We start from the raw sequence: 55,035 nt of genomic DNA, 5'->3' as shown, positions 1-55,035 counted from the left end.
GCGTTCCTGGCCGGGCGCCCCGAAGAGGTAGAGCACGGTGCGCTCGTCGAGGCTGATGCGCCCGAAGTCGAAGGCGACCGTCGTGGCGGTCTTGCCGGGCACGGCGCGGCGGTCGTCGATGCCGCGGCCGGCGAGGGTCATCGTCTCCTCGGTGTTCAGCGGCCGGATGTCGCTGACGGAGCGGACCATGGTGGTCTTGCCGACGCCGAAGCCGCCGACGATGACGATCTTCAGCCCGTTGTCCGCGGTACGGGCCAGGGGGGCGCGCTCGGTCGCGCCGCCCGGCGCAGGGGTCGCGCGGGGGTCAGAGGTGGCGGAGTCCAACGAGCACCTTCTCCAGAGTCTCGGGATCGGCGAACCGGACGCCGCCCGGTGTGCGCGGGGGCGCGTACCGCGGGTGGCGTGCGGTGATCCGGCCGGCGGCCAGCAGGTCGGACAGCAGGATCTTGGTGATGCCGACGGGCAGTCCGAGGTCGGCGGAGAGTTCCACCACGGCGGTCGGGGTGCGGCAGATGCGCAGGATCGCGGCGTGCTCCGACTGCATGCCCGGTGCCGGTTCGTCCTCGGCGACGACCAGGGTGACGAGGTCGAACTCGTCGCTGGCGGGCCGGCTGCGCCCTCCTGTGAGGGTGTACAGCCGGTCCGGGTCGTCGTCCCGGCCGGGGCGGGTCATTCCGCCGCGACCCCCTCGGCCGCGGGTACGGGCCCGCGGGGCGAGGCGCTGAGGTGTTCGCCGAGCTGCTCGACGAGTTCCAGCATGTTGTGCCCGACGAGTCCGGGGTCGGCCGTCTCGGCGGCGATCACGGCGACGTGGCTGCCGGATCCGGCTTCGGCGATGAAGAGGATGCCGCCGTAGAACTCGGTCATCGACTGCCGTACGCCGCCGCTGCCGTCGCCGAACTCGACGGAGGCGCCGTGCGAGAGGCTCTGGATGCCGGCGGAGATGGCGGCGAGCTGGTCGGCGCGGTCCTCGGAGAGCTCGGGGGTGTGGCAGAGCTTGAGTCCGTCGCGGGAGAGGACGAGGGCGTGCCTGGCGCCGGGCGTGCGCTCCAGCAACCCCTCCAGCAGCCAGGTCAGCCCGGTGGCCTCGGCGGGAGATTGGGTCATCTGTCGTCCTCCGAAGATGAAGCGGCGTTGCGTGCGGGGGGCGCGGTGGCGGGGTCGGTGCCGTCGCCGGGCGCGGCGGGGTCCTCGCGTTCCGCGGGTTGCTCTGCTGGTACGGGGGCTTCGGCGCGTGCGCCGTCGTCCTGTCGTGCGTCGTCTTGCTGTCCGTCTTCGTTCCGTACGGCGCCTGCGGCCGGTACGTCGTCTGCGTGGCCGGTGTCGCGCTTGCGGCCGTTGACGGCGGCGATCAGGGCGCCGCCCGCCGTGGCCGCGCCGCCCGTGCCTTCGGCGTCGCGCTCCTGGCCGGTCACCGCGCGCCGGAAGGCGCCGAACCGGGCGGCGGAGCCGGCGGCTTCGAGGCGCCGCTGCGGGGCGGTGCCGTCGCCGGCGGCGCTCCGGTCGCCGGTTCCCGTTTCCGTGTCCGTTCCCGTACGTGCGCGGCCCGTGCCCGTACCGGCGGCCTCGCCGGACGGGGCGCCGTCCGGCACGCCGCCGGGGTGTGCGCCCGCCAGTGTGCGCCCGCGGCGCCGCCGTGGCAGCGCGGCCAGCGCGAACGGGTCGTGCCCGCCGTCGCCCGCCCGCTCGCCCGCCCGCTCGTCGGCGTCCTCGCCGGCGGCGACGTCCCGCTGCCGGGGCAGCGGGAGCGGCGTGCTGCCGGTGTCCTCGGTGGGCATGGGCAGGCCCGGTGTACGTACGGGCTCGTCGGGCCGGGCGCGGGAGATCAGCTCCTGCGGGATCATCAGGACCACGCCCGTACCGCCGATGGCGGAGGGCCGGAAGGAGACGGTCAGCCCGTGCTTCTGCGCGAGGTGCCCGACGACGGGCAGGCCGAGCCGGGTGCCGGTGAGCGTGGACAGGTCGGTGGCGGTGCCGGAGACGGCGCGCTCGGCGCGGCGCTGCGCGGCCTCGCTCATCATCAGTCCGCTGTCCTCGATGGTGACGACGGCGCCGGCGGGCACCTCCGAGACGTAGACGTGCACCTCGGTGGTGGGGGGTGAGAAGTTGCAGGCGTTGTCGAGGAGTTCGGCGAGCGCGTGCATGACACCCTCGGCGGCGTGTCCCGCGACGGCCACGTCGGAGACGGCGCGCAGCCGCACGCGCTGGTAGCCGGCGATCCGGCCCATGGCGCCGCGCAGGATGGACTCCATCGCGATCGGCTTGGCCCAGCGGCGGCCGGTGCGGGCGCCGCTCAGCACGGCGATGCTGTCGGCGACGCGGCCGGCCTGTGCGGTGCGGTGGTCGAGGTGGAGGAGGTCGCCGAGGACGTCGGCGTCGCCGTGGCGGTGCTCCATCTCGCGCAGGTCGGCGAGCATGCTGGTGGTGATGGCCTGCATCCGGCCCGCGGCGTTGGCGCAGGAGGCCATGGCGGCGGCGCGGCGGTTCTCGCTGCGCCGCGCTTCCTCGGCGACCTGCTGGACGGCGCGCCGGTACGCCTGGTTGTCCAATCGCGGGGCGGCGGCGAGTGCTTCGTCGACGGGTGCGCCCGCGGCGATCTTCCGCAGCACCTCGGGGATGACGCGGTCGGCGAAGACGGCGGCGGCGCCGGCCGCGGCGGCGGCGCGTTCGTCGGCGCGGGCGGCCCTGGCCCGGTAGCCGGCCGCGGCGGCGACGGCTATGCACAGCAGGACGGCGGCGGCGCCACCGGCGTAGACGATGTGCCGGGTGTGGTCCTCGGGTCCGGCGAGCGCCGCGGCCAGGACCGCGGCGGCGGTCGCGGGCACCGTGACGAACAGGGCCGACAGCGGTGCGGGGAGGCGGGAACGCGAGGCCCGGGGCGGGGCTGCATCCTGGTGCGCGGTCATCGACGGGCTCCTCCGGGCAGGTGGCCTGTCCCAGGTCGGGTATGTGCGCCGGGTTGAGCAACGTGCTCGCGGGTGCTCAAGTCGCCGACACTATAGGGAGTTTCCTCACCACACCAGCACACTCAATGGACCGTTTGCAGCACACCTGTGACAAGAGGTGTGCGCCCGGGTCTGCCCCGGTGAGGGCGGCTTCCGGAGGTCCCGCCGCGGCGATCGTGACGGCCCTGTCACCGCCGGTCGGCTAGAACGGAGAACGCCCAAGATCGCCCGTACGCCCCCTGCGGCAACGGCGTCCAACTGCTCAACGGCCCTGGTCAGCAAGCCTTTGCGGCGTCACCACGCTGTAACCGCGCGCTTGTTACAACGTTTGAGCAAGATCGCTGATCAAGCAGCCACGCGGCGCCGCCACTCTGCCGTACGACGGCCGCTCAGCGCTCCGGACCCTCCACCCCGACGGGAGACCTACGGATGACCCGTTTACCGCGTACGTACGCCACGTTCATGCTCTGCGGCGCCACGGTCGCCGCCCTCACCGCGGCGGCCCCGGCCACCGGCACCGCCGCCGCGGAGCAGGCCGCCCCCGGCTCCGCCCCCGCCCCCGGCTCCGCCGCCGACCAGGCCGCCGCCGTCGACGGCGAGGCCCCGCCCGGGCTCGACGTGCTCAAGCGCGGCCGGGGCATGGCCCCCGGCCTCCTCTTCCTCACCCCCCAGGGCCGCCACGAGACGCCCCGCGGCCCCCAGATCGTCGACGACCGCGGCCGCCCGGTCTGGTACCACCGGATTCCCACGGGCTTCGTCGCCGCCGACTTCCAGGTCCAGGAGTACCGCGGCGAGAAGGTGCTCACCTGGTGGGAAGGCGAAAGCTCCCCCACAGGCACGGGCTCGGGCACCGGCTACATCGCCGACGAGAACTACGACGTCATCGCCACCGTCAAGACCCCCGACCCCGGCGAGCGCACCGACTTCCACGAGTTCCGCCTCACCCCCGACGGCACGGCCCTGATCCTCAGCTACCGCGACGAGCCGTACGACCTCACCCCCGTCGGCGGACCGAAAGACGGTCAGGTCCTCGACTACGTCGTGCAGGAGATCGACATCGCCACCGGCGAGAAGGTCATGGACTGGCACAGCCTCGACCACATCCCGATCACCGACTCCGACCGCCGCTTCGACCCCGGCATGCCCGGCCCCTTCCCGTACCTGCACCTCAACGCCGTCAGCCTCGACCGCGACGGCGACCTCCTCTTCTCCGGCCGCGAGACCAGCACCGTCTACAAGGTCGACCGCGAGACCGGCGAGATCGTCTGGCGGCTCGGCGGCAAGCGCAGCGACTTCCGCCTCGGCGCCGGCGCCCGCACCATCGGCCAGCACAACATCGAGCCGGCCGGCGAGAACACGTACCGCGTCTTCGACAACCAGAACATGGGCAGCCCCGGCTACGAGTCGCGGGTCGCGTGGCTGCGCATCGACGAGCGGCGCATGACCGCGGAGCTCGTACGCCAGCAGGTCCACCCGGACCGGCTGACGACGGGACTGGAGGGCAACAGCCAGGCGCTGCCCAACGGCAACACCTTCGTGAGCTGGGGCTCGCCCTCCGGCCGCATCTCCGAGTTCTCGCCCTCGGGCCGGCTCGTCTTCGACAGCGCGCTGCCGGAGGACATCAGCAGTTACCGGGGCTATCGCGCCCCCTGGAAGAGCACGCCCGGCACCGCCCCCGAGGTCGGGGTGAACGACGCGGTCACCGCCGTCGAAGCCGTGTGGAACGGCGCGACGGAGGTGAGGGACTGGCGCGTGCTCGGCGGCGAGACGGCATCAAGGCTGCGCCCCGTGGCGCGCGCCGGATGGCAGGGGCTCGACACCGAGGTGCCGCTGCCGCCCGAGGCCCGGGGCATCGACTACGTGAAGGTCCAGGCCCTCGACGCGCGCGGCCGCGTCATCGGGTCCTCGCCGGTCGAGGCCGTGGAGCCCGCCGCATCCCGCCACCGCTGACAGACAACAAGGCCGCCGACGCCTCACGGAGTCAGGAGAAGAACACGATGTCCGAAGCGCGGATCGTGGCTGTCACGTTCCGGACCCCACCGCTGGTCAAGATGGAAGAGTTCGCCAACCTCGTCGCCGCGGACCCCGGAGGCGACACGGTCGCCCAGGTCATCCGGAACTCGGCGATCACCACCAAGGGCATGGCCGTGAACGCCCTGCTGGAAGACCCCCGCCGCTGGACCACGCGCCGGCGGATGGACCGCAGCCTCGCCGAGGCCCGCCGCCTCGGCCGCACCACCGTCACCGCGGCGCTCGCCGAGGCCGGTCTCGGCCCCGGGGACGTGGGGCTGTTCGCCACCGTCACCACCACCACCCACTCCGCCCCCGGCCTCGACGCCCTCGCCGCGGAACTCGGGCTGCGCCCCGGCGTAGAGACGCTGTCCCTCGGCCCGATGGGCTGCTACGCCGCGGTGCCCGCGGTGTCCGCGTGCGCGCACTGGGTCGCGGTCAAGCGGCGCCCGGCGGTGCTGCTCGCGGTCGACCTCTTCTCGCCGCACGTGCAGCCGCCCCCGTACGACAAGGAACAGGCCGTCGTCCTCACGCTCTTCGGCGACGGCGCCGCGGCGGTGGTGCTGCTGCCGCGGGACGCGGACGAGCCGGGCGGCGTCGAGGTCGTCGACGCCGAGCAGCTCACCGCGCCGGCCCACGCGGACGACCTCCAGGTCCACATGGGCGACAACGGGCTGCGCATCAGGCTCAAGCCCTCCATGCCGGACGTCGTCGCGGGCTCCGTCGCGATACCGGCGCGGGCGCTGCTCGCCCGGCACGGGGTGCGCTGGTCCGACGTCGCGTGGTGGGCCGTCCACCCGGGCGGCCGCCGCATCCTCGACCGGGTCGACGAGGCGCTGGGCCTGCCGGAGCGGTCGATGGCCACGGCGCGGGAGGTGATGCGGGAGTACGGCAACACCGCGGCCCCGGCGGTGCTGGCGGTGCTGCGCCGGCTGCAGACGACGCGGCCGCTGGCGGCGGGTGAGCACGGGGTGGTGCTGGCGTGCGGCCCGGGAGCGACGGTCTGGGCGCTGCTGCTGCGCGGCACGTAGGACACGGACAAGCGGAGACCGGAAGGAGAAGGTGATGCTGGAAGTCATCGGCGCGGGAGTCGGCCGTACGGGAACGCTGTCGCTCAAGACGGCGCTGGAACGGCTGGGCTTCGGCCCGTGCCACCACATGCTGGGCCTCTTCGAGGACCCGGAGCAGATCCCGGTGTGGGAGGCGGCGTCGCGCGGCGAGCCCGTGGACTGGCGCCGGGTGTACGCGACGTACGGCTCGACGGTGGACTGGCCGGGCGCCCGCTTCTGGCGGGAGATAGCGGGGGCGTTCCCCGAGGCGAAGGTGGTGCTGACGGTACGGGACCCGGAGAGCTGGTACGCGAGCGCGGCGAGCAGCATCTACGCCACGGCGGTGGCCCCGCCCCCGCCGGACGTGGGCGAGTCGTTCCTGCGCCTGCGGGACATGTCGCTCGAAGTCATCTGGGACGGCGTGTTCGACGGCCGCTTCACGGAGAAGGAGCACGCGCTGAAGGTCTTCGCGGAGCACGAGGCGGCGGTACGGGAGGAGATACCCGCGGACCGGCTGCTGGTGTTCCGGGTGAGCGAGGGCTGGGAGCCGCTCTGCGCGTTCCTGGGCGTGCCGGTGCCGGACGAGCCGTTCCCGAGGAGCAACGAGAGGGGCAGGTTCGTGGAGGAGGTGAGGGAGCGGAGCACGGCGGCGGCCGAGGGGTAGGACCGGACGGCGGGACGCGGCGGGGGTGATACTCCTCCGATCACCACGACGCGACCCGCGGCAGCAGGGGCCCGGAGGCGAGGCAGCCTCCGGGCCTCGTCGGCGGTCCCGGCGGACCGTGATCCCGGAACGGCTGGGGGCGTTCCGCAGGGCGGCCACGCCTCTCGGGCGGCACCGGCAGCCGATGCGCCCCGCACGCGACAGCCCCGCGGGTGCTCGTTTAGCGTGGCTGACGTGACGGGGCGGGGTTACCGATACGTCGGACCGGTGGAGTTGAAGGCCGCGGTCCTGCCCGGTGACGGCGGGCGCCGTATCGGCTCGGCGGCCGACTTCGACGGCTGGATCACGGAGCAGCCGACGGCGGAGCCGGCCGAGCCTTTCACGTTCGTGGTCGGTATGGACGGTGTGCTCCGGCTGGCGCCGCGGCGGAGCGAGCACGTGGCCTGTGCCGGTGGGGACATGGTCCTGAGCGCGGGCGAGATCAGCTTTGTGCGCGAGGCGGACGGGTGGGCGGTGAGCGAGGTCAGCAACCAGTCCACCGGGTACTGCCCGGACGTCGGCTCCTGGGCGGAGGTCGCCCGCGCTCTGGACGCCGCGGGGCTCCGGCGGCCTTCCGGCTTCACCCACGAGGTCGTCTTCCGGCGGTGCCCCGGCTGCCAGGAGCGCACCATCGTGCGTGAGGACGACTTCGTCTGCGTCTTCTGCGGCACGGATCTGCCCGCGGAATGGAACGTGGATCCCACCGCGTGAGGGCCGCCGAGCGGCCAGGTGCACGTAGACGGGCGAAAGTCACGCCGCATGGGCGATTTGGACCCCGAATTCGTCCCAGTGGCGCGCATTCCGCCGGCCCGGCACGGCCCCGGGGCGGACAAGCGAGCCCGGCGGGGCGAAAGTCGGCCCTCGGGGCGCGAATCGGGCCGGATTGCCGGGGGTTACCGCGAGTTACGGCGAGATTCCTCCCCGCCGGAAGGGGCATCCACGAACCGGGCCCGACTTCTCCCCGCCCGGTGCCGGGCCCACCCGCGATGGGGGGGGCCAACTCCCCGCGTCCCGGCCCCCGTCCGCCGGGAACATCTGCGATCAGCACCGCCCCGCCTCCGCCCCCCGTCCGCCGGGGCGTCGGCGATCGGGGAAGACCCGGCGGCCGGCAGCCCGCCCCTCCGTCCGCCGGGGGATCGGCGAGCGGGCCCGACCCGGCACCGATGCCCGCCCCCGTCCGCGGGGCTCCGCATCCGTAGTCCCAGTCGGAGGGCGCCCGCTCCCTCCGGGCCACCCGTAGCTGCCGGTCTTTTACGGGCCGGAGTCCGGTGTCAAGGGTGGGGCGAAGCCCCATCGCGCAGCGACGTTCCCGCAGCGAAGCGGAGGGGACGCCCTTGACACCGGGCGGAGGCCCGCACACTCACAAGCGGGGTGGCCCGGGGGGAGCCTTTACGACACGGCCACTCCCCTCGCCGGCACCCCCGTACACCGGCACCCCCAACGAAGCACCGCCACCCCGGCGCCGTACCCCCGCACCCGGCCCGCACAAACACGACGTACCAGCTCAGCGCCCTGCTGCCCCCCGCGCTGTCAGTCCGGGCGCATACCCTTGGGCGGGTGTGAGGGGACGATGGGCATCGGAGCCTCAGCGGTCCGCGTACTCCCCCAGGACGACCACCGACACCACCGCACCGCCGAAGGCCGTGACCGCCCGCCACGCAGTGTGCAGGTGGTGCCTCGTCGCACGCGCGGCCACCGTCGCGATGTGCGGGCTGTCGGGCTGCGGGGCGTCGGTGGCCCGCCTGCTGTCTGCTGCCCCGCGCGGCGGGGCGATGGAAGCGCTGCTCATGTTTCCAGCGTGCCGCGGGCCACCTGCGAAAACCTCGGCCCGCGGGCGGAACCCCACCGCCCCGGATCTACGACCCAGGGGCCAGCCGGACCCCTACGGAAGTCTCAGGGTTCCCCCGACTTCCTCGTCCCGCGGCACCCCCGGCACCCGCGCCGGCTCCAGCGTCGCCCGTACGGTCTTGCCGGCGAACTCGCGCGGGAACCACGACAGCTCCGCCCCCAGCCCCCGGGCCAGGAACAGCCCCCTCCCCCGCTCGTCCTCCGGCCCCGGCGGCGACGCGTCCGGCATCCGCGGCGGCTGCGTCGTCTGCGGGTCCGATACGTCGATCACCAGTGAACCGTCCTCCCGCACGGCCAACCGCACCCACACCCGGCGCCCGATCTTCCGCCCGTACTGGATCGCGTTCGTCACCAACTCCGACACCACGAGCGCCGCGTCCTGCGCGTCCCCGCCCCACCCCCACAGCGCCAACTGCCGCCGCACGTGCACCCGCACCAGCGGCACGGACCGGTAGCCCATCACGTACCCCATCGACCACTCGCGCGACATCCCCTCCGAACCGCACACTCCATGCTCGGCCATCCACCTCAACTCCAGAATTACAGTGACACTTTGGGATTTACCGCTGTATTGTCGTAGCGCTCGGTTACGCTGCGTGGTGAAAGGCTTTCGGAGCGGAGCGGCCGAGAGCAAGGCCCGGCGCGTGACAGACGTGACTTGAACTGGGAGGCAGACATGACCCCACGCAACGCCACCCACCGCGCGACAGGTACGACGGCCGCGATGTTCGGCGACGTCCTGAAGCACTTGCGCGAGGCAGCGGGCATGACGCAGGCGGAGCTGGCGAAGCCCATCCCCTGCGACCGGTCGTACGTCGCGAGGGTGGAGACGGGGACGAGCGTCCCGCCGGACACGTTCGCGGAGAAGTGCGACGAAGTGCTGGGGGGTAACGGACTGTTAGCGCGGCTGTGGCTGAAGGTGGACTGGTACCCGGATGTAGCGCATCCGGATTGGTTCGAACGACGAGCGCAGATGGACGCGGAGTGCGTGGCGTTGCGGGCGTACCAGGAACGGGTCATGCCGGGCCTGCTGCAAAGCGAGCCGTACGCGCGCGCCTTGTTCGCTCGGGTCACACCCGACGAGGAGAAGGCCGCGGAGCGAGTACGAGCCAGGCTCAGCCGCCAACAGCGGTTTCTCTCGCCCGAGGGGCCGATGTACGTCGTCGTGCTCGACGAAAGTTGCCTCCGCAATGTCATCGGTGGGCCGGAGGTCATGCGCGAGCAGTGCGCGCACCTGCTCGCCGCCGGCCAGCGGACCAACATCCAGGTCCAAGTGGCGCCCGCCGACCGCCCCGAACTCGTCCGCCCCAACACCTCAATGTCGCTGATCACCCTGCCCGACGACCACAGGTGCGTCTACTCCGAGTCTCTCGACCGCGGGCACTTCGGCGAGGATCCGGCGGTCTACGAACGACACTTGCGCACCTATGATTTGCTCAGGGCTGACGCTCTGTCGGCTCGCGAATCCGCCGCTCTGATCGGTGAGTTCATGGAGGGATACCGACAGCATGACCATGACGTGGCGTAAGAGCAGCTACAGCGGCGACAACGGCGGCGACTGCATCGAGGTGGCCGCAGACTGGCGCAAGAGCAGCTATAGCGACGCGAACGGCGGCAACTGTGTGGAGGTGGCCACCACCCCCACCACCGTCCCCGTGCGCGATTCGAAAGACCCCCACGGCCCCCACCTGGCCTTCACCCCCGCCGCATGGGACGCCTTCGTCGCCGCCGTCAAGCGCGAGGAGTTCCCCGGCCGCTAGCCCTCAGCCCTCCGTCGTCGCGCAGACGCGCCCGGGCGCCGGGGTCAGCCCGCGCAGGGTGTACGCCGTCGTCGGCTCCAGGACGCCGCCGGGGGCGATGCCCGTGTTGTACGTGCCGGTCAGGCAGTACGCGGTGCTCGTCTCGTTGACCACCGACGCGATGGCCAAGGGCGGGTCGAAGTCCTGGCCGCTGCCCTCCGGCACGAGGATGGTGAAGCCGTTGAGCGGCTGGACGCAGACGTACCCCTTGACGCACGAAGGCGCCGCCGGGGCGTCGGCCCCGGGCGGCGCGGCGGTCGCCGTGGCCGTGCCGGCGAGGGCGGCGGTCAGGGCGAGGGTGGCCAGGGTGGCGGATAAGCGGGTTCTTCGCATGGGGCGGGCTCCTTCTGGTCCGTAGCCAAGCGGAACACTTGTCGGCGTACAGACAACTGCCGCACACGGCCGGACGCCAGCGCAGTACCGGCCATTCGCCCCCGCGGAGAAATTCGTTGGACCGGCCCGCCTCCCCGCCCGTATGCTCGCGCGTCTGCCCCCGCCTCACCGGCTGATTTCGCGCGCCGGGAGTGCCGCCTGCCGGTCGGAAACCGGCGGCCTACGCCACGCCCGTGACCGTACCGCCAGCCGCCGGAGGCTTGTTCCACCATGTCCGACCCCACCTCTACGACCGGCACCACCCCCAGCCCCGCTCCCCCCGCCACCCTCGTCCGCGAGCGGGCCCACCTCGCCGCGTCCCGTACCGCACTGCGCGCCATGCGCGCCGACGCCGAGGCGCTCGACCTCACGGACGTCACCGCGAGCTGGGTGAGCGGCGAAGTCCTCCAGTCGGAGATCGACCTGCGGATCAAGGCCCTCGCCGACCTCGCCGACACCCCGCTCTTCTTCGGGCGGCTCGACTACGCGCGGGAAGAGGGCCCCGGGGAGCACTTCTACATCGGGCGGCGGCACGTGCACGACGCCGACGGGGACCCGATGGTGATCGACTGGCGGGCGCCGGTCTCCCAGCCCTTCTACCGGGCGTCGAAGCAGGACCCCATGGACGTGTCCCTCCGCCGCCGGTTCGGGTACGACCGCGGGGAGATCACGGCGTACGAGGACGAGCACCTGACCGACCCCCACGAGGCGGCCAAGTCGAGCGCTCTCCTCCAGCGGGAGATCGAGCGGCCGCGCGTCGGGCCGATGCGGGACATCGTGGCGACGATCCAGCCGGAGCAGGACGAGATCGTGCGGGCGGAGATCGGCGGGACGGTGTGCGTGCAGGGGGCGCCGGGGACGGGGAAGACGGCGGTGGGGCTGCACCGGGTGGCGTATCTGCTGTATGCGCACCGGGAGCGGCTGGCGCGCACGGGGACGCTGGTGATCGGGCCGAACGACTCCTTCCTGCGATACATCGAGCAGGTGCTGCCGACGCTGGGCGAGCTGGACGTGAAGCAGGCGACCGTGGCGGAGCTGGTGGCGCACGTGGAGGTGCGGGGGTCCGATCCGGCGCCGGTGGCGCGGCTCAAGGGCGACGCGCGGATGGCCGAGGTGCTGCGGCGGGCGGTACGTGCCGGGGTGACGATGCCGACGGAGCCGGTCGTGGTGGTGCGCGGGTCACGGCGGTGGCGGGTGCCCGCCTACGAGGTGGAGGAGCTGGTACGCGAGCTGCTCGCGCGGGACATCCGCTACAACTCGGCGCGGGAGGCGCTGCCGCAGCGGATCGCGCACGCCGTGCTCGTACGGATGGAGCGGGCCGGGGAGGCGCCGGACGACCGGGTGCAGGACGCGGTGGCGCGGAACCCGGCGGTCAAGGCGGCGGTGAAGGCGATCTGGCCGGCGGTGGACCCGGTGAAGCTGGTGCTGCGGCTGCTGTCGGACGCCGGCTTCCTCGCCGCGCACGCGGAGGGGATCCTCGACGCGGACGAGCAGCGGCTGCTGCTGTGGGAGAAGGCGCCGCGGGGGGTGCGCTCCGCGCGGTGGTCGGCGGCGGACGCGGTGCTGATCGACGAGGCGCGGGACATCGTGGAGCGGACGCCGTCGCTGGGGCACGTGGTGCTGGACGAGGCGCAGGACCTGTCGCCGATGCAGTACCGGGCGGTGGGGCGGCGGTGTTCGACCGGGTCGGCGACGGTGCTGGGGGACATCGCGCAGGGGACGACGCCGTGGGCGACGGAGAGCTGGGCGGTCGCCCTCGCGCACCTGGGGAAGCCGGACGCGGTGGTGGAGGAGCTGACGCAGGGCTTCCGGGTGCCGCGGGAGGTCATCGCGTACGCGTCGCGGCTGCTGCCGTCGATCGCGCCGGGGCTGAAGGAGGCGACGTCGATCCGCGAGTCGGCCGGTGACCTGGCGGTACGGGCGCTGCCGCGGGCGGCGCTGGACGGCTCGGTGGCCCAGGCGTGCGGGTCGGTGCTGCGGACCCGGGAGGGCTCGGTGGGGCTCATCGCGGCGGACGGGCGGGTGGCCGCGCTCGGGGCGGCGCTGGCGGCGGCGGGGCTGCCGTTCCTGTCGCCCGGTGAGGAGACGTCGTCCGAGGCGCGGCTGACGCTGGTGCCGGCGTCGCTGGCGAAGGGCCTGGAGTACGACTACGTCGTGCTGGACGACCCGGCGACGATCGTCGCGGCGGAGCCGGACGTACGGACGGGCCTGCGGCGGCTCTACGTCTGCCTGACGCGGGCGGTCTCGGGGCTGACGGTGCTGCACGCGGAGCCGCTGCCGCCGGAGCTGGCGGCGTGAGCGCGCCGTAGCCGCGGCGGCGGGCGGTCCCTGCCGGCCTGCGGGGGACCAGCCGGGCCCTGCCGGGACCCGCCCGGATCGGCGGGGCCCCTCCGCACGACCCGCGGCGCGACGGCCCGCCCGCGTCACCCCGCCGGCAGCGGCCACGACGGGCCCTCCGGCGTCCCGTACCAGAACCGCTGGGCGCGCGGCGTGACGGTGATGCCGAAGTCCTCCCGGGCCGGCCGGCCGCCCGGGAACAGGGACGCGACCTCTGCCACGGTGTCCCACAGCCGCCGCGGGCCCGCCTGCCGGACGTCGCCGTCCGCCTGCGCCAGGACCGTCGAACCGTCCTCCGTCCACAGGCACATGCCGGCCACCGCGCCGTCGTCCGCCCGCCACGCGACGGCGTTGTAGCCGGGCAGGGCGAGGGAGAGCGGGAACGCCCACCGGCCGGCCAGCACGTCACTCACCCGCAGCGACGTGGACTCCGGTGGCCGGTCCCGTGCGCCGGCCAGGTCCGGGCCGCTGCCCGCGGGGGCCCGGAGGGGCATGAAGAGGGCGGGCGTCTCCAGGAAGCGGCCTTCCGCGTGGCCGGGAGCCGTGACCGTCGCCCGGATCAGCCCGAAGCCGATCGGGGCGACGATCACGGCGCCGTCCGCCGCCTGTTCCAGCAGCGCCCGGGGTACGGAGCGGAGTGCGGCGGTGGCGATGAAGCGGGAGTAGGGGGCGCGGGGCGGGTAGCCGAGGGCTCCGTCTCCGGTGGTGACGAAGGGGGTCGTGCCGGCCTCGCGGAGCCGGCGGACGGCCAGCCCCACCAGGTCGGGGTCCACGTCGACGCTGGTCACGTTCTCCGCGCCGAGTCGGTGCGCCAGGAGCGCCGCGTTGTAGCCCGTGCCGGTGCCCAGCTCGAAGACGGTGTCGCCCGGTTCCGCGTCCAGGGCGTCGAGCATCGTCAGCATGAGGCCCGGTTCGCTGGAGGAGGACGTGGGGACGCCGCGGGCGTCGAGCTGCGTCATCAGCGCGGTGTCCGAGTAGACGGCCGGCAGGTACGCGTCGTCCGACTCCGTGACGCGGTACCACTCGCCGCGCGCGTTCTGGCCGTAGAACTCCGGGACGAAGACGTGCCGCGGCACGGCGGCGAAGGCCGCGCGCCACGGGCTCGGGCCGCCGTCGCCGAGGGTGGCGGCGAACTCCGCGCGCAGGGCTTCCGTCGGATCCGGGGCCATGTCGTTCCTCGTCGGTGGTCGGCGTGTGCGGCGGCGACCGGCGGCGCCCCATCCGCCTCCCGACCCTGCCCACCGGCCGGCCCGACCGCACGCGAAGCACACCGCGCGCGGGCCGACGACCCCCCGGCCGGCCGAACGCGGCAGGCGGATCCCGCCGTCCGTCCTTACCGTGAGGGAATACGCGACCGGGACCTACGTGGCGCGGGCAACGGACGGAGAGCGGACCCGTGATCGACTACGAGGCCGTCTTCCACTCCCTGCCGACGATGGTGGCGCTCTTCACCACGGACCTGCTCTACCTGGACGCCAACGAGGCGTACTGCTCGACGACGGGGCGGAGCCGCAGTCAGCTGATCGGCCGCTCCGTCCTCGACGTCTTTCCCGACAACCCCGACGACCCCGAGGCGAGCGGCACGCGCAACGTGACCGCCTCCCTGCGCCGGGTCGCGGCCACCGGGCAGCGCGACGCCATGGCCCTCCAGCGCTACGACGTGGAGGTCCCCGGCCGGCCCGGGGTGTGGGAGGAGCGGTACTGGAGCCCGGTGAACGTGCCCGTCTTCGCACCGGACGGGACCGTGGCCCTGCTGCTGCACCGGGTCGAGGAGGTCACCGAACTCATCCGCGCCCGCGGTGGCGCGGACCGCACCCAGGTGCTGGAGGCCGACCTCTACACCCGGGCCAGGGAACTCCAGGAGGTCAACGAGAGCCTGCGCCTGGCCCACGCCCGCGAACGCGAGGTCGCCCTCCGGCTCCAGGAAGCGATGCTGCCCGCGCCCAGCCCGCTCGCCCACCACCGTGCCGCGGTGCGCTACCGGCCCGCGGTCGCGTCCCTGAACGTCTGCGGGGACTGGTACGACATCGCCGACCGGCCCGGCGGCGACGGCACCGTCGTCGCCGTCGGCGACGTGGTCGGCCACGGACTCCGGGCGGCGGGCGTCATGGGCCAGCTCCGCAGCGCGCTCTCCGCCGCCTCGCTCGTCGCGGACGGCCCCGCCCAGGCCCTGGAAGTCCTCGGCCGGTACGCGCGGACCGTCGACGCCGCGGCCACCGCCACCGCCGCCGCCGTCTTCATCGACTGGGCCGGCCGCTCCCTCACGTACAGCAGCGCCGGTCACCTGCCTCCCGTGCTCTGGCGTCCGGACGGCACCGTCACCTACCTCGACCAGGCCACCGACCCGCCCCTCGGCGTGCGCCCCGAGCGCAGCGCCCGGCCCGAGGCCCGGGCGGAGTTCACCGAGGGGTGCGTCCTCGTCCTGTACACCGACGGTCTCGTCGAGCGCCGGTACGAGGACATCGACGTCGGCCTGGCCCGCCTGGCCGATTCGATCGCCCGTCACGGCGCCGGAGATCCCGAGCGGCTCGCCGACGCACTGCTGGCCGACCTCGTCCCCTCCGCCGGCCTCACCGACGACACGGCCCTGGTGGTCGTCCGCCTGTAGGCGGGCCGTTCGGGTGACACCGCGCTACCCCCGCACGGCGACCAAGAGTTACTGTTTAGACACAGTCCGTAACTCTCGGGGGTTCTTTCCCATGCGCCTGCGCGCCTTTCTCTTCGCCGTCCTCACCGCCGTCACGACCCTGGCCGTCGCCGCCGTCCCCAGCGGGGCGGCGCCGGGGGCCGCCGGGCCGGGCGAGGTCTGCTTCTGGACCCGGCCGGGACAGATGGGCGAGGGGTGGTGCTACCGGCCCGGCGGATACGCCGAGGTGCCGCGGAACCTGCACGACAACGCGTACTCGTTCCGGTCCGACTTCAACGGCAGCGTGTGGGCCATCGACTGGACGCGGCACGGGTGCGTGTTCCGGGAGATCCGGGCGTACGAGCTGGATGACAACTGGGACTGGGGCAACAAGATCGACGGGGTGGACAGCTCCCGGCCCGCCGACTGCCAGCCCGGCTGAGTCCGGTCCGCGGCGCACACCAGGCCATGCCCTCCCGTTCCCTTCCCGGCCCTCTCGTCCTTCCCGGTGCGGTTCTCGGGGTCGCGCTCGCCCTGGCCGGCTGCGCCTCCCCGCCCGCACCCGCTCCACCGCCGCTCGGCGACGACGATTCCGTACGCGCCGCGCAGCAGTTGCTCACCGACCGGTGTCTCGTCCGGCAGGGGCTCACCCCGCCCCGGCCGGGGCAGCCGCCCCGCGGGAAGCAGGAGCAGCGGGAGGTCGCCGCCGCGCTCTTCGGTGCGGGCGAGGCCGAGCTGACGGAGGAGCTGCCCACCGGATACGTCGTACGGGCGCACACCGACGGGTGTCTCGCCGGGGCGCAGCGCGCGTTGTACGGGGATCAGGAGCGCTGGTTCCGGGCCTCCACCGTCGTGAACAACCTCAAGGCCATCGCCGCCTACGAGGACCGCAGCCTCGCCGCGGTCCGTGCCGACCACCGCGCGGACGTCACCGCGCACGACCGCCTGCGCGCCCACGCCGTGGAGCGTGCCACCACCCTGCTCGACAAGGAGAAGTCACCCTCATGACGCAGACGCAGACACAAGCGAAGACGAAGACGAGGCGCAAGCCCCTCGCGCTGCTGGCCGCCGCGCTCCTGGCCGTCGCCGGCGCGTTCGCCACCGGGGCCGTGGCCACCGCGGCGGACTGCCCGAGCGGCGAGTTCTGCACCTGGGAGCACGCGAACTTCGACGGCCAGCGCGCCAACTGGTCCGGTGACGACGGCTGGTGGGAGTCGTGGATCGCCGACACCGACTCGTCCTGGGCCAACCACGGCATCTCCGGGCCCGGCGTCAAGGACCACGTGATCGTCTACGAGGACGCCTGGCAGGGCGGCGCCGCCACCCTCTGCCTCACCCCGGGTCAGGAGGTCGGCTACAACGGCGTCGCCAACGACCGCGGCGACTCCCACACCTGGGCCATGAGCTGCTGAGTCCTGCCGAGCAAGGAGGCAGCGGCGCGCGTTCCCCCACGACACACGCCGCTGCCGCCAGGCCCTGACCTGTCCCTCTCCCTGCCCCGGCCCTGCTCCTGCGTCCCTACCGCGTCGGACGGAGGAACCGCGGCGGGGTGAACTCCGTGAACGCCGGGTCCACCGGCCTCGCGGCGCCCGTGCCGAAGTCGAACGCCTCCTGGTACTCGGGGCCGAACGACCCCACCGCCGCGTCCAGGCGCTCCGGCGTCAGGTCCCCCCACCGGCCCGTGGCCACCTTCCGGTCCAGCGCGAGCAGCGCGACGATCTCCTCCGCCGACGTGTACGAGCAGTGCCCGCCCCGCCCGACGTACAACTGCCGGAACGGCGCGCCCCGGTGCGACTCGACCTGCTCCGCCCACGTGCCCACCTGGTCGGCGAGCGCGCCGCCGTCGCCCGTCGTGTGCAGCGTCAGCGTCGGCGTGGAGGTCTTGCCGCGCACCAGGCCGTGGCGCTTCGTGTACGCGACCGCCCGCCGGTCGGCGCCGATGCGCTCCCCGCCGGCCAGCGCGGCCAGGTCCGCGTCCAGGTCGGCGGCGGGCGCGGCCCCGTACGCCTCGTCGACCAGGGCGCGCAGCTCCGGGTGGGCGCGGGCGAGCTGGGCGCGGTAGTCGATGCCGGTGTTCCAGGACGGGTTGCCGCCCGCGCGGGCTTCGAGGTCGAGCCGGCCCGTGGGCCCGAGGCCCTGGGCGTAGGCGCTCTCGATCCACGCCGACTGGGCGTCGAGGCGCCCGGCGACGTCGGCCGGCGCCGGCTCGAACGGCGAGATGGCGGTGGGGATGTTCGCGATCGCGCCGGCGAGCGCGAGCCGGGCGCGGCCTTCCCCGGTGCCGCGCGCGGCGCTCACGGCCGCGGCCAGCGCGGCGGCGTCCCCGGCGGCCGTCTCCGGGTCCGCGGGCCGGACGAGGTCGACGTCCGCGTCCGGCGCGAGCAGCGTCTTCACCACGTACAGGACGTCCAGCGCCGTGTTCCACGACCCCGGTGTGTCCACCTCGCTGCACATCCCCGCCGTGCCCGCGAACGTCCCCGGGTACCGCTCCGCGAGCTGCCCCGCGACCGCCGCGCCCTGCGACATGCCCGCGCTCAGCGTGCGGCGCGGCTTGCCGACCTCCTTCTCGAAGTGCCGGAGCAGCGCCATCTGGTCGACGAGGGCGTCCTCCACGGCGTACCCGGGCCCCCGGCCCTTGTACTCCGACGCCGCCAGCGCGTAGCCGCGCGCCAGCAGCCAGCGCTCCGTCGACGCGTACGCGGCGAGCTGCACGCCCTCGGGGAGGTAGTCCGCGACGTAGTAGCCGTGGCTGAAGAGCACCAGGGTGCCGTTCCAGTCCTCCGGCACTTCGATCCGGTACGGAGCGCCGTCGATGCTCCCCTCGTACGAGCCCTCCGGCGCCCCTCCGTACGAGCGCGCCTGCGCGTCCGCGTGCGCCTGGCCCAGCGGCACCGCCGCGATGCAGACGGCCACCGCCGCTGCCAGTGCCCTGCCGACGATCCGCATGGGTCTTTCTCCGTTCGGTCGTGACTACTTCCGAACGTTTGGACGCTTCGGCGGTCCGTTTCTCATCGGTCGTACGTCAGGAACAACGCCCCGCTCTCCACCGCCTCGTGCGCCGTCAGCGTCCACACCCGCGGGCCGAACGCCGCCTCGCGGCCGAAGAGCGGGATCCCCGCGCCCGTCGTCACCGGCGCCAGCTTCACGATCAGCCGGTCGATCTCCCCGTACAGCGCACCCGCCAGCGCGCCGCCGCCGATCAGCCAGATGTCCTTGCCGTCCTCCTGCTTCAGCTCCGCCACCCGCGCGACCGGATCCCCGGCGACGACCTCGACCGCCGGGGCCGGGCTCTCCCCCAGGGTCGTGGAGAAGACCAGGTGGCGCAGGTGCGGGTACGCGTCGGGGACGCCGGCCGCCAGCCCGATCTCGTACGACTTGCGCCCCTCCAGCACCGTGTCGAAGCTGCTGCCCTCCGCCGTGACGCCCAGCGCCTCGCGGGCCATGGAGGGCAGCGTCTCGGGGTAGTGCGCGGCGAGGTACTGCACGTAGTCCGCGGGCAGCGGCCAGAAGCCGCCGGGACCCGTCGGGTCGGCGCCGTCCGGTCCCGCGATGAAGCCGTCGAGGGTGGCGGCGATGTAGTAGACGAGCTTGCGCAAGGCCATTCCTTTGTTCAGCAGAAGATCGCGGCGCCCCCGGCCTCTCCGGCCGGGGGCGCCATGACGAGCATAAACAGCGAGGTCAGCGGACGACCGTCTGGATCTCCTTCACGGTCACTTCCTGCTCGGACACCGACAGCCCGTCCGGCAGGTCGTCGTTCTGCGGCGTCCCGTCCGGGCTCGCGGTCGGGCTCCAGGTGACGTCCCAGACGATCTGCGCCTCCATGGAGTACGTGCCCTCGCCCGAGGACTTGCGGTACGTGATGTTGCAGCCGGAGCCGTCGCTGTCGACCTGGTAGCCACCGTCCGCCTGCACCAGGTCGTACGTGCAGGAGGACGGCTCGGCGTACTCCGTGCCCGCGTCGATGCGCAGCGAGACCGGCTCGGCGACGGTCGTGGCCGCGATGTTGACGCCCGCCTGCTCGTTGACGAGGCTCGCCGTCGTCCACACGCGGTCCAGCGGCTCGCTGAACTCGATCTTCGTGGGCAGGTTCACCACGTTGCGGTCCGCGTTCGGCTTCAGATCGACCGGCGGCGCCGGGAGCTTGGTCTCGGCGTACGCCAGGCCCGCGAGGATCTCCGGGTCGATGGCGTCGGCCGGCGGGTCGGGGTCGCCGCGGTCCACCCAGATCCACAGCTCACCGATCTCGCAGGAGCGCGGCGACATGACGGGGGTGCGCTCCCACCACATGCCGTCCTTGTCCTTGTGCGCGTCGGTCTCCTCTTTCCGGTTCTCCGCGGTGTCGTGGTCGATGCCCTCCAGCGGACCCTTGTCCTCCATGTCTTCGTTGTGCTTGGCCAGCGCGTCGTTGGTGTACCGCGGCTCGAACCAGCACACCGGCGGCGACCAGTTACTCGTCGAGCTGGTCATCGGCTGGCCGCCGCCCGGACTGTGGTACTCGAACTTCACCGTGGAGTTGACCCCGCCGTTCCCGCTGCCGCCGCCCGTGTCCGTCGTCCCCGTGCCGCGGTCGGCCGCCGCCCCGCCGGCCGAGGCGAGCAGCAGCCCGCAGGCCAGCGCGGCGACCGTGGCGGTGCGCGTCCCGTGTGGTGTCAGGCTTCGTCGCGACATTCCTTGCTCCCCCTGGTTGCCTGGTAGTCCACGACCTGCCAGCCGTCCCCGCTCTTCTCCATCGTGGCGCGCGCGTCGATGTAGGAGTTCAGCGTGGTCGGGGTCTTGTCGACCTTCCCCGTCTCGGCGTTCTTCAGATACGCCTTGCTCTGGTCCTCGCAGTACGCGACGACGGCGCGGCCGTCCTTCAGCGAGGTGACCTCGCGGAAGTAGAAGGTGTCCAGCCCGGTGATGGTGACGCCGTCCTTGCGGTACTCGGCGAAGTCGGCCTCGAACGTCGCGGCGGCCTCACCGGCCCAGTACCGCGTGAAGTTCGGCGTCGCCTCGGTCGCGGCGTACGCCTCCTGCTGGGCCATCAGCGCGTAGCCGTGGTCCCGCAGGATCGCGTCCTTCTCCTCGTCCCCGTGGCGTCCTCGGCGATCTCGACCTTCACGTCGTCCGGGAGGTCGAACTCCGGAGCACCGGGCTCCTTTTCGGACGGATCACCGGACGGCTCCTTGTTGCCCGTCTTCGCGCCCTCGATCTTGTCACCGGACGACGGACCCCCGTCGTCACCGCCGCAGCCGGCCAGCAGCAGCACGGCTCCCAGCGCCGCGGCCACCGCCGATGCACCTGCACTACGCGCTTTCATGGTGCGGTTCCCTCCGTCGTCTCGGGGAGGGGAGCCACCTGCCCCCGTCGTGCCTCAACGAGATTAGCGAAGCCGGGTGGCGTCTTCGATGGCAGGAAAGCAACCATGCGGTCACAGAAGCGTGATAGAAGCGGCCGTTCCGTACGGGTCAGGCGTCCGCGTGCTGGCGGGCGGCGAGCGCGTGAGCGACGTCCTTCGTCGCCGGGTAGAGATCGAGGTAGTGCCCGTAGAGCTCTTCGTAGACGGCGCCCGCGGCGGGGTCCGGGGTGACGGTCGACTCGACCGGGTTCCAGGCGGCGATGTCCGCCGGTGCCGCCGTACCGGCGCCGACCGCCGCCAGGAACGCGTCACCGTACGCGGCGCCGATGAGGTGGCGGGGGATCTGCTGCTCCTTGCCGGTGACGTCGGAGACGATCTGCGTCCACAGCTCGCGCGCGCCGCCGCCGACCGCGACGAGGCGGGCCGGTGCGCCGCCGGCCCCGGTCATCGCGGCGAGGTTGTGGCGGACGCCGTACGCGGTGGCCTCCAGCGCGGCGCGGTAGAGGTGGCCGCGGGTGTGGCGCAGGGTGAGGCCGTGGACGAGGCCGCGGGCGTCGGGGTCGAAGAGCGGGGTGCGCTCGCCCGCGAAGTACGGGAGCATCAGCAGCCCTTCTGCGCCCGGCGGGACGGCGGCGGCCTCGGCGACGAGGGTGGCGTAGTCGGAGCCGGTGAGGTCGCGCAGCCAGCCGGTGACGGCGCCGGAGGTGGCCATGCCGGCGGCCAGGCAGTACGTACCGGCGAACGCGCCCGCCGTACCCCACAGCTTCGGGCTGGACACCGGCTGCTCGACGACGTTGACCAGGAACATGGTCGTGCCGTACATGAGCATCAGGTCGCCCGCGCCGGTGGCGCCGACCGCCGTGGACTCCGCCCAGGCGTCGACGGTGCCGGCGACGACGGGGATCCCGGCGGGCAGGCCCGTGGCGGCAGCGGCGGCCGGGGTGACCTCGCCGACGACGTCGGCGGGCCACACCAGTTCGGGCCAGTCGAGGCCCGGCGCGATCTCCTCGCACCGCTCCGCGACCCAGCGCCGCTCGCGCAGGTCGTACAGCGGCGTGCACTGGCTCGCGGAGTGGTGGTCCAGGACGTACGCGCCGGTGAGCCGGTGCGCCAGCAGCGAACTGGCCATGTACCAGCGGCGGGTGCGGGCGTAGACCTCCGGCTCGTGCCGGCGCAGCCACTCCAGCTTCGGCCCCACGGCCTGGCTGGTCAGCGGCGAGCCGCACTGCGCGATGACCGCCTCCGCACCGTACCTGGCGGTCTGCGCCTCGATCTCGGCGCCGGCCCGGGTGTCGACCCCGTAGAGGATCGCGGGACGCAGCGGGGTGCCGGCGGCGTCGACGGGCAGCAGGCAGGGCCCGATGCCGCTGACGCCCACGGCGTCGATCCCCTCCTCCGTCGCGGTGGTCAGCTCCGCGGCCAGCGCCGTGAAGTCCGCCCACCACACCTCCTCGGCATCGTGCTCGACCCACCCCGGCCGCGGGGTGGAGGTGGCGTGTTCGCGTACGGCCTGGGCGACGAGCGTGCCGTCACCGCGGACGAGCACGCCCTTGGACGACGAGGTGCCGATGTCGATGCCGAGGAGGAGCCCCATGGTTGTCAGTCGACCTTCCCGCTCATGTCGTACTTGGCGTAGACGTCCTCGGCGTTGTCCTTGGTGATCTCCACCGTGCCGAGGATCTGCTTCTTCTTCACCTTCTTGCCCGCGGCGATGTCGGCCGCGGTCTTCGCGGCCTCCTCCGCCCCGGTCGGGTACAGGTAGGTGTACGCCATCCGCTCCTGCTGGACCGCGCGGATGCCGCCGTCCGGGATGGCGAGTCCGTCGATGCCGATGAACTTGATCTCGTCCTTGCCCGCGGCCTTCGCCGCCTGCTGGGCGCCGATGGCCATCGGGTCGTTGTGGGCGTAGACGAGGTCGATGTCGGTGCCGCGGGCGAGCCACTGCTGCATGATCTTCGTTCCCTCGGGCTGGAGCCACTTGCCCTCGCGCTCCTCGACGACCTTGATGTCGGGGTTCGCCCCGATGGCCTCCATGAAGCCGTCGTGGCGCTGCTTCTGCGGCTCGGTGGAGAGCAGGCCGCGCAGCTCGGCGACGTTGCCGCCGTCCGGCAGCTCGCGGACGACGGCTTCGCCCGCCTTCTTGCCGATCTCGCGGTTGTCGCCGCCGATGAAGGAGGCGTAGCACTCGGTGTCGACGGTGCGGTCCAGGATGATCACGGGGATGCCGGCGGCGCACGCCTGCTCGACGGCGGGGGTGACGGGGGCGGGCTCGTTCGGCGAGACGATGAGGATGTCGACCTTCTGCTGGACGAACTGCTGGATCTGGCTGACCTGCTGCGCGTTGTCCTGCTGGGCGTCGGCGATGGGCAGCAGCTTGAGGTCCGGGTAGTCCTTGACGTAGTGCTCCAGTTGCTTGTTGAGCTGGGCGCGGTACGGCTCGGCGTTGTTGGCCTGCGAGTAGCCGATGACGAACTCGTCGCCCGCGCCCTTCTCGCCGCCGCCTCCGCCCTCCTCGGTCTTGGAGGCGCAGCCGGCCGCCAGGGCGGTCGCGGCGAGCACGGCGGTGGCGGCGGTGAGCGCGCGGCGCAGCGTGCGGGTGCTGGTGCTCATCGTGGGGTCTCCTCTGAGGCGGGGGCCGGGGACTGGCCGGGGACCTGGGCCTTGGCGGGGGTGCGGTCCGGTCCTGTGCGGGAGCGGCCGCCGCGTAGCCTGTCGATGCCGTTCTTGATGCTCTGCAGCAGGTCGGGGCGTTGCAGCACGACCGCCAGGACGACGATCGAGCCCTTGATGACCAACTGCCAGTTGTCGTCCACGGCGTTCAGGCCGAGGACGTTGTCGAGCAGGGTGAGGATCAGCGCGCCGACGAAGGTGCCGATGATCGTGCCCTTGCCGCCGGCGAGCGAGGCGCCGCCGATGACGGCGGCGGCGATGGCGTCGAGTTCGTAGGTGTAGCCGGCCTGCGGGTCGGCGGAGACGCTGTACGCCGCGTCGATGGGGCCCGCGAAGCCGGCGAGCATCCCGGAGAGGGTGAAGACGGCGATGATGACGAAGGTGACGTTGATGCCGGAGAGCCGGGCGGCGGTGGGGTTGCCGCCGACGGCGTAGACGTGCCGGCCGAAGGTGGTGCGGGACAGCAGCAGGTGGAAGACGACGCAGACCATGAGGAAGGCGAGGACGGGGAAGTAGATGCCGTCCGGGCCGAGGATGCCTTCGAGGACGTTGTTGTCGGGGGTGCCGAGCTTCTGGAACGACTCGGAGTTCTCGGTGAGTTCGCCGTCCGGTCCGGCGACGAGGGTGCCGACGGACTCGTTGTCGCTCATCTTGCGGTCGAGCCCTCTGGCGATCGACATCATCGCCAGAGTCATGACAAACGATTGAATCTTCAGCCACGCGGTGCCGATACCGTTGGCGAGGCCGAAGCCGGCGCCGATGAGCATGCACGCCGGCACGATCAGCCAGACGGGCATGTCGTGGTGCGCCACCATGATGGCCGCGGACATCGAGGCGAAGCCCATCAGCGAGCCGACCGACAGGTCGATGCCCGCCGCCAGGATGACGAGCGTGACGCCGACCGCGAGGATGCCGCGGGTGGCGAACGCGCCCACCGCGTTGGTGAGGTTGGTCTGGTTGAGGAAGACGTCGCCCTTGGTGATCACGCCGAGCGCGACGATGAGGATCAGGCCGATGTACGCCTGCAGCGAGCCGAGCACCGGCAGGATCCGCCGGGCCCGCGACACGGCCCCGTCCGGTCCCTCGTCGCCGGCGGTCGCCGCGTCCGGCTGGGTCTTGGTCATCTCTGTCTCAGCTCCGCGTTCCTCGAAGGTGGTGGGTGGTGACGGTCTCGCGCGCCATCGCCGCGGTGAGGATGGCCTCCTGGCCGGCCTGCGGCCCGTGCGCCGGATCGCGGTGGAACTCGCCGGTCAGCCGGCCCTCGCAGAGCACCAGCACCCGGTCGCACATGCCGATCAGCTCGGGCAGCTCGGAGGAGACCGCGAGGATCGCGGTGCCCTGCGCGGCCAGTTCGTCCATGAGCCGGTGGATCTCGGCCTTGGCGCCGACGTCGATGCCGCGCGTCGGCTCGTCCATGAGCAGCACGCTGGGCTTCGTCAGCAGGCACTTGGCGAGCACGACCTTCTGCTGGTTGCCGCCGGACAGGTGCTGTACGGCGGTCTCCATGCCGGGTGTCTTCACCTTCAGCGCCTCGATCTGCCCGGCGACCGCGGCCCGTTCGCGGCGCCTGTGCACCGTGCGCCACGGGGTGCGGTAGCGGGCGAGGGCCGCGAGCGAGCCGTTGAAGCGCACGGTGTTGGCCGTGACGAGGCTCTGCCCCTTGCGGTCCTCGGCGACGAGCGCCAGGCCGCGCCGGATCGCGTGGCCGGGGCTGCGCGGCCGGTACGGGCGGCCGTCCACGGTGATCCGGCCGTGCGCCCGGGTCCCGTAGTGGCCGAAGAGCGCCTGGAGCACCTCGCTGCGCCCGGCGCCCATCAGCCCGGCGAGCCCGACGATCTCCCCGGCCCGTACCGAGAGGTCCACGTCGTACAGCGACGGGCCGCCGTCCTGCGCGACGTATGTCAGCCCCTCGGCGGCGAGGCGCACCTCGCCGCCTTGGTGCTGCCCGGCACGGCGCGGGAAGAGCTCGCCGAGGGGGCGGCCGACCATGAGCCGGACCAGCTCGGCCCGGGTGGTCTCGGCCATCCGGCGGCTGCCGACGTACGCGCCGTCGCGCAGCACGGTGACGCTGTCGGCGATCTCCTCCAGCTCCTCCAGGCGGTGGGAGATGTAGACGACGCCGACGCCGCGGGCGGTCAGGTCGCGGATGACGGTGAAGAGGCGGCGTACCTCGGCGTCGGCGAGCGCCGACGTCGGCTCGTCCATGACCAGCAGCCGGACGTCGAGGTTGAGCGCCTTCGCCACCTCGATGAGCTGCTGCTCCGCGAGCCGGCAGTGCTTGACCGGCCGCCGCGGCGGCACGGCCAGGCCGAGGCCCGCGAGCAGCTCGCGGGCCCGGGCCTCCTGGGCCTTCTTGTCGACGGTGCCGCGGGCGGTGCGCAGCTCGCGGCCGAGGAAGACGTTCTCGGCGACGGACAGCTCGGGGACGAGGTTCAGCTCCTGGTGGATCATCCCGATGCCGTGCCGCTGCGCGTCCCTGGGCGAGTGGATGGCGGCGGGCACGCCGTCGCGCTCGATGACGCCCTCGTAGTCGGGGTGGACCCCGGCGAGGACGTTCATGAGGGTCGACTTGCCCGCGCCGTTCTCGCCGAGGAGCGCGACCACCTCCCCGGCGTGCACGGTCAGCTCGACCCCCTTGAGCGCCCGCACCCCGGGGAACGACTTGGCGATCCCGCGCATCGCGAGTAACGGCGCCGTGCCTGAGTGGTCTGTCATGGCTACGCGGCGTCCCCGAAGCCGTCGTACGCGATGCCCAGTTGGTCGCAGACCGCGCGGAGGTCGGCGACGTAGTCGCCGGGGACCGCGTGGATGTGGTTGCTGCCGAAGCGGGTGAGGAACTCCTCCGCCGTGGGGCTCAGCCGCGCGAAGGCGTGCGGCCACTCCCACGTGGTGGCGCGCATCATCCGCTCGTTGGTCTCCGCGTCGTACTGCTCCAGGTCGCCGCGCATCACGTGCATCCGGTACTCGCCGCGCAGCCGCGTCAGCCGGGCGAAGGTCATCGCGCCGGGGGCGGCCAGGTGCTGGACGGAGGCGCCGCCGGCCGGGAAGTAGAAGACCTCCGGGAGGAAGTTGACGTGCCGCATGTTCTCCGCGGGGTCCTCGGAGCGGGCCGCGTACCAGGTGGCGTGCTGGCCGGAGTTGCACAGGTCCCAGACCTGCTTGTCGCTGTCGTAGTGGCGGATGTCGGCGAAGAGCACGGGGTCGCCGGAGAGCAGCTTGAGGAGCTGCATCGTCATCGCCGCGTCCATGTCCGCCTCGGTGGAGGTGACGTGGGTCTCCTTGGGGCCCTCCCAGTCGTACGGGTCGTTGAGGAACGCCTCCGCGACGTCCATCGTGGCGAAGTGCGCGGTCAGCTCCGGCTGGCCCTTGATGCCGGAGAAGTCGAGGTTCCACTCCTCGATCAGCTCGCGCATCGCGTAGTACGAGCGGATCTGCCGCTCCAGCAGTTCGGGGGTGAGCCGGTCGCCGTCGTAGTGGACGCCGGCCGCGTGCCGCTCGATCCAGGTACGGGCGTTCTTCACCCGCGCCGCGTCGGCGTTCTCGCTGCGCCGCACGATCTCCCACTGGTCGATCTCCTCGACGTCGACGCCGAAGACCTTCATCCACTGGTCGGTGTTGGCGGTGGCGGTGTACATCCCCATGGGCCGGCCGCCGATCCGGCCGAAGGTGGAGCCGCGCAACCGCTGCACGGCGGCGCCCGCGCGGACGTGGGTGAGGATCCGGTCCCGTACCGCCGGCTCCGCCAGGTCGCCCCAGGCGCGGGCGTGGACGCGGCCGATCTGGTCCAGGCCGCCGGCGCCGGCGAGGAGGCCGACCATCCCGGGGTACTGCGGGTCGAGGTTGGCGACCATCAGGATCGGCCCCGGCGTGGCCTCGGCGGCCAACATCGTGAAGTGCGGGAACGTCCACACGGAGTGGTGGAAGATCGTCACGTCCACGTGCCGCTCGGCGAGCCAGCGGGCCTGCGAGGTGGCGAGGACGTTGGACTCCACGTGCTCGGGCGCGACGATCACCTCGTGCCCGGCGTCGGTGAGCATGGCGGCCAGCTCGCGCGCGGCGCGGGAGACGTGGTCGCGTACGTCCCGCTGGACGTAGTCCCGGCCGTCGGAGATGGACAGCAGACCGATGCGTGCCATGTGGCTGGCCTCCAATTGCGTGCGGTTGTGATGCGTGGTGACGGTGGAGCGGTGGGCGTACGCGCGCGGGGTGACGTCTGCGCGTACGGGCGGGCGGCGGCGCGTTACTTGAGGCCGGAGGTCTTGATGGACTCGACCATCTGGCGCTGGAAGAAGAGGAAGAGCATCAGCATCGGGATCACCGCGACCACCGCGGCGGCGAGGATGTAGTTCCAGTTCGAGCCGTACTGGGTGGTGAAGGACGCGATGCCGACCTGGGTGACGGTGAGGTTCTCGCTGCTGGTGGCGACCAGCGGCCAGGCGAAGGCGTTCCAGTTGGCGAGGAAGAAGAAGACCGAGAGCGCGGCCAGGATGGGCCGGGACAGCGGCAGGATGATGCTCCAGTAGATCCGCCAGTAGCCCGCACCGTCGGCGATCGCCGCCTCTTCCAGCTCCCGCGGGATGCCGAGGTAGAACTGGCGCAGCAGGAAGATGCCGAAGGCGTTGAAGAGCGGCGGGATGATGAGGGCCGCGTAGCTGTCGAGCATGCCCATCTCGCGGACGACGATGAAGAGCGGGATGAGGATCACCGGCGGGGTGATCAGCAGCGTGGAGAAGATGACGACGAAGATGCCGTCGCGGCCGGGGAAGCGGAGACGGGCCAGGGCGTAGGCGGCCATGGAGTGGAAGAAGAGCGCGAGGATCGTGATGATCGCGGCGGTGAAGAAGCTGTTCCACAGCCAGCGGTCGAAGGCCACTTCGGTGAGGACGTAGCGGAAGTTCTCCCAGGTGACGTCCTCGGGGAGCAGCTTGCCGTCGGTGACCGCCTCGCGCGGCTTGATCGCGGAGGTGATGAGCCAGAGGACCGGGAAGACGCTCAGCACCGACAGCACGATGGCCAGCACGGTGAGCCCGGCGCGGGCACGGCGGCGGCCGGGGCCGCGCAGCGGGGTGGGGCGGGCGGCGGTGGTGCCGCCGGCCAGGGTGTCAGTGCTCATCGTCGAACCTCCCGCCCTTGGTCGCCTTGAAGATCAGCCAGGAGAGGGCGACCATCACCACGACGAGGAAGGAGCCCAGGGCCGCGGCGTAGCCGTACTCGCCGAAGACGAACGCCTGTTGGTAGATGTAGAACATCGCCACGGCGGTGCCGTTGGCGGGACCGCCGTCGGTCAGCACGAAGATGAGGTCGAAGGTGCCGGTGATCGCGGCGACCGTGCTGACGATGAGGACGAAGAAGCTGGTGGGCTTCAGCAGCGGCCAGGTGATCTGCCGGAACGAGGTCCAGGGTCCGGCGCCGTCGATCTTCGCGGCCTCGTACAGCTCCCGGGGGATCTCGTTGAGACCCGCCAGGAAAATGATCATGTAGTAGCCCATGTAGTACCAGACGGTGACCGCGATCACCGCGTACAGCGCGAGGCCGGGATCGCCGAGCCAGGAGCGGGCGCCCAGGCCCGCCTCGCCCGCGGCCTTGTTCACCACGCCGGTCTGGTCGTCGAGCATGAACTTCCAGAGCAGGCCGACGACGACGAGGCTCAGCATGTGCGGCAGGAAGAGCGCGGTGCGGTAGACCGCCATGCCGGGCAGCATCTGCTTCATCAGCACGCCCAGGCTGAGGCTGACGACGAAGAGCGTCGGCACGAGGATGACGACGTACTTCGCGGTGACCCACATCGAGGACCAGAAGTACGGGTCGTTGAACATGCGCTCGTAGTTGCCGACGCCGATCCATTCGTACGAGCCGAAGCCCGAGACCTGGAAGAAGCTCAGCACGAACGACAGCAGCATCGGCAGGACGACGAAGAGTCCCAGGCCGAGGGTGTCGGGCAGCAGGAACAGCGCGGCGGCCAGCCGCTCGCGGCCCTTGCGGCCGAGCTTGCGGCGGCCCGCGGGCGCGGCGGTGCGCTTCACGGCGCCGGGGGCGCGCTCTTGCTCTGTGGCGATGCTCGTCATATCAGGCTCGCCCCCTGGTAGCTCTTCATGAAGGCGTCGATCGTCTGGGCGGCCCGGTCGGCCTCGCCCTCCACGCCCTTGCCGGCGAGCATGGTGGCCTGGATGGCGTCGGAGATCGCCTTGTAGACGATCGGCGGGTAGCGGGGCTCGGCCCGGCCGCCGGGGAAGATGTCCTCCTTGAACTTCTTCATCGCCCAGGAGTCGTAGCCGCCGCGCTCCGCGCCGCGCTCCAGGGCGGAGGTGCGCGGGGAGATGTCGGACTTCACGCCCGTACACCACTCGACGGTGCGGTCGATGGACTCGTCCGACATCCCGCCGAGGGCCCAGCCGCAGAACTCGGCCGCGGCGTCGGGGTTGGCGCCCTGGGTGCTGGCGCAGAACGACCAGCCGCCGAGGGTGGTGGTGTACTCCCCGCCGGGCGGCACGGGCAGCTTGAAGACCCCGTACTCGTGGTCGGGGGCGCCCGCCTTGAACGCCTGGACCTCCCAGATGCCGATCTGCCACATGCCGGCGAGGCCGGAGGTGAAGGCGGTGATGCGGTCGTCGGCGGCGGGGAGCGTACGGGGCGCGATGCCGGCCTCGACGGCGTCCTGCCAGAGCGCGAGGGCCTGGCGGGCGCCCTTGGAGTCGAAGGCGACGTTGCCCGCCTTGTCGACGACCTCGCCGCCGCCCTGCCACATCCAGCAGTACCAGGTGAAGTTCTGGTAGTAGCCGGGGTCGGTGTGGAAGACGAGGCCGGCGGCGCCGGTCTTGCCGCGGATCTTGTCCCCGGCGTCGAGGAGCTGGTCCCAGGTGGTCGGGATGTCGGCCTCGGAGAGGCCGGCCTTCTCCCAGACGGGGACGTTGTAGAACATCGCCAGCGGCTCGACCTCCATGGGCAGGGCGTAGACCTTGCCGTCGACGGTGCGGCTGGTGAGGCTCGTGCCGTAGTCCTCGACCACGCCGTCGTCGAGGTGCGGGGTGAGGTCGGCGAGGATGCCGCCGTTGTAGTAGCGGGTGAAGTCGCCGGGGCTGAGCAGGAAGATGTCGGGTCCCGCACCGGCGGCGAAGGCGGTGACCATCTTCGAGCCCTGGTAGCTGACGCCGGGGACGAAGTACGGCTCGATCTTGACGTCGTGGGTGTCGTTCCAGTCCTTGATGAGCTTGTCGAACCACTTCGACTGGGCGGCCATCGCGGGGTCGGACGCCTTCGGGTCGTAGAAGTGCCAGAACTTCAGCGTGCCGCCGTCGGCGCTCGCGGAGCCGCAGCCGCTGAGCAGCGGGGTCGCGGCGGCCGTCGCGGCGGCGGCCGCGCCCGCGGTGCCGCCGAGGAAGCGGCGGCGCGAGGGGGCGCCGGGGGTGCGGCGGCGCGCGGGGGCGCCCCGGGCGGGTACGGCGCCGTTGCCGTGGTGGAGCATGTCGTGCCCCTGTCTGTCGGGTGGGTGCTGGGGTCGGGAGCGCGGGGGCTCGTACGGGCTCGGTCGGGCTCAGCGGGGCTCAGGCGGGTCAGCCGGGCTCAGCGGGCTCAGCCGGGCTCAGCGGGCTCAGCCGGGCTCAGTCAGGGGCGTCGACTTCCAGGTCGAGCAGTCCGGGGGTCGCCGGGAGGGCTGCGCTCGACGGCGCGTCCAGGTAGAACAGGGAGGTCGAGGCGATGTCGTCGCGGTTCTTGCGGTAGCGGTGCTTGAGGCCGTTGCCCTGTCCCGCGCCGATACCGAGGCACTGCACGGTCACGCGGAGGTCCTCTTGGAAGCGGACGGGGTCCAGGACGTGCCAGCGGTACATCCCGAACCGCTGCTGGCTGGCGTAGAGGCCGTCGGGCCGGAGGATCTGGTTCAGGCCGAGATAGGGCGTGGTGTACGCGGTGTAGCCGTGCGGCTTGACGTCGAAGTTCCAGGCGCCGCCGAAGTAGTCCTCGGTGCCGGTGCCGCAGATGGTGGGCCAGTCCTCGTCGCCGTCGAGGTAGAACTTCAGCTCGCCCTCGCCCCACCAGCCGGGGCTGTTGGTGCCCCAGGCGAGGTACGTGCCGACGTACTGGCCGGCGCCGGTGACGCCGTCGAGGAGGGTGTGGATGCCGGACTCGTCGACGGGGTTGCTGCGGCGCCACTGGGCGTGGAGGTAGGAGGCGTCGGCGGGGACGTCGGCCAGCTCGTAGTCGATCTGGTAGTAGAGCGTCATCTGCTCGGGGGCGAGGTTCTCCAGCGTGACGCGGGCGGCGCGGCGGAAGGGCATCGGCCAGTACGCGTTGAAGCCGCCGTTGGGCGCGACGGTGACGGGCACCGAGGAGACCTGGCTGAAGACGCTCCAGCCGTTGCAGAAGAAGTCGCCGAGCGGCACCTCGACGGCGGGGGTCTCGGCGCCGTCCCAGTAGATGCGCAGCAGGGTCTGCCGCCAGGCGGCGTGCGGGGCGGTGGTGCACCAGAGGTGGCGAATGGTGCCCGGCCCGTCGATCTCGGCGAGCACGGCGGTCTCGCCGGCGGCGATGTCGATGCTCGGGGAGACCTTCCACCCCTGGCCGAGCCGGCCGGCGGCGCGGGCGCCGGTGCCCTCGGTGGCGGCACCGCCGGCGCCCTTGGCGCCGGTGGGGTTCTCGGCGCTGATCGAGCGGGTGACGGCGGGGGTCGTACGGGCAAGGTCATCCAGGCCGAACGTGGTGCTCATGGACGCTCCGTTGTGAAATCGTTTTCGTACGAGGCTGGCGAAGGGTCATCCCAAGTGCGCGCACAGCAACTGAGCGGGCTCCGGTGATGTGAGGCGGCCCCACCGGAAATCCCTTGAAATCCATTTCACGCGAACGTAGAGTTCACGCCAGACGGTGTCAAGAGGTCCGTACGAGACCGTGGAAAACACCGTCCGCGCCGACCCGTCCACGTACCCGACCGGATGCCGGGGCCGCGCCGCGGGCCGCATCGCGGGACCGCCGGATGCGCGTATCCGATGCCCCGACGCGGTCCGACCGGGCCCCGGACTGGCGGAGAATGGGCGGCAGGGCACCGGACGCGCGGCCGACTCCCGCGCCTGCGTGAGAGGTTCAGGTAGCGGAGAAGTGACGACCATCAACGATGTGGCGCGCGCCGCGGGGGTCTCGCCGGCCACTGTCTCCCGGGTCTTCAACGGAGGCCGGGTCACCGCGGAACGCGCGGAGCGCGTCCGCAAGACCGCGGCGGAGCTGGGCTTCTCGCCGAACCGGGTGGCGCGGTCGCTGCGGATGCAGCGGGCCAGCGTCATCGGGCTGATCATCCCGGACATCGAGAACCCGTTCTTCACGTCGCTCGCGCGCGGGGTGGAGGACGCGGCGCAGCAGACGAACCTGTCGGTGGTGCTGTGCAACACCGACGAGGACGTGGACAAGGAGCGGCGCTATCTGGAGATCGCGGCGGCCGAGCAGATGGCGGGCGTGATCGTGGCCGCGGCGTCGCGGAACCGGACGGACCTGTCCGTGCTGGAGGGCCGCGGGATGCCGGTGGTCGCGGTGGACCGGCGGCCGCGGGGCGCGTCCGTGGACGCGGTGATGGTCGACAACCAGCACGGCGGCGAGGAGGCCACCGCGCACCTGCTGCGCAGCGGCTACCGCAGGATCGCGTGCATCGCGGGCCCGGAGGGCGCGTCCACGTCCGACGACCGGCTGGCGGGCTACCGCGCGGTGATGCGCGACCACCTGCGGGAGACGGACGGGGGCACGCTGCCGCCGGAGTACGTGCGGCACGCCGACTTCCGGGTCGAGGGCGGCCGGGCGGCGATGCGGGACCTGCTGGCGCTGCCGTCGCCGCCGGACGCGGTGTTCGTGGCGAACAACCTGATGACGGTGGGCGCGTTGCAGGCCCTCAGGGAGGCGGGCACGGAGCCGCCGCGGACGGGGGTGCTGTCGTTCGGCGACGTCCCGTGGGCGTCGCTGGTCCGCCCGCCGCTGTCGACGGTGCAGTTGCCGTCGTACGACCTGGGGTGGACGGCGGCGGGGCTGCTGCAGGAGCGGATCGCGGGGACGGAGCGGCCGCTGCAGACGGTGGTGCTGCGGACGGCGCTGCAGGTGAGGGAGTCGACGTCGGGCCCGGGGACGGAGGGGGCGTAGCGCACGGCGGGGGACGTAGCTCGCGGTGGGGGGCGTAGCCGCGGCGGCGGGGCGTAACCCGCGGCGCCGGGGACGCAGAACACTCTCCCCCGCAACCCCCGCCCTAGGGTAGGCCGCCCCTGTGACAACGGGAGCAACCGAAGCCTCGCGCACGACGCCCCGCCCACCGGTCCCGGCGGGCGGCAGATCCTCCTCGCCGACCCCTCCGGCAACCTCGTCGAACTGTTCCAGCCCGCCCGGCAGCCGCCGCAGTCGTCGTGACGGCCGGGCCACGCCGAGCTCCCGGCCGCCGGCGCGCGCTCGGACCCGGCGCCCCGGCCCGCGCGGAGCGCCTACGTGTCCAGCAGCGTCCGCCACTCCGCCACCGACCGCGGCGACACCGGGCCCGACCAGCCCTCCGGGCGGACCGCGCCGCCGACGTGGAAGGCGTCCAGGCCCGCCGCGCGGAGGCGGGGGACGTGGGCCGTGGTGAGGCCGCCGCCGGCCATGATGCGGGCCTCGTAGCCGGGCTGGCGGGCGGTCGCGCGGGCGGCCTCGGCGACCAGCACCGCCAGGCCGTCCGCGACGCCCTTCGCCGAGCCCGCCGTCAGGTACGTGTCCAGCCCCGGCAGCCCCGCGAGCTGCTTGCGCAGCGTGTCCCGGTCCGCCGCCCGGTCGATCGCCCGGTGGAACGTCCACCGGCACCCGTCCCCGACCGCCTCCAAAAGCCGCCCGACCGTCGCCAGATCCGGCCCGCCCGCCTCGTCCAGGAACCCGAGGACGAACTCCTCCGCCCCCTCCGCCCGCAGCGCCCGCGCCCGCGCCGCCAGCGCCTCCGCGTCCCCCGCCGCGAACCCGTCCTCGGCCCGCAGCATGACGCGCACGGGGATCTCCACCGCGGCGCGCACGGCGGCGACGGTCTCGCGCGACGGAGTGAGCCCGTCGGCGGCCATGTCCGTGACCAACTCCAGACGGTCGGCGCCGCCCGCCTCCGCGGCGGCGGCGTCGGCGGCGTTCAGGGCGATGACCTCAAGCAGCATTGGTCTAGACATGAAGCACAGCCTGCCATATCGCGCAGAATGGTGACCATGCCCGCCCCCGGAGATAACCAGCCCGCAACATCGGCGCCCGAGCCCACGGATCCGGCCCTCCTCGACCGCTGGACGGCCCTCCTCACCCGCTGCCGCTCCGGCGCGGCGGCCCCCGACCCCGTACCGTACGGGAAGAACCTGCTGGAACGGTGGGGTGAGCCCCAGCGGCGCTATCACACCGCGGAGCATCTGGCCGCCGTCCTCGACCGCATCGACGAGCTGGCCGACCACGCCGACGACCCCGACGCCGTACGCCTGGCGGCCTGGTTCCACGACGCCGTCTACCGGCCGGAGCGCAGCGAGAACGAGGAGCGCAGTGCGCGACTCGCGCAAGTCGCCTTGGCGGAGGCGGGAGTTGGGGCCGAGCGCGTGGCGGAGGTGGTGCGGCTCGTACGGCTCACGGTGACCCACGACCCGGCGGCCGGGGACCACAACGGCGAGGTGCTGTGCGACGCGGACCTCGCGGTGCTGGCGGGTACGCCGACGGAGTACGCGGCGTATGCGGCGGCGGTACGGGAGGAGTACGGCTTCGTCCCGGCCGATGCCTTCCGCGAGGGCCGGGCGACGGTGCTACGGCAACTGCTGGGGCTGCCCCGGCTGTTCCGCACGGAGACGGGCTACGCCCGCTGGGAGGCGGCGGCACGGCACAACGTGGGGACGGAATTGGAGCTGCTGGGCGGGTGAGGCTCACTCGGTGGTCGTCACCCGCACCCCTGGGATCTCGAAGGTGGTGACAGGGGTGCCGTCGGGGGTGTGACACCCGTGAAGACTCACCTCCTGGAGGCCGCGGAACTGCGTGAAGACCTCGGGATCGGCTGGCACGACGCATTGCATCAGAATCAGATCCGTCAGCTTCGGCGGGACGCTCTTCAGTCCCCTGAGCCAGGCGTCACCGTCGACAAGCGCGAGGTGCAGTTGCCAAAGACCGGTCATTCCCGCCAGCTCGTCGAAGCCCCGCAGAGTGCCCCGACCGTTGCCGGAGAGGGACAGATCACCAACGCTCGGGAGGGTGGCGAGCGTGCTGAGATCCGTCTCCGCTACCTCGGCAAGAACGAGCGACCTCAGTCTGGGACAGCTCCGCAGCGTGTTCAGGTCCAGATCCCCACAGCGAGGGAGGGTCAGCCATTGCAGGCGGGGGAGGTCCGCGAGCGCCGAACTCCCGCACACCGAGCCGGTGCCGGGCAGCAACAGAAGTTCCATGTCGGTATGGCGGCGGAGAGGGGACAGATCGGCATCCCCGATCAGCGAAGCCGCCTGCAGCACTTGGAGAGACGGCAGGCCGGCCAGGAACTCGAGTCCGCGCAGGGGGTGCTCCACGTAGATGCCGCCCAGCCCGGGCAACTTGCTTGCCGCCTGCAACTGGCCGGGATGGTTCACAGCCACCAGATGATGGGCTGTGGGGAGTCGGCACAGCACCCGGTCGGCATAGGCGTCCGCGTCGAAGTAGTCCCAGGCCCGGATGAGCGCGATGACGACGTCATGGCGCTCGTCCCCCACGAAACCCGACAGCAGGTCGAGGGCCTTCTCGCCCCCTATCAGCGCCGCGGTCCGCACGGTCTGCACCGCGGCCTTCTCGGTCAGTTCCTCAGGCGACGTCGGCAGCCAGCGCAGCAGCGTCGGCCCCACCGCCGCCAGGGCAGGGGGGTCAGTCTCCCGTCTCGGCGGAAGCAGCGCGGTCACGGCCTCGTCCAGACGGCCCGCCAGCCCTTCCGGCACAGACCGCAGCGTCTCCTGGCACGACGCCGCCAGTAGCCGCAGCGTGCGGGCGTGGCGGGGCTCCTCCTCGGCGCGGTTCAGGATGCCGTCGAGCAGTTCTTCCCGCTGCCTCGCGTTCGCGTGGCCCGCGGTCATGATGATCGTCTCTCGCCACAGGTCGAGATGCGCCCGCTCGACCAGATTGCCGATACGGTCCTCCTCCGCCGCCTCCTCGGCGGCCAGGTACTCCTGGAAGGTCCGGTGGACGAAGTCGATGCGGTCCTCCGCCGGCGACCGGAGGATGCCGGAACGCTGCCGGAGCTGACTCAGCACCTGGGCACCGTCCAGCACATCCAGGTGCCGCATCCCCTTCAGCTTCGCGGTGACGTATCCGGCGGCGCGGTCCGCGTCGATTTCGCTTCTGTTGTTGTCCGACAGCCGCCACGCCAGGTCCCGCAGGATGACGAGCTTGTCCCCGAGGCTGAACTTGCTGTCCGCCGCACTCGGTACGTGCCGGTCGGCATCCCGGTCGTGGACCAGGGTGTGCAGGGCGTTGCGGTACAGCTCCATCCGGTCCTGCGGCAGATGGCGTCCTCTGTTGAGGTGCATCGCGCAGAGCATCGCCGCCAGCAGCGGCGTGCTCGCCAGGGACTGCAGATGCGCGCGGTCCTTGAGGCTGGTGAGGAGGGACTGCTCGTACTGCGGGATGTCGTCCACCGCGCAGGGCAGTTCGCCGCCCAGCTCGCGTACGGCCTGGTGCCACTGCCGTACGAAGGCCGCCAGGTCGGGCGGCGTCATACGGTCCAGGTGGAGGGCGGTGAAGTCCTCACGGCGGAGCCAGTCCGCGCCCGCCGCCGCCGGGCGTGACGTGACGACGACGCGCACGCCCTCGTACTGCCGAAGCAGCTTGCGCAGCCAGGTGCGGACCGCCTCGCGTTCCCGGCCCGGCAACTCGTCGACGCCGTCGATCAGGAGCAGCGCCTTGCCCGCGTCTAGCTGGCGCTCCACCCACCCTCTCGGCATGACCCCGGTGATCGGCCCGGCGACCCCGTCGAGCATCGCCTCCGGATTGGGGGGCTTGCGACCGCTGTAGTCGCGGAGCTTGACGAAGACCGGCGTGAGGCCGTTCCACTCGGCCAGTTCCTCCGTGAAGCCCCCGCGCGCCGCCGTGATCGCCAGCCAGCGCAACAGCGTGGTCTTGCCGGAGCCGGCCTCGCCGCGCAGCAGCACGCGGTACGCGCCGCTCAACGCGGCCTCGACGCGCATGCCGGAGGATTCGTGCGCGTCTTCCTCCCAGTTGCTCATGTCGGTCCTGAGCTGCGGCAGAGCCCGGATGCTGCGTCGGGGCCTGGTGTCGCCGCCGGTCGTCCGGAGGCTGACGTACGCGACGGACAGCCGGACACGCTGCGGGGTCGCCTGGTCGGAACTGGCGCGGAACAGCTCCACCTCGTCGAGTTCCCGGCTGACCAGCTCCAGGTACGTACGCCGGAAGCCCGTATCAAGGTCCGAGCCGTCCGGCGCGAACAGCGAGCGGTCCGGCAGGCGCTCCAGGATCCGCGCGACCTCTGCGCCCAGCGTGGACGTACGCGCCAGAAGTTCGGCGGCGGCGCGCTCCTCGAAGACGGGGAGGCTGCGCACGATGCGTACGTAGTAGGCGACGCACTCGGCGAACAGCGTCTCGTACAGGCGCGTCTCCGTCTCGCCGAGGCCGGTGGGCGGGCGCACGGAGGCGGTGATGCGGCGGACCAGTTCGGCGGGCTGGGCGTCGGCGGCGAGGAGGGCGTCGTCGGAGAGGTCCGCGCGGGCGAAGGTGCCGGCGACGGCGTCGATGACGGCCTGGCGGCCGCCGGGGTCCAGGCGGTCGAAGGCGTGGGTCAGGTACGGGTCGAGGCGGTCGTACACCGCGTTGGTGATCTGCTCGAACTGCTGGGTGACCTCGCGCTGGAGGCGCACGCCCGGGACCCGTACCCGGATCAGGTCCCCCATCTCCATCTGCCGTTCCTGCTCGCGCCGCTTGCCGCCGAGCCACAGCTTCCCCGCCGCGTTCGCGACCATCGTCCCGAGCCGTAACGCCGCCGTCTCCGCGAGCATGAGCACCCCTCCCCCTTCTCTCTCTACAGAGAGAACCACACGGGAGTGACAGCCGTGCCTACCCCACCGCTTTCATCGCGCCCTCGGCCGCCGGCTCGCCGCCGCACGCCACCAGCCTCGTACGACGCGCCGCCGACCGGCCCGCGACCACCGTCATCGCCACCGCGCCCACCGCCAGTACGGCGCCGGTCCACGCGGTGGCGGCGTAGCCGAGGCCGGCGCTGATGACGAGGCCGCCGAGCCACGGGCCGACGGTGTTGCCGATGTTGAACGAAGAGGTCGCCGTCGCGCCGGCGAGGCCCTGGGCGTCGCCGGCGACGTCGAAGATGCGGGCGTTGAGAGCGGGCGCGGTGGTGAAGGCCGTGGCGCCGAGGAGGATCGACAGGGTCACGATCGCCACCGGGTACTCGGCGAGCAGCGCGCACGCCACCAGCACGGCGGCGGTCGCGGACAGCCCGACGTACATGGTGCCGAAGCGGTACCTGTCCGCCATCCGCCCGCCGACGAGCGTGCCGAGGAAGGCCCCGGCGCCGAAGAGCGCGAGCACGGTCGGCACCCAGCCGTCGCCGAGGCCGGCGACGTCGGTGAGGAGGGGGGCGAGGTAGGAGAAGAAGGAGAACGTTGCGCCTGCGAAGAGGGCGATCGTGGCCATGGCGAGCCACACCTGACCGTCGCGGTAGATACGCAGTTCCTCGCGGAGCCGGGGCGGCTCGGCGTCGTCGGGCGTGCCACCGGGTACGAGCGCCACCACCCCGACGAGGGCGACTGCGGTCATGAGGGTGACCGCCCAGAAGGCGGACCGCCAGCCGAAGTGCTGCCCGAGCAGCGCCCCGCCGGGCACCCCGGCGACGTTCGCGACGCTGAGCCCGCCGACCATGATCGCCATGGCCCGTGCACGGGCGCCCGTCGGAACGGTTGCGATGGCGACGGCGGCGCCGACGGCCCAGAACCCGGCGCAGGCGAGGGCGCTGACGATGCGGGTGGCGAAGAGGACACCGTAGGACGTGGACACGGCCCCCACGATGTGCCCGGCCCCGAAGACGACGAGCAGCCCGACGAGGGTGGTGCGGCGGGGAAGGCGGAGGGTGGCGGCGGCGAGGGTCGGCGCCCCGACGACCATGCCGACGGCGAATGCGGAGATGAGGAGCCCGGCGCGGGGTATGGAGACGTCGAGGTCGTCGGCTATCTCGGGGAGCAGCCCGGAGAGCATGAACTCCGACGTCCCGAGGGCGAAGACGGCGACGCCGAGGACGTACACGGCGACGGGCAGGCGGGCTCCGGCCCGGGGAGCGGTCGGGGACATGAAGGGGGAAACGCCGGGACGCCGGGCGAACATTCCTGCGAGCGCGGGGATTCCCTCACCCCGTCCCCCCTCATCCCGTCCCCGTCTTCCTCCCCCGTCTCCGCAGGCCGCCCTCCACCAGCCTCCGTAGCAGTTCCTTCGAGCCCACCTCCACCGCGCCCCGGCTCACCGCCTCCCCGTACCGCGTCGACGGAATGTCGTAGTGGTCCCCGTCGAACGCCTTCCGCGGCACCCCCATCGACTCCGCGAACGCGTGCAGTTCCTCGTACGACACATCGCTCACCAGGTGCGACCACATCCGTCCGTGACCCGGCCACGTCGGCGGGTCGACGTAAATCGTCATCCGGCACCCCCCAGGCTCCCCACCCGGGCCATCACCGCGCCCGTCCTGCCGCACACCCACCGCGGGTCCGGGCCCAATGCCGGTTCGATGTCCAGCGCGTGCGGGCCCGCGGAGTCGACGTCCTCGCAGACGGGGCAGAGCGGCCATCTGCCGTACTTCTCCAGCAGCGCGTCCTGGACATCCTGGGCCACCAGGCCGTCCAGATACGCCACGCCCTCGGGCCACTGCTCCACCCACCAGCGGCGGTGGACCACCGCGTCCTCGACGAAGGTGACCACGTCAGGCTCGGCCACGTCCGCGGCGCTGAGGTCGGCGAGGATCAGTGCGCGGGCGCGGTGCAGCGCCTGCTCCAGCCCTTGGTGCTCCATACGTCCATTCTCCCGCAACCGGCACCCGAGCGGCCGGGCCCGCGGCCGGGCCGGGGCCCGCCGCGGGGCCTGCCGGGGTTTTCCACAGGCCGACGCGGGGGGTTGACTCGCCGTCCGTCGCGAAAATATCTTTCGTGTGTGAGCTACAGCGTGAAGGAAACTTTCACTCCGGACACCCCGACCGGACCCGCGCCGCCCGCGCCCGCCGCCCTCGCGGCCAAGGTGCGCACGGTCGCGCCGTCCATGACGCGCTCCATGCAGCGCGTTGCCGAGGCCGTCGCCGGTGACCCGGCCGGCTGTGCCGCGCTCACCGTCACCGGCCTCGCGGAGCGCACCGGCACGTCGGAGGCCACCGTCGTGCGGACGGCGCGGCTGCTCGGCTATCCCGGGTATCGCGATCTCCGGCTGGCCCTCGCCGCCGCCGCCGCGCAGCAGGAGGCGGGGCGGGCGCCGTCGGTCACCGCGGACATAGCGGTGGACGATTCGATGGCCGACGTCATCGCCAAGCTCGCGCGGGACGAGCAGCAGGCCCTCGCGGACACCGCGGCCGGGCTCGACCCCGTGCAGTTGGAGGCGGCGATCGCCGCCATGGCCACCGCCCGGCGCATCGATGTGTACGGCATCGGCGCGTCGAACCTCGTGGGCCAGGACCTGGTCCAGAAGCTGCTGCGGATCGGCGTCGTGGCGCACGCCTCGCCCGACCCGCACCTGGCCGTGACCAACGCCGTCCAACTGCGCGCTGGCGACGTGGCCATCGCGATCACGCACTCGGGCCGCACGGTCGACGTCATAGAGCCGCTGCGGGTCGCGTTCGACCACGGGGCGACGACGGTGGCGATCACCGGCCGCCCGGACGGCCCCGTCGCGTCGTACGCCGATCACATACTCACCACGTCCACGGGTCGCGAGAGCGAGCTGCGGCCGGCGGCCATGTCCAGCCGGACGGGCCAGCTACTGGTCGTGGACTGCCTCTTCATAGGCGTGGCCCAGCGGACGTACGAACGGGCCGCGCCGGCGCTCGCCGCCTCGTACGAGGCTCTGGCCCACCGGCACAGCCCGCTCCGCCCGCGGTCCTGACGCCGCCCGGCGACTCCCGACGACGACCGATGCACCGGCGACCCGCCCTCCGTCCAGGCGCGGACCCCGCCCACGGCACCGGCCGCGCCGGAGGCCGCGGGCGAGTCGGATCTGTCGGATACGCCGGGCGTACGGGCTCAGCCCCGCGCGCCGGACGCGTCCCCCGCGCCACCCGCACCACGCACCGCCCCCGCGCCACGCACGCCCCGCACCGCCGTACGACGCCGGCGCCGACGCCGCCCGGTGGCCCGGCGCGCCCCGCGCGCCGGGCGCCCGTGGCGGCGGTCCGACCGCCGGCGACCGCACCACGCAAGCCGCCGTGACCGACCCCACCGCCGCGTGCGCGCACCGCCCACCGCGCGCCACGCACCGTATGGAAAGAGCCGCTCCGACATGCCCTCTCCCTCAGCAGACATCCGCCGGGAGCTGGAAAACCTGACCACCGAGGCGTTCCGTCCCGAGCTGGCAGAGATCGACCGTCTCTCCAGCCTGGAGATCGCCGGAATCATGAACGAGGAGGACAGCGGGGTCCCGGGCGCTGTCGCCGCGCAACTGCCGCGGATCGCCGCCGCCATCGACGAGATCGCCGAGCGCATGGCCCGCGGCGGCAGACTGTTCTATCTGGGCGCCGGCACCGCGGGCCGGCTCGGGGTGCTGGACGCCAGCGAGTGCCCGCCGACGTTCAACACCGATCCGTCGCAGGTCGTCGGCATGATCGCCGGCGGTGACGTGGCGCTGCGGACCTCCACGGAGGGCGCGGAGGACAGCGAGGAGCTGGCCGCCGCCGACCTGGCGGCGGCGGAGCTGGGGCCCGACGACGCGGTCGTCGGCATCTCCGCCTCCGGCCGCACGCCGTACGCCGTCGGCGGCGTGACGTACGCCCGCGGCCTGGGGGCGCTGACCGTCGGGCTGTCCTGCAACGCCGGTTCGCCGCTGGGCGCGGCCGCGCAGCACGCCATCGAGGTCGTCGTGGGCCCCGAGCTGATCGCGGGGTCGACGCGGCTGAAGGCGGGCACGGCGCAGAAGCTCGTGCTCAACATGCTGTCGACGATCACGATGATCCGGCTCGGCAAGACGTACGGGAACCTGATGGTGGACGTGCGCGCCTCCAACGAGAAGCTGCGGGCCCGTTCGCGGCGCATCGTCGCGCTGGCGACGGGCGCGGGCGACGAGGAGGTGGAGGCCGCCCTCGCCGAGACCCACGGCGAGGTGAAGAACGCGATCCTCACCATCCTCGGCGGCGTGGACGGCAGCACGGCGGAGCGCCTGCTGGACGCCTCACACGGTCACCTGCGAGTCGCCCTGAAGTCCGCGACCGACGTGAGCTGAGCCCGGCGGTGTCGGCAGGGGGTCGTTGACCGGAGGGTGTCCCCGGTCGGCGCCGGCTGGGGCCACCCGGCCGCCCCTCCCCCGCCGCGCCCGCGGGCTGCCGCCGCCGCATGCCTACACGCCGCGGCATGCCCACGCGCCGCCGCGCGTGGGCGCGCGCCGCCGCCGCATGCCCACACGCCCGAGGGCGGCACCCCCTGCGGGGTACCGCCCTCGGTTCGTCAGCCCGTCCGCCGTCCGGCCGCGGCCGCGGCGGACGTACGGACTTCGCGATCCCGGATCAGAAGTCCATGTCGCCGCCGGGCATACCGCCCCCGGCCGCGGCCTTCTCCTTCTCCGGCTTGTCGGCGACGACGGCCTCGGTGGTGAGGAAGAGGCCCGCGATCGACGCCGCGTTCTGCAGCGCGGAGCGGGTCACCTTGGCCGGGTCGAGGATGCCCTCGGCGATCATGTCGACGTACTCGCCGCTGGCGGCGTTGAGCCCGTGACCGGCGGTCAGGTTGCGCACCTTCTCCACCACGACGCCGCCCTCAAGGCCGGCGTTGACCGCGATCTGCTTCAGCGGGGCCTCCAGGGCCAGCTTCACGGCGGACGCGCCGGTGGCCTCGTCGCCCTGGAGCTCCAGCTTCTCGAAGACGTGGCCGGCCTGCAGCAGGGCCACGCCGCCACCGGCGACGATGCCCTCCTCGACGGCCGCCTTCGCGTTGCGCACGGCGTCCTCGATGCGGTGCTTGCGCTCCTTCAGCTCGACCTCGGTCGCGGCGCCGGCCTTGATGACGGCCACGCCGCCGGCCAGCTTCGCGAGCCGCTCCTGCAGCTTCTCGCGGTCGTAGTCGGAGTCGCTGGCGTCGATCTCGGCCCGGATCTGGTTGACCCGGCCCTGGACCTGCTCGCTGTCGCCCGAGCCGTCGACGATGGTGGTCTCGTCCTTGGTGATGACGACCTTGCGGGCGCGGCCCAGCAGGTCGAGCGTGGCGCTCTCCAGCTTGAGGCCGACCTCCTCGGAGATGACCTGGCCACCGGTGAGGATGGCGATGTCGCCGAGCATGGCCTTGCGGCGGTCGCCGAAGCCCGGGGCCTTGACGGCGACGGACTTGAAGGTGCCGCGGATCTTGTTCACCACGAGGGTGGACAGGGCCTCGCCCTCGACGTCCTCGGCGATGATCAGCAGCGGCTTGCCCGACTGCATGACCTTCTCCAGGAGCGGCAGCAGGTCCTTGACCGCGCTGATCTTGGAGTTGGCGATGAGGATGTACGGGTCCTCGAGCTCCGCCTCCATGCGCTCCATGTCGGTGGCGAAGTAGGCGGAGATGTAGCCCTTGTCGAAGCGCATGCCCTCGGTGAGCTCCAGCTCGAGCCCGAAGGTCTGCGACTCCTCGACGGTGATGACGCCTTCCTTGCCGACCTTGTCCATGGCCTCGGCGATCAGCTCGCCGATCTGGATGTCGCCGGCGGAGATGGAGGCGGTGGAGGCGATCTGCTCCTTGGTCTCCACGTCCTTGGCCTGCTCCAGCAGGGCGGCGGAGACGGCCTCGGTGGCCTTCTCGATGCCGCGCTTCAGCGCCATCGGGTTGGCGCCGGCGGCCACGTTGCGCAGGCCCTCCTTCACCAGGGCCTGGGCCAGGACGGTCGCGGTCGTCGTGCCGTCACCGGCGACGTCGTCCGTCTTCTTCGCGACCTCCTTGACCAGCTCGGCGCCGATCTTCTCGTACGGGTCCTCGAGCTCGATCTCCTTGGCGATGGAGACACCGTCGTTCGTGATCGTGGGGGCGCCCCACTTCTTCTCAAGGACGACGTTCCGGCCCTTGGGGCCGAGGGTCACGCGGACGGCGTCGGCGAGCTGGTTCATGCCGCGCTCGAGGCCGCGCCGCGCCTCCTCGTCGAACGCGATGGTCTTGGCCATTGTGTTGAGTCCTCCCGGACAGGGGGGTCGTCTGTGTCCGGACCGCGCTGGCGCCCGCGACGGACGGTCCGCGACCCGCGTGGTTCCCTCCCACCCGGCGTACGGACCTCACCGAACCGGTCCCGTGCTGTCACTCTCACGGGGAGAGTGCTAACGCCAATGATTAGCACTCGCCCCCTGCGAGTGCAAGCGGGTAGGGGCTTCTCATGCGCAGAGCGGAACCGGACCGCGGCGCCGCACAACAGGCGGCGGAGGACGCGGACACGGGCGGACATGGGCGGACACGGGGAGCGGGCGCGGGGAGCGGGCACGGGAGGAGCGCGGACAGCAGAGGGCCCGCACCCCGGAGGGTGCGGGCCGTCGCGAGTCGTCCGTGGTCGATGCCCGGCGCTCAGCCGCTGACGCGGACCATGTCTGCCTGCGGCCCCTTCTGGCCCTGCGAGATCTCGAACTCGACCCGCTGGCCTTCCTCGAGGGTGCGGTATCCGTCCATCTGAATCGCGCTGTAGTGGACGAAGACATCCGCACCACCGTCGACCGCGATGAAGCCGTACCCCTTCTCCGCGTTGAACCACTTGACGGTGCCCTGAGCCATTCCAAACTCCCCTATTGCTGGCCCTTACACAGGACCGCACTCCGCGGACCCGGGTCAGACCTCACCCCCGGATACACGCCGGGGCGTGCGCCGGAACGCGTCGACCGCGGCTGAATGTATCCGCACAGATGCCCAGTGCAACAGGTCAATCGGACGAGAATTCTGCGGACACTCGATCGGCATTTTTCCGATCAATTTCCGCCATTCCATGACAACTCGGGCAGGGCATAACTCACCATCACGACAATTAACTCTCCGCATTTGCGCGGAACTTGTCGCGTTCTCATATGCGTGGAGCATGGGCCACGAGGGGGGAACGCCCCAACCCTATCGCGTGTCATGACATGCGAACGGCCCCACTCCGGATCAGTGGGGCCGCACGCGCGCACGCGGGGTTCAGCAGCCTCCGGCGACCGCCGGAATGATCGAGATCCCGGCCCCCTCGGGAGTGGGAGTCTGCAGGCCATCGGCGAAGCGGACGTCATCGTCGTTCACATAGACGTTCACGAAGCGGCGCAGCTTGCCTTGATCGTCCAGCACCCGTCCTGCGATGCCGCGGTGGTTCTTCTCCAGGTCTTCGATCACCTCGGCCAGCGTCGCGCCCTCGGCGCTCACCTCTGCCCGCCCGTCGGTATACGTACGGAGGATGGTCGGAATTCGGACGTTCACGCTCATGATGCGAGGCCGGCCTCTCGGAAGGAGTCGAGTGTGGGACGAATGATCGCGCTCGGCCCCGTGGTGGGAGCGACCGCGTCGAGGGTCTTCAGGCCGTCGCCCGTGTTGATCGCGACGGTGGTCCCGGCCGGGTCGATCCGGCCGTCCGCGACGAGCTTCGCCAGCACGCCGAAGGTCACGCCGCCCGCCGTCTCCGCGAACACGCCCTCGGTGCGGGCCAGCAGCTTCACCGCGTCCACGACCTCGGCGTCCGTCACGTCCTCCACCGCGCCGCCGGTGCGGCGGGCGATGTCCAGCACGTACGGGCCGTCGGCCGGGTTGCCGATGGCGAGGGACTTGGCGATCGTGTCGGGCCGCACGGGACGTACCACGTCGTGACCGTCCTTGAAGGCCCGCGAGACCGGGGAGCAGCCGGCCGCCTGGGCGCCGAAGATCTTGTACGGGCGCTCCTCGACCAGCCCCGTCGCGATCAGTTCCTTCAGCCCCTTGTCGATCTTCGTGAGCTGGGAGCCGGAGGCGACGGGTATGACGATGTTGTCGGGGAGCCGCCAGCCGAGCTGCTCGCAGATCTCGTACGCGAGGGTCTTGGAGCCCTCCGCGTAGTACGGGCGGAGATTGACGTTCGTGAACCCCCAGCCCTCGCCGATCGGGTCGCCGATCAGCTCCGAGCAGAAGCGGTTCACGTCGTCGTACGTGCCCTCGATGCCGACGACGTCACCGCCGTAGACCGCGGCCATGACGACCTTCGCGTGTTCCAGGTCGTACGGGATGAAGACGCACGAACGCAGTCCCGCCCGCGCCGCGGCCGCGCCGACCGCGCCCGCCAGATTGCCCGTGGAGGAACACGACAGCGTGGTGAAGCCGAAGGCGCGCGCCGCCTCGACGGCGATCGCGACGACGCGGTCCTTGAAGGAGTGCGTCGGGTTGCCCGAGTCGTCCTTGACGTGCAGCGCGCCCGTCACGCCCAGCTCGGCGGCGAGCCGGTCGGCGCGGTGCAGCCGGGTGAACCCGGGGTTCAGGTTGGGCTTGTCCGCCACGTCCGCGGGGACCGGCAGCAGCGGCGCGTACCGCCAGATGCTCCGCGGACCCGCCTCGATACGGGCCCGCAGCCGGGCGGCGGACCCGGCGTCACCGCCGGGGAGTTCGTATGCCGCCTCCAGCGGCCCGAAACACGACTGGCACGCGAACACCGGACCCAGCGGCACCCGCTCCCCGCACTCCCGGCACGACAGCGCGACGGCAGGGCCCAGATCGGGGGCGCCGTCGACGGCGGTGGGGGTGGGAGCTGTGTCTACAGCCATACTGGCGAGGCCCTCTCTCCTCATCTTCCCCGCGACGCATCTCGCCGCAGGACGGAATTGGCACCATCACCGTCCGGGGCCTCGCAGCGTCGCGAGTACCGGACGGAGGGTTGCCGGGGCTTCAACGGGCCGTTCCCTCTGCCCCTCTGGATGAGCTCTGTATGGCGCGGGTCCGGCGGGGCCGTCCGGCGCTTTTGTCCGCGCGCGGACCCCGACATGGGGACGTCACGCACGTTGTTCAAGACTGTAACCGACGACCAGGACAGTTGTGAGGGCCGTCCGATACGCGAGACGGCTCACACACCGGACAGGACACCGGCAAGGGGAGGCCCGCAGGTGCTCGATGACGTGGAGCAGTGGCTGAGGACGCGGTCCTGGTCCGCGGCGGACCGGCCGGACGCGCGGCTGCTGGCGGCCAAACGGGCGCTCGGGGCGCGCGGGACGGTGAGCGTGGTGCTGCCCGCGCTCGACGAGGAGGCCACGGTCGGGTCGATCGTCGCGGCGATCCGCGCGGAGCTGATGGCCCCCGGCGGCGGGCTGGTGGACGAACTGGTCGTGCTGGACTCCGGCTCCACGGACCGTACGGCGGAGGTCGCCGCCGCGGCCGGCGCGCGGGTCGTGCACCGCGACGAGGTGCTGCCGCGGGTGCCGGCGGTGCCGGGCAAGGGCGAGGTGCTGTGGCGGTCGCTGCTGGTGACGCGCGGCGAGATCGTGTGCTTCGTGGACGCGGACCTGCGGGACTTCGACACGGCGTTCGTGAGCGGGATCGTGGGGCCGCTGCTGACGGATCCCGGCGTGGAGTTCGTGAAGGCGGTGTACGACAGGCCGCTGGGCACGGGGGCGGCGACCGGACAGGGCGGGCGGGTGACCGAGCTGGTGGCCCGGCCGCTGCTGAACCTGCACTGGCCGCTGCTGGCCGGCTTCGTCCAGCCCCTGGGCGGGGAGTACGCGGCGCGCCGGTCGCTGCTGGAGCGGCTGCCGTTCCCGGTCGGGTACGGGGTGGAGCTGGGGCTGCTCGTCGACGCGCTGCACACGGTGGGGCTGGACGCGCTGGCGCAGGTCGACGTGGGCGTCCGCCGGCACCGGCACCAGGACGACCGCGCGCTGGGGCGCATGGCGGCGGCGATCTACCGCACGGCGCAGGTGCGGCTGGCGCGGGGGCACCTGGTGCGGCCGCGGCTGACGCAGTTCGACCGGGGGGCGGACGGGGCGTTCGAGCCGCGGACGTACGGGGTGGACACGGAGGAGCGGCCGCCGATGGGGGAGATCCGGGAGTACGTGGAGCGCCGCGCGGCGTAGCCCTCGCCGGGCGGGCGCCAGCGGGGCGGGGGTCTCCCCGCACCCACCCCTTCCCGAACCCCGGGGCTCCGCCCCGGGACCCCCGGCGGGCTCCCCCCAGCCGGGCTACGCCACCCCCTCTGGCTCCCCCATTCCCCTGGGTTCTCCCCCTCAGCCCCCGAGCGGGAGCCGCGCCCTCCAGGCTCCCCCCGGGGCCGACCGCCCGTACCTCCCACGGCCCTCGCATCCCGGGACTCCCCCGCCCCGCCGGCCCACGTGCCCCCATCGGTATCGGCCACACCGTCCCGGTTGCGTTTCGGGGGGCCCTGCCGTGGCTAGGCTCGGCGCATGGTCGTGTCGCCCGGTGCTCCCCTGCTCGTCGCGTCCAACCGCGGGCCCGTCTCGTACGCCGTCGGCGACGACGGTGCGCTCGTCGCCAAGCGTGGTGGTGGCGGGCTCGTCTCCGGGCTCAGCGCCGTGGGGCCCGAGGCCGGGGCGTTGTGGGTGTGTGCCGCGCTGGGTGACGGGGACCGGGAGGCCGTGCGGCAGGGGGTGGCCGAGCCCGGGGTGCGGATGCTCGGCATCGACCCGGACGTCTTCCACGACGCGTACAACGGCGTCGCGAACTCCGTGCTGTGGTTCGTCCACCACATGCTCTACGACATCCCCGTCGCCCCCGTCTTCGACGCCGCGTTCCGCCGCCAGTGGGCCGCGTACGAGACGTACAACCGCGCCTTCGCCGACGCCCTCGCCGACGGTGCCGCCGAGGGCGCGGCGGTGCTCGTGCAGGACTACCACCTCTGTCTCGTCCCCGGCATGCTCCGCGAGCGCCGCCCCGACCTGCGCATCTCGCACTTCACCCACACCCCCTGGGCACCCCCCGAGTACTTCCGGCTCCTCCCCGACGACATCGCCGCCGCCCTGCTGCGCGGGCTGCTCGGCGCCGACCGCGTCGGCTTCCACACCCGCCGGTGGGCCGAGGCGTTCGCCGGCTGCTGCCGCGAGGTGCTGGGCCAGGAGGCCGACGTCGCCTTCGCCGGGGAGGAGGCGCGCGGGGAGCGGACGACGTGGGTCGACGTGCACGCCCTCGGCGCCGACGCCGACTTCCTGCGCGAGCGGTCGCGGCGGCCGGACGTCGCCGAGCGGATGGCGGCCCTGCGCGAGCAGATCGGCGGCGCGGACCGCGAGGTCGTGGTGCGGGTGGACCGCACCGAGTTGTCGAAGAACATCGTCCGCGGGCTGCTCGCGTACCGGCGGCTGCTGGAAGCGCGGCCGGAGTGGCGCGGGCGGGTGGTGAAGCTGGCGTTCGCGTATCCGTCGCGGCAGGACCTGGCGGTGTACCGGGACTACACCGCGGAGGTGCGCCGCCTCGCCGCGGAGATCAACGAGGAGTACGGGACGGACGGCTGGCAGCCGGTCGTGCTGCACGTCGAGGACGACTTCGCCCGCTCGCTCGCCGCGTACCGGCTGGCGGACGTGGCGCTGGTCAATCCGCTGCGGGACGGGATGAACCTGGTCGCGAAGGAGATCCCGGTGGTCTCCGACGACGGCTGCGCGCTGGTGCTGTCCCGGGAGGCGGGCGCGTACGCGGACCTCGCCGAGGACGCGCTCGTGGTGCACCCGTACGACGTGGAGGCCACGGCGGACGCGCTGCACGCGGCGCTGACGATGCCGCGCGACGAGCGCGCCCGGCGGACGAAGCGGCTGGCGGCGGCGGCCACGGCGCTGCCGCCGCAGGCGTGGTTCCTCGCGCAGTTGGACGCGCTGCGCGCGTAGCCGGCGGTACGGGCCGCGTCGCGACCCCTCAGCGGCGGTGGCGCTCCTGGAAGCGGGCCGCCTTGGCGCGGTTGCCGCATCCCTCCATCGAGCACCAGCGGCGGCGGCCGTTCTTGCTGACGTCGTAGAACCACAGCACGCACTCGGGGTTCGCACAGCCGCGGACCCGCTCCGGGTGCTCCTCGTAGAGCCGGACCAGATCGGCCGCGGCGACCCAGGCCGGCAGCCATGCGGGGTCGTCCACGACGATCTCCGAGGTGGCCCGCCCAGCGCGGAGCAGGGGGCGGCGGGCACCGTGGGCCAGTATCTCGTCGAGCGGCTGTTCATCGCCGTCGAGGGCGGCGCGCAGGGCGGCGCGGGCGGTGGTCAGCGGCTCGCGTACGGCGGCGGGGTCGGGGGCGTCGGCCGCGGGTCCCGACAGGCCGTGCTCACCCAGCCAGCGGCTGACGCCGTCGGGCTCGTAGAAGAAGTCGACGGGGCTTCCCTCGTCGATCCACCAGGTGTTCACCAGGTCCAGGGCCAGCGGTTCGCCGGTCAGCGGGCGTGCCATACGAGCAGTGTAACCGGTGAAGTCGAGTTGACAGGTTGGCGGGGGCGGGTTAGGTTTCTCTCGTCGTTAACCGTTCAAGTCCATTTTGATGGTTGGAGTTCGCCGTGACCGTACGCCACCGCACCGCCCGCATCGACGGCCTCGACGTTTTCTACCGGGAGGCGGGTGACCCGGGCGCGCCGACGCTCGTGCTGCTGCACGGCTTCCCGACGTCGTCCGTCGGCTTCGCCCCGCTGATGGCGGAGCTGGCCGGCGAGTTCCGTCTGATCGCCCCCGACTATCCCGGCTTCGGCCTCAGCTCCGCCCCGCCGGCCGGGGAGTGGGCGTACACCTTCGACCATCTCGCCGACGTGGTCGACAAGCTGCTCGACCAGCTAGGCGTCCGGCGCTACGCGATCTATGTCCACGACTACGGAGCCCCGGTCGGCTTCCGCCTCGCCCTGCGCCACCCCGAGCGCATCACCGGCATCGTCAGCCAGAACGGCAATGCCTATGACGAGGGGTTCACCCCCTTCTGGACCCCGCTCCGCGCCTACTGGGCCGACCCCTCGCCGGCCAACCGCGAGGCGCTCCGCTCGCTCCTCACCCCGGACGCCACGCACTGGCAGTACAGCCACGGCGTCCCGGACACCTCGCTGGTCGACCCGGCGCTGGAGGTGCACGATCAGGCCCTGCTGGACCGGCCGGGCAACCAGGAGATCCAGCTCGACCTCTTCCTCGACTACGGCACGAACCCCGGGCGGTACGCGGACTGGCAGGAGTATCTGCGGGTGCACCAGCCGCCGGTCCTCGCGGCCTGGGGGCGGCACGACGAGATCTTCGGGCCGGACGGGGCGCGCGCCTTCGCCCGGGACGTGAAGGACGCGCAGGTGCAGTTGCTGGACGCCGGTCACTTCCCGCTGACGACACGGTTCGCGCAGAGCGCCGGGCTGATACGGGACTTCCTGCGCCGGCTCTCCGACTGAGGGGCGGCAGGCGGCCCGGCGGCGGCCGACGGCCGGGGCCACGGAGTCCGAGGAGCCCGGGCTCCGGGCCCGACGGCGCGTGGCTGCGAAGCCCGACGGCCCGGGGCTACGTGCCGAGGGCCGTCGCCAGGGCCGTCAGGAGCTCCACCACGCCCTGCGGTCCTTCGACCGTCAGGTCCGCGCGGTCCGCCAGCGCGTCCGCGCCCTCGCCCGTCGCCGCCGCGCTGCACACCAGCAGCCCGGCGACGCCCTCGGGGCGCAGCGCGTCCACGGCGTCGTAGGCCGCGAGGTCGCCGAGGTCGTCGCCGGCGTAGAGGATCGTGCGGGCGCCGGTCTCGCGGGTGAGGGCGGTGAGGGCGCGGCCCTTGTCCATGCCCGGGGGGCGGAGTTCGAGGACGAAGCGGCCGGGTTCGACCACGAGGCCGTGGGCCTCCGCCAGGTCGTCCAGCGGCTTGCGCAGCGCGTCGGCGGCCTCGGCGGGACGGTCGGCGCGGCGGGTGTGGACGGCGACGGCGCGGCCCTTGTCCTCGATCCACGTGCCCCGCCAGGCTCCCGCCGCCTCCAGCACACCCGGCAGCTCGGCCTGCACGGCCGCGACGCCGGGGTGCGGGTCGGGGGCGCGCAGGGTGCCGGTGGCGGCGTCCCACTGCTCGTCGCCGTAGTGGCCGAGGACGCGCAGGTGCGCCAGCCCCGCGACGCCGGCGAAGCCGCCGTACCGTACGGCCACGGCGGCGGGCCGGCCGGTGATGACGGCGACGGTCCCGACCCGCGGCGCGACCCGGGCCAGCGCGGGTACGGCGCCGGGGTGGGCCCGCGCGGAGTCGGGGTCGGGGACGATCGGGGCGAGGGTGCCGTCGAAGTCGAAGGCGAGGAGTGCCTGTTCCGGGTCGGCGAGGAGCGCCGCGAGGCCGGCGCGGCCCGCCTCGGTGCGCGGAACGGGGAGCTGTGCTGCGGAGGTGCTGCCCATGTCCAGGACCCTACCGGCCCGCGGTAACGTGCAGGGCATGTCTGAGGGTGACGCGGCGCTGACCGAGCGGGACTTGGCGGTCCTCGCGCTGGAGAAGCGCGCGTGGCCGGGTCCGGGGGCGAAGGAGCGGGCGATCCGGGAGCGCCTGGGGCTCTCCCCGACGCGGTATTACCAGGTGCTCAACGCGCTCCTGGACGACCCGCGCGCGCAGGAGCACGACCCGGTGACGGTCAACCGGCTGCGCCGCGTCCGGCAGGCCCGCCGCGACGCCCGGGAGGGCTGACGCGCGTCGGCGCTCCCCCGGTCCGGGAAGGCTGCGGGGGTCTGCGGTGGTTCCGTGGGCTCCGTAGGGGCGGCGAAGGAGGACGCGGGGCGGGTCATTCCTCCGTCGTGGAGGCCGACTCCGCGATGCTCTGCAGGTTCGTCAGCACCCGCTCCGGCGGCTCGCCGCCGGCCTCGGCCGCCTTGCCTATCTGCTTCTTCAGCTCGGCGTTGACCCGCGCCCACGACGTCTTGTTGTCCGGGTAGAAGACCGCGGTCTGGAGCTGGTCCAGGAACGGCTGCAGGTCCTTGCGGCCCTCGCTCAGCTTGTCCACCCCGGAGACCGTCGTCGGCAGCAGGTCGTAGCGCTGCGCGAACTTCAGCACGTTGGTGTCGTCGAAGAGGACGTCGAGGAACTTGCCGATCTGGGAGCGGTGGCCGTTGGCCTTGAACGCCATGATCCAGTCGGCGACGCCCATCGTCGACTTCGAGGGCCCGTCGCGTCCGGGCAGCTTCTCGGCGATGCCGAAGTCGACCTTCTCGCGCCGCAGGTCCTGCATGAGCGTCGGGTGGCCGAAGATCATGCCGACGTCGCCCTTGACGAAGTCGGCGAAGGCCGTGCGTCTGTTGGTCTCCGAGGGCGCGGCGTAGGTGAGGCCGGCGCCGACGAGGTTGTCGCGTATCCAGTTGAAGGTGTGGATGTTCTGCTCGGAGTCGATCGTGTAGCTGCCGACGTCGTCCGTGTACGCGCCGCCGCCGCTGATCATCCACATCAGCGTCTCGCCCTGGGCCTCCTCGGGGCCGAGCGGGAGCGCGTACGGGACCTTCACGCCGGTGTCCTTGAGCGCCTGCGCGACGTCGAGGAGTTCGTCCCAGTCCTGGGGCGCGTCCTCGGGGTCGGTGCTCAGACCCGCGTCCTCGAAGAGGGACTTGTTGTAGAACAGCAGCCGCGAGCTGGAGACGAAGGGCATGCCGTACTGCACGCGGTTGACCTCGCCGGCGGCGGCGAGGCTGGGCACGAAGTTGGCCTGGGTGGGGATGGAGAGCAGTTCGTCGGTGCTGTAGAGCATGTCGCGGGAGCTGTACTCGGCGTACGGGCCCATCTGCGCGATGTCCGGCGGGTTGCCGTCCTTCACCATCTTGTCGACCTTGGCGTCGATGTCCTCCCACGGGATGATCTCGATGTCGACCGAGATCCCCGGGGTGTCGTTGGAGAACTTCGCCGCCAACTGCTCCCAGTAGCGCCGGGCGGTGTCGGACTCGCCCGTGCCGTACTCGGCGGCCACCAGCTTCAGCGTGACGTCGCCGCCGCCACTGCCGTCCCCGCACGCGCTCAGCGGCAGGGCCGCCGCTCCCGCGGCACCGGCCGCCGCCTTCAGAAATCCACGCCGCTGCACAGCTTTAGCCCACCTTCAGAATCATCTGAGAGGGCCGAGTCTGTCCGGAGCGCCCCTCTCAGGTCTACACCAGACGGATATCACTTCCGTAACCACGCCCCCCTGCCCGCCATTGCCGCACGGGGTACCGGGCTGATAGGGAGACGACGAGCTGAACCGCACATCAACGGTCGCGGAACAGCACGAAAGCGCGCACGATCGCAACGGTGCGCGTGGCGACGTATGTCCACGAGCACAACGAGGGAGCCGCACCTCATGGCAGCCGCAGAACCGTCCCGCACCGC

At 72.5% G+C, this 55,035-nt stretch carries 54 protein-coding genes and 1 riboswitch (2 of these 55 only partly in view); of the genes, 20 read left to right on the top strand and 34 right to left on the bottom strand.

Features of this window, described 5'->3' with window-relative positions; translation table 11 throughout:
* The 4 genes in view from DMB38_RS20930 to DMB38_RS20915 are tightly spaced (each overlapping or abutting the next) and all read right to left on the bottom strand, a layout consistent with a single transcriptional unit that may run on beyond the window.
* Positions 1-324: the 5' portion of an ATP/GTP-binding protein gene (locus DMB38_RS20930; protein ID WP_125936483.1), read on the bottom strand. It extends 372 nt beyond the left edge of the window; the window shows 324 of its 696 coding nt (coding positions 1-324); the start codon lies at positions 322-324; its stop codon lies beyond the left edge, outside the window.
* On the bottom strand, positions 305-673 hold the full coding sequence (locus DMB38_RS20925; protein ID WP_047017380.1) for a DUF742 domain-containing protein: 369 nt from the start codon (positions 671-673) through the stop codon (positions 305-307). Before DMB38_RS20925 ends, DMB38_RS20930 begins: the two co-directional genes overlap by 20 nt.
* A complete protein-coding gene (locus tag DMB38_RS20920; protein WP_125936482.1) occupies positions 670-1,107 on the bottom strand; it encodes a roadblock/LC7 domain-containing protein in 438 nt (145 codons plus the stop codon). The genes DMB38_RS20925 and DMB38_RS20920 overlap by 4 nt, the downstream gene beginning before the upstream one ends.
* Entirely contained in the window at positions 1,104-2,906 is a 1,803-nt protein-coding gene (locus tag DMB38_RS20915; protein ID WP_125936481.1) for an ATP-binding protein, read from the bottom strand. The genes DMB38_RS20920 and DMB38_RS20915 overlap by 4 nt, the downstream gene beginning before the upstream one ends.
* Positions 2,907-3,374: 468 nt before the next feature.
* Between DMB38_RS20915 and DMB38_RS20910 the strand changes: the two genes are divergently transcribed.
* The 4 genes from DMB38_RS20910 (at position 3,375) to DMB38_RS20895 (ending at position 7,418) form a co-directional block, all read left to right on the top strand.
* The gene (locus DMB38_RS20910; RefSeq protein WP_240662394.1) at positions 3,375-4,895 is read left to right on the top strand and encodes an arylsulfotransferase family protein; all 1,521 of its coding nucleotides are present in this window, start codon (positions 3,375-3,377) and stop codon (positions 4,893-4,895) included.
* A 47-nt stretch (positions 4,896-4,942) separates the two neighbouring features.
* Positions 4,943-5,986, top strand: coding sequence for a 3-oxoacyl-[acyl-carrier-protein] synthase III C-terminal domain-containing protein (locus DMB38_RS20905; protein WP_125936480.1), 1,044 nt, complete (start codon positions 4,943-4,945; stop codon positions 5,984-5,986).
* Positions 5,987-6,020: 34 nt separating this feature from the next.
* Entirely contained in the window at positions 6,021-6,668 is a 648-nt protein-coding gene (locus tag DMB38_RS20900) for a sulfotransferase family protein (RefSeq protein WP_125936479.1), read from the top strand.
* A gap of 225 nt (positions 6,669-6,893) precedes the next feature.
* Positions 6,894-7,418 carry a hypothetical protein gene (locus DMB38_RS20895; RefSeq protein WP_125936478.1) on the top strand — a complete coding sequence of 175 codons (525 nt, stop codon included), beginning with the start codon at positions 6,894-6,896 and terminating at the stop codon, positions 7,416-7,418.
* 874 nt (positions 7,419-8,292) lie between these two features.
* Here the strand turns inward: DMB38_RS20895 and DMB38_RS20890 are convergent.
* Both DMB38_RS20890 and DMB38_RS20885 read right to left on the bottom strand, forming a co-directional pair.
* Complete coding sequence (locus DMB38_RS20890) at positions 8,293-8,496, bottom strand: hypothetical protein (RefSeq protein WP_125936477.1); 204 nt, start codon at positions 8,494-8,496, stop codon at positions 8,293-8,295.
* A 93-nt stretch (positions 8,497-8,589) separates the two neighbouring features.
* A complete protein-coding gene (locus DMB38_RS20885; RefSeq protein WP_240662393.1) occupies positions 8,590-9,078 on the bottom strand; it encodes an ATP-binding protein in 489 nt (162 codons plus the stop codon).
* A gap of 153 nt (positions 9,079-9,231) precedes the next feature.
* Here DMB38_RS20885 and DMB38_RS20880 point away from each other — a divergent pair, with 153 nt between their 5' ends.
* Both DMB38_RS20880 and DMB38_RS20875 read left to right on the top strand, forming a co-directional pair.
* The gene (locus tag DMB38_RS20880; protein WP_240662392.1) at positions 9,232-10,083 is read left to right on the top strand and encodes a helix-turn-helix transcriptional regulator; all 852 of its coding nucleotides are present in this window, start codon (positions 9,232-9,234) and stop codon (positions 10,081-10,083) included.
* On the top strand, positions 10,064-10,315 hold the full coding sequence (locus tag DMB38_RS20875; RefSeq protein WP_206337719.1) for a DUF397 domain-containing protein: 252 nt from the start codon (positions 10,064-10,066) through the stop codon (positions 10,313-10,315). The genes DMB38_RS20880 and DMB38_RS20875 overlap by 20 nt, the downstream gene beginning before the upstream one ends.
* A 3-nt stretch (positions 10,316-10,318) precedes the next feature.
* Here the strand turns inward: DMB38_RS20875 and DMB38_RS20870 are convergent, their stop codons facing one another.
* A complete protein-coding gene (locus tag DMB38_RS20870) occupies positions 10,319-10,687 on the bottom strand; it encodes a hypothetical protein (protein ID WP_125936476.1) in 369 nt (122 codons plus the stop codon).
* 270 nt (positions 10,688-10,957) lie between these two features.
* Here DMB38_RS20870 and DMB38_RS20865 point away from each other — a divergent pair, with 270 nt between their 5' ends.
* A complete protein-coding gene (locus DMB38_RS20865; RefSeq protein ID WP_125936475.1) occupies positions 10,958-13,024 on the top strand; it encodes an AAA family ATPase in 2,067 nt (688 codons plus the stop codon).
* 125 nt (positions 13,025-13,149) lie between these two features.
* Here the strand turns inward: DMB38_RS20865 and DMB38_RS20860 are convergent, their stop codons facing one another.
* Positions 13,150-14,232 carry a methyltransferase domain-containing protein gene (locus DMB38_RS20860; protein ID WP_125936474.1) on the bottom strand — a complete coding sequence of 361 codons (1,083 nt, stop codon included), beginning with the start codon at positions 14,230-14,232 and terminating at the stop codon, positions 13,150-13,152.
* A 227-nt stretch (positions 14,233-14,459) separates the two neighbouring features.
* Between DMB38_RS20860 and DMB38_RS20855 the strand changes: the two genes are divergently transcribed.
* The 4 genes from DMB38_RS20855 (at position 14,460) to DMB38_RS20840 (ending at position 17,101) form a co-directional block, all read left to right on the top strand.
* Positions 14,460-15,671 carry a SpoIIE family protein phosphatase gene (locus DMB38_RS20855; protein WP_276314963.1) on the top strand — a complete coding sequence of 404 codons (1,212 nt, stop codon included), beginning with the start codon at positions 14,460-14,462 and terminating at the stop codon, positions 15,669-15,671.
* Between the two features lie 91 nt (positions 15,672-15,762).
* Entirely contained in the window at positions 15,763-16,131 is a 369-nt protein-coding gene (locus DMB38_RS20850; RefSeq protein WP_125936473.1) for a hypothetical protein, read from the top strand.
* A gap of 26 nt (positions 16,132-16,157) precedes the next feature.
* Entirely contained in the window at positions 16,158-16,697 is a 540-nt protein-coding gene (locus DMB38_RS20845; protein ID WP_164716065.1) for a hypothetical protein, read from the top strand.
* Positions 16,694-17,101 (top strand): peptidase inhibitor family I36 protein, encoded by a 408-nt coding sequence (locus DMB38_RS20840; RefSeq protein WP_125936472.1) that lies wholly within the window; start codon positions 16,694-16,696, stop codon positions 17,099-17,101. The genes DMB38_RS20845 and DMB38_RS20840 overlap by 4 nt, the downstream gene beginning before the upstream one ends.
* A 106-nt stretch (positions 17,102-17,207) precedes the next feature.
* On the opposite strand, the gene DMB38_RS20835 is transcribed toward DMB38_RS20840, so the two are convergent.
* The 14 genes from DMB38_RS20835 to DMB38_RS20775 form a co-directional block, all read right to left on the bottom strand.
* Positions 17,208-18,635, bottom strand: coding sequence for a DUF6351 family protein (locus tag DMB38_RS20835; protein ID WP_125936471.1), 1,428 nt, complete (start codon positions 18,633-18,635; stop codon positions 17,208-17,210).
* A 62-nt stretch (positions 18,636-18,697) separates the two neighbouring features.
* Complete coding sequence (locus tag DMB38_RS20830) at positions 18,698-19,285, bottom strand: dihydrofolate reductase family protein (RefSeq protein WP_125936470.1); 588 nt, start codon at positions 19,283-19,285, stop codon at positions 18,698-18,700.
* Positions 19,286-19,367: 82 nt separating this feature from the next.
* On the bottom strand, positions 19,368-20,357 hold the full coding sequence (locus DMB38_RS20825; protein WP_125936469.1) for a hypothetical protein: 990 nt from the start codon (positions 20,355-20,357) through the stop codon (positions 19,368-19,370).
* Positions 20,339-20,713, bottom strand: a complete 375-nt coding sequence (locus DMB38_RS37000) for a hypothetical protein (RefSeq protein ID WP_240662391.1) — start codon at positions 20,711-20,713, stop codon at positions 20,339-20,341. The genes DMB38_RS20825 and DMB38_RS37000 overlap by 19 nt, the downstream gene beginning before the upstream one ends.
* Positions 20,713-20,988: a hypothetical protein gene (locus DMB38_RS36995; protein ID WP_240662390.1), complete on the bottom strand. Its 276-nt coding sequence runs from the start codon at positions 20,986-20,988 to the stop codon at positions 20,713-20,715. Before DMB38_RS36995 ends, DMB38_RS37000 begins: the two co-directional genes overlap by 1 nt.
* A gap of 148 nt (positions 20,989-21,136) precedes the next feature.
* The gene (locus tag DMB38_RS20815) at positions 21,137-22,621 is read right to left on the bottom strand and encodes an FGGY-family carbohydrate kinase (protein ID WP_125936468.1); all 1,485 of its coding nucleotides are present in this window, start codon (positions 22,619-22,621) and stop codon (positions 21,137-21,139) included.
* 5 nt (positions 22,622-22,626) lie between these two features.
* Entirely contained in the window at positions 22,627-23,637 is a 1,011-nt protein-coding gene (locus DMB38_RS20810) for a substrate-binding domain-containing protein (protein WP_125936467.1), read from the bottom strand.
* A complete protein-coding gene (locus DMB38_RS20805; protein WP_125936466.1) occupies positions 23,634-24,821 on the bottom strand; it encodes an ABC transporter permease in 1,188 nt (395 codons plus the stop codon). Before DMB38_RS20805 ends, DMB38_RS20810 begins: the two co-directional genes overlap by 4 nt.
* Before the next feature lie 7 nt (positions 24,822-24,828).
* On the bottom strand, positions 24,829-26,412 hold the full coding sequence (locus DMB38_RS20800) for a sugar ABC transporter ATP-binding protein (protein WP_125936465.1): 1,584 nt from the start codon (positions 26,410-26,412) through the stop codon (positions 24,829-24,831).
* Between the two features lie 2 nt (positions 26,413-26,414).
* Positions 26,415-27,833, bottom strand: coding sequence for an L-fucose/L-arabinose isomerase family protein (locus DMB38_RS20795; RefSeq protein ID WP_125936464.1), 1,419 nt, complete (start codon positions 27,831-27,833; stop codon positions 26,415-26,417).
* Between the two features lie 104 nt (positions 27,834-27,937).
* Positions 27,938-28,810, bottom strand: a complete 873-nt coding sequence (locus DMB38_RS20790) for a carbohydrate ABC transporter permease (RefSeq protein WP_125936463.1) — start codon at positions 28,808-28,810, stop codon at positions 27,938-27,940.
* On the bottom strand, positions 28,800-29,762 hold the full coding sequence (locus DMB38_RS20785; protein ID WP_125936462.1) for a sugar ABC transporter permease: 963 nt from the start codon (positions 29,760-29,762) through the stop codon (positions 28,800-28,802). Before DMB38_RS20785 ends, DMB38_RS20790 begins: the two co-directional genes overlap by 11 nt.
* Positions 29,759-31,159, bottom strand: a complete 1,401-nt coding sequence (locus DMB38_RS20780) for a sugar ABC transporter substrate-binding protein (RefSeq protein WP_125936461.1) — start codon at positions 31,157-31,159, stop codon at positions 29,759-29,761. Before DMB38_RS20780 ends, DMB38_RS20785 begins: the two co-directional genes overlap by 4 nt.
* Before the next feature lie 136 nt (positions 31,160-31,295).
* Positions 31,296-32,399, bottom strand: a complete 1,104-nt coding sequence (locus DMB38_RS20775) for a glycoside hydrolase family 172 protein (protein ID WP_125936460.1) — start codon at positions 32,397-32,399, stop codon at positions 31,296-31,298.
* 385 nt (positions 32,400-32,784) lie between these two features.
* Between DMB38_RS20775 and DMB38_RS20770 the strand changes: the two genes are divergently transcribed.
* The gene (locus tag DMB38_RS20770; RefSeq protein WP_047017352.1) at positions 32,785-33,807 is read left to right on the top strand and encodes a LacI family DNA-binding transcriptional regulator; all 1,023 of its coding nucleotides are present in this window, start codon (positions 32,785-32,787) and stop codon (positions 33,805-33,807) included.
* 332 nt (positions 33,808-34,139) lie between these two features.
* On the opposite strand, the gene DMB38_RS20760 is transcribed toward DMB38_RS20770, so the two are convergent.
* The gene (locus DMB38_RS20760; RefSeq protein WP_240662389.1) at positions 34,140-34,838 is read right to left on the bottom strand and encodes a copper homeostasis protein CutC; all 699 of its coding nucleotides are present in this window, start codon (positions 34,836-34,838) and stop codon (positions 34,140-34,142) included.
* Between the two features lie 27 nt (positions 34,839-34,865).
* Here DMB38_RS20760 and DMB38_RS20755 point away from each other — a divergent pair, with 27 nt between their 5' ends.
* The gene (locus DMB38_RS20755; RefSeq protein ID WP_125936459.1) at positions 34,866-35,561 is read left to right on the top strand and encodes a hypothetical protein; all 696 of its coding nucleotides are present in this window, start codon (positions 34,866-34,868) and stop codon (positions 35,559-35,561) included.
* 3 nt (positions 35,562-35,564) lie between these two features.
* On the opposite strand, the gene DMB38_RS20750 is transcribed toward DMB38_RS20755, so the two are convergent.
* The 4 genes from DMB38_RS20750 to DMB38_RS20735 all read right to left on the bottom strand — a co-directional run bounded on the left by DMB38_RS20750 (position 35,565) and on the right by DMB38_RS20735 (position 40,677).
* Positions 35,565-38,663, bottom strand: a complete 3,099-nt coding sequence (locus DMB38_RS20750) for an NACHT domain-containing protein (RefSeq protein WP_125936458.1) — start codon at positions 38,661-38,663, stop codon at positions 35,565-35,567.
* 58 nt (positions 38,664-38,721) lie between these two features.
* Positions 38,722-39,966: a Cmx/CmrA family chloramphenicol efflux MFS transporter gene (locus DMB38_RS20745; protein WP_164716063.1), complete on the bottom strand. Its 1,245-nt coding sequence runs from the start codon at positions 39,964-39,966 to the stop codon at positions 38,722-38,724.
* Between the two features lie 70 nt (positions 39,967-40,036).
* Entirely contained in the window at positions 40,037-40,309 is a 273-nt protein-coding gene (locus DMB38_RS20740) for a DUF4031 domain-containing protein (protein ID WP_125936457.1), read from the bottom strand.
* A complete protein-coding gene (locus tag DMB38_RS20735; RefSeq protein ID WP_125936456.1) occupies positions 40,306-40,677 on the bottom strand; it encodes a hypothetical protein in 372 nt (123 codons plus the stop codon). Before DMB38_RS20735 ends, DMB38_RS20740 begins: the two co-directional genes overlap by 4 nt.
* 138 nt (positions 40,678-40,815) lie before the next feature.
* Here DMB38_RS20735 and DMB38_RS20730 point away from each other — a divergent pair, with 138 nt between their 5' ends.
* Together DMB38_RS20730 and murQ are read left to right on the top strand one after the other, a co-directional pair.
* Positions 40,816-41,754, top strand: coding sequence for a MurR/RpiR family transcriptional regulator (locus tag DMB38_RS20730; protein WP_018839736.1), 939 nt, complete (start codon positions 40,816-40,818; stop codon positions 41,752-41,754).
* A gap of 393 nt (positions 41,755-42,147) precedes the next feature.
* A complete protein-coding gene (murQ, locus tag DMB38_RS20725) occupies positions 42,148-43,083 on the top strand; it encodes an N-acetylmuramic acid 6-phosphate etherase (protein ID WP_125936455.1) in 936 nt (311 codons plus the stop codon).
* A gap of 280 nt (positions 43,084-43,363) precedes the next feature.
* Here murQ and groL read toward each other — a convergent pair whose 3' ends face one another.
* The 4 genes from groL to thrC form a co-directional block, all read right to left on the bottom strand.
* On the bottom strand, positions 43,364-44,986 hold the full coding sequence (groL, locus tag DMB38_RS20720) for a chaperonin GroEL (RefSeq protein ID WP_125936454.1): 1,623 nt from the start codon (positions 44,984-44,986) through the stop codon (positions 43,364-43,366).
* A gap of 391 nt (positions 44,987-45,377) precedes the next feature.
* Entirely contained in the window at positions 45,378-45,581 is a 204-nt protein-coding gene (locus tag DMB38_RS20715; RefSeq protein WP_018839739.1) for a cold-shock protein, read from the bottom strand.
* 396 nt (positions 45,582-45,977) lie between these two features.
* Positions 45,978-46,256 carry a MoaD/ThiS family protein gene (locus tag DMB38_RS20710; RefSeq protein ID WP_047017340.1) on the bottom strand — a complete coding sequence of 93 codons (279 nt, stop codon included), beginning with the start codon at positions 46,254-46,256 and terminating at the stop codon, positions 45,978-45,980.
* Positions 46,253-47,557: a threonine synthase gene (gene thrC / locus DMB38_RS20705; RefSeq protein WP_125936453.1), complete on the bottom strand. Its 1,305-nt coding sequence runs from the start codon at positions 47,555-47,557 to the stop codon at positions 46,253-46,255. The genes DMB38_RS20710 and thrC overlap by 4 nt, the downstream gene beginning before the upstream one ends.
* Positions 47,558-47,574: 17 nt before the next feature.
* A riboswitch (SAM riboswitch) is annotated at positions 47,575-47,714 on the bottom strand.
* A gap of 179 nt (positions 47,715-47,893) precedes the next feature.
* On the opposite strand from thrC, the gene DMB38_RS20700 reads away from it, so the two are divergent.
* Together DMB38_RS20700 and DMB38_RS20695 are read left to right on the top strand one after the other, a co-directional pair.
* The gene (locus tag DMB38_RS20700; RefSeq protein WP_125936452.1) at positions 47,894-48,856 is read left to right on the top strand and encodes a glucosyl-3-phosphoglycerate synthase; all 963 of its coding nucleotides are present in this window, start codon (positions 47,894-47,896) and stop codon (positions 48,854-48,856) included.
* Positions 48,857-49,183: 327 nt separating this feature from the next.
* A complete protein-coding gene (locus tag DMB38_RS20695; protein ID WP_125936451.1) occupies positions 49,184-50,611 on the top strand; it encodes a trehalose-6-phosphate synthase in 1,428 nt (475 codons plus the stop codon).
* Positions 50,612-50,639: 28 nt separating this feature from the next.
* Here DMB38_RS20695 and DMB38_RS20690 read toward each other — a convergent pair whose 3' ends face one another.
* Positions 50,640-51,161 (bottom strand): CGNR zinc finger domain-containing protein, encoded by a 522-nt coding sequence (locus DMB38_RS20690; RefSeq protein ID WP_125936450.1) that lies wholly within the window; start codon positions 51,159-51,161, stop codon positions 50,640-50,642.
* Positions 51,162-51,265: 104 nt separating this feature from the next.
* On the opposite strand from DMB38_RS20690, the gene DMB38_RS20685 reads away from it, so the two are divergent.
* The gene (locus DMB38_RS20685; RefSeq protein WP_125936449.1) at positions 51,266-52,126 is read left to right on the top strand and encodes an alpha/beta hydrolase; all 861 of its coding nucleotides are present in this window, start codon (positions 51,266-51,268) and stop codon (positions 52,124-52,126) included.
* Positions 52,127-52,232: 106 nt separating this feature from the next.
* Here DMB38_RS20685 and otsB read toward each other — a convergent pair whose 3' ends face one another.
* Positions 52,233-53,093 (bottom strand): trehalose-phosphatase, encoded by an 861-nt coding sequence (gene otsB / locus DMB38_RS20680; RefSeq protein ID WP_125936448.1) that lies wholly within the window; start codon positions 53,091-53,093, stop codon positions 52,233-52,235.
* Between the two features lie 37 nt (positions 53,094-53,130).
* Here otsB and DMB38_RS20675 point away from each other — a divergent pair, with 37 nt between their 5' ends.
* Complete coding sequence (locus tag DMB38_RS20675) at positions 53,131-53,376, top strand: DUF3263 domain-containing protein (RefSeq protein ID WP_125936447.1); 246 nt, start codon at positions 53,131-53,133, stop codon at positions 53,374-53,376.
* 94 nt (positions 53,377-53,470) lie between these two features.
* On the opposite strand, the gene DMB38_RS20670 is transcribed toward DMB38_RS20675, so the two are convergent.
* Positions 53,471-54,751, bottom strand: a complete 1,281-nt coding sequence (locus tag DMB38_RS20670; protein ID WP_125936446.1) for an extracellular solute-binding protein — start codon at positions 54,749-54,751, stop codon at positions 53,471-53,473.
* Between the two features lie 255 nt (positions 54,752-55,006).
* On the opposite strand from DMB38_RS20670, the gene DMB38_RS20665 reads away from it, so the two are divergent.
* On the top strand, positions 55,007-55,035 hold the 5' portion of the coding sequence (locus DMB38_RS20665) for an SIS domain-containing protein (RefSeq protein WP_125936445.1). 910 nt of this gene lie beyond the right edge of the window; only the first 29 of its 939 coding nucleotides appear in the window; its start codon is at positions 55,007-55,009; its stop codon lies off the right edge, out of view.

This window comes from Streptomyces sp. WAC 06738 (assembly GCF_003945505.1).
GTDB lineage: Bacteria > Actinomycetota > Actinomycetes > Streptomycetales > Streptomycetaceae > Streptomyces.
This window is presented reverse-complemented; position numbering and strand designations above follow the sequence as displayed.

Excerpts from the sequence above, each read along its gene's own strand:
- DMB38_RS20925 (WP_047017380.1), bottom strand. The coding sequence starts at position 673 with ATGACCCGCCCCGGCCGGGACGACGACCCGGACCGGCTGTACACCCTC.
- DMB38_RS20920 (WP_125936482.1), bottom strand. The coding sequence starts at position 1,107 with ATGACCCAATCTCCCGCCGAGGCCACCGGGCTGACCTGGCTGCTGGAG.
- DMB38_RS20915 (WP_125936481.1), bottom strand. The coding sequence starts at position 2,906 with ATGACCGCGCACCAGGATGCAGCCCCGCCCCGGGCCTCGCGTTCCCGC.
- DMB38_RS20910 (WP_240662394.1), top strand. The coding sequence starts at position 3,375 with ATGACCCGTTTACCGCGTACGTACGCCACGTTCATGCTCTGCGGCGCC.
- DMB38_RS20905 (WP_125936480.1), top strand. The coding sequence starts at position 4,943 with ATGTCCGAAGCGCGGATCGTGGCTGTCACGTTCCGGACCCCACCGCTG.
- DMB38_RS20900 (WP_125936479.1), top strand. The coding sequence starts at position 6,021 with ATGCTGGAAGTCATCGGCGCGGGAGTCGGCCGTACGGGAACGCTGTCG.
- DMB38_RS20890 (WP_125936477.1), bottom strand. The coding sequence starts at position 8,496 with ATGAGCAGCGCTTCCATCGCCCCGCCGCGCGGGGCAGCAGACAGCAGG.
- DMB38_RS20885 (WP_240662393.1), bottom strand. The coding sequence starts at position 9,078 with ATGGCCGAGCATGGAGTGTGCGGTTCGGAGGGGATGTCGCGCGAGTGG.
- DMB38_RS20880 (WP_240662392.1), top strand. The coding sequence starts at position 9,232 with ATGACCCCACGCAACGCCACCCACCGCGCGACAGGTACGACGGCCGCG.
- DMB38_RS20875 (WP_206337719.1), top strand. The coding sequence starts at position 10,064 with ATGACCATGACGTGGCGTAAGAGCAGCTACAGCGGCGACAACGGCGGC.
- DMB38_RS20870 (WP_125936476.1), bottom strand. The coding sequence starts at position 10,687 with ATGCGAAGAACCCGCTTATCCGCCACCCTGGCCACCCTCGCCCTGACC.
- DMB38_RS20865 (WP_125936475.1), top strand. The coding sequence starts at position 10,958 with ATGTCCGACCCCACCTCTACGACCGGCACCACCCCCAGCCCCGCTCCC.
- DMB38_RS20860 (WP_125936474.1), bottom strand. The coding sequence starts at position 14,232 with ATGGCCCCGGATCCGACGGAAGCCCTGCGCGCGGAGTTCGCCGCCACC.
- DMB38_RS20850 (WP_125936473.1), top strand. The coding sequence starts at position 15,763 with ATGCGCCTGCGCGCCTTTCTCTTCGCCGTCCTCACCGCCGTCACGACC.
- DMB38_RS20845 (WP_164716065.1), top strand. The coding sequence starts at position 16,158 with ATGCCCTCCCGTTCCCTTCCCGGCCCTCTCGTCCTTCCCGGTGCGGTT.
- DMB38_RS20840 (WP_125936472.1), top strand. The coding sequence starts at position 16,694 with ATGACGCAGACGCAGACACAAGCGAAGACGAAGACGAGGCGCAAGCCC.
- DMB38_RS20835 (WP_125936471.1), bottom strand. The coding sequence starts at position 18,635 with ATGCGGATCGTCGGCAGGGCACTGGCAGCGGCGGTGGCCGTCTGCATC.
- DMB38_RS20825 (WP_125936469.1), bottom strand. The coding sequence starts at position 20,357 with ATGTCGCGACGAAGCCTGACACCACACGGGACGCGCACCGCCACGGTC.
- DMB38_RS37000 (WP_240662391.1), bottom strand. The coding sequence starts at position 20,713 with ATGGCCCAGCAGGAGGCGTACGCCGCGACCGAGGCGACGCCGAACTTC.
- DMB38_RS36995 (WP_240662390.1), bottom strand. The coding sequence starts at position 20,988 with ATGAAAGCGCGTAGTGCAGGTGCATCGGCGGTGGCCGCGGCGCTGGGA.
- DMB38_RS20815 (WP_125936468.1), bottom strand. The coding sequence starts at position 22,621 with ATGGGGCTCCTCCTCGGCATCGACATCGGCACCTCGTCGTCCAAGGGC.
- DMB38_RS20810 (WP_125936467.1), bottom strand. The coding sequence starts at position 23,637 with ATGAGCACCAGCACCCGCACGCTGCGCCGCGCGCTCACCGCCGCCACC.
- DMB38_RS20805 (WP_125936466.1), bottom strand. The coding sequence starts at position 24,821 with ATGACCAAGACCCAGCCGGACGCGGCGACCGCCGGCGACGAGGGACCG.
- DMB38_RS20800 (WP_125936465.1), bottom strand. The coding sequence starts at position 26,412 with ATGACAGACCACTCAGGCACGGCGCCGTTACTCGCGATGCGCGGGATC.
- DMB38_RS20795 (WP_125936464.1), bottom strand. The coding sequence starts at position 27,833 with ATGGCACGCATCGGTCTGCTGTCCATCTCCGACGGCCGGGACTACGTC.
- DMB38_RS20790 (WP_125936463.1), bottom strand. The coding sequence starts at position 28,810 with ATGAGCACTGACACCCTGGCCGGCGGCACCACCGCCGCCCGCCCCACC.
- DMB38_RS20785 (WP_125936462.1), bottom strand. The coding sequence starts at position 29,762 with ATGACGAGCATCGCCACAGAGCAAGAGCGCGCCCCCGGCGCCGTGAAG.
- DMB38_RS20780 (WP_125936461.1), bottom strand. The coding sequence starts at position 31,159 with ATGCTCCACCACGGCAACGGCGCCGTACCCGCCCGGGGCGCCCCCGCG.
- DMB38_RS20775 (WP_125936460.1), bottom strand. The coding sequence starts at position 32,399 with ATGAGCACCACGTTCGGCCTGGATGACCTTGCCCGTACGACCCCCGCC.
- DMB38_RS20760 (WP_240662389.1), bottom strand. The coding sequence starts at position 34,838 with ATGTCTAGACCAATGCTGCTTGAGGTCATCGCCCTGAACGCCGCCGAC.
- DMB38_RS20755 (WP_125936459.1), top strand. The coding sequence starts at position 34,866 with ATGGTGACCATGCCCGCCCCCGGAGATAACCAGCCCGCAACATCGGCG.
- DMB38_RS20750 (WP_125936458.1), bottom strand. The coding sequence starts at position 38,663 with ATGCTCGCGGAGACGGCGGCGTTACGGCTCGGGACGATGGTCGCGAAC.
- DMB38_RS20745 (WP_164716063.1), bottom strand. The coding sequence starts at position 39,966 with ATGTCCCCGACCGCTCCCCGGGCCGGAGCCCGCCTGCCCGTCGCCGTG.
- DMB38_RS20740 (WP_125936457.1), bottom strand. The coding sequence starts at position 40,309 with ATGACGATTTACGTCGACCCGCCGACGTGGCCGGGTCACGGACGGATG.
- DMB38_RS20735 (WP_125936456.1), bottom strand. The coding sequence starts at position 40,677 with ATGGAGCACCAAGGGCTGGAGCAGGCGCTGCACCGCGCCCGCGCACTG.
- murQ (WP_125936455.1), top strand. The coding sequence starts at position 42,148 with ATGCCCTCTCCCTCAGCAGACATCCGCCGGGAGCTGGAAAACCTGACC.
- groL (WP_125936454.1), bottom strand. The coding sequence starts at position 44,986 with ATGGCCAAGACCATCGCGTTCGACGAGGAGGCGCGGCGCGGCCTCGAG.
- DMB38_RS20715 (WP_018839739.1), bottom strand. The coding sequence starts at position 45,581 with ATGGCTCAGGGCACCGTCAAGTGGTTCAACGCGGAGAAGGGGTACGGC.
- DMB38_RS20710 (WP_047017340.1), bottom strand. The coding sequence starts at position 46,256 with ATGAGCGTGAACGTCCGAATTCCGACCATCCTCCGTACGTATACCGAC.
- thrC (WP_125936453.1), bottom strand. The coding sequence starts at position 47,557 with ATGGCTGTAGACACAGCTCCCACCCCCACCGCCGTCGACGGCGCCCCC.
- DMB38_RS20695 (WP_125936451.1), top strand. The coding sequence starts at position 49,184 with ATGGTCGTGTCGCCCGGTGCTCCCCTGCTCGTCGCGTCCAACCGCGGG.
- DMB38_RS20690 (WP_125936450.1), bottom strand. The coding sequence starts at position 51,161 with ATGGCACGCCCGCTGACCGGCGAACCGCTGGCCCTGGACCTGGTGAAC.
- otsB (WP_125936448.1), bottom strand. The coding sequence starts at position 53,093 with ATGGGCAGCACCTCCGCAGCACAGCTCCCCGTTCCGCGCACCGAGGCG.
- DMB38_RS20675 (WP_125936447.1), top strand. The coding sequence starts at position 53,131 with ATGTCTGAGGGTGACGCGGCGCTGACCGAGCGGGACTTGGCGGTCCTC.